55 protein-coding genes (2 of these 55 cut by a window edge) are annotated in these 56397 nt (G+C 72.7%); 26 read left to right on the top strand and 29 right to left on the bottom strand.

The features are described from left to right. Positions 1 to 1595: the 5' portion of a PHA/PHB synthase family protein gene (locus QOZ86_RS03720; protein WP_284490602.1), read on the bottom strand. The gene continues 169 nt to the left of window position 1, outside the view; the window shows 1595 of its 1764 coding nt (coding positions 1-1595); the start codon lies at positions 1593 to 1595; its stop codon lies off the left edge, out of view. Positions 1596 to 1788: 193 nt separating this feature from the next. On the opposite strand from QOZ86_RS03720, the gene QOZ86_RS03725 reads away from it, so the two are divergent. Further along, complete coding sequence (locus QOZ86_RS03725; protein ID WP_284490603.1) at positions 1789 to 2355, top strand: hypothetical protein; 567 nt, start codon at positions 1789 to 1791, stop codon at positions 2353 to 2355. Between the two features lie 4 nt (positions 2356 to 2359). Here QOZ86_RS03725 and QOZ86_RS03730 read toward each other — a convergent pair whose 3' ends face one another. Together QOZ86_RS03730 and QOZ86_RS03735 are read right to left on the bottom strand one after the other, a co-directional pair. Beyond that, positions 2360 to 3277: a hypothetical protein gene (locus QOZ86_RS03730; protein WP_284490604.1), complete on the bottom strand. Its 918-nt coding sequence runs from the start codon at positions 3275 to 3277 to the stop codon at positions 2360 to 2362. Positions 3278 to 3414: 137 nt separating this feature from the next. After that, on the bottom strand, positions 3415 to 4596 hold the full coding sequence (locus QOZ86_RS03735) for an acyl-CoA dehydrogenase family protein (RefSeq protein ID WP_284490605.1): 1182 nt from the start codon (positions 4594 to 4596) through the stop codon (positions 3415 to 3417). Here QOZ86_RS03735 and QOZ86_RS03740 point away from each other — a divergent pair. Beyond that, positions 4574 to 4816 carry a hypothetical protein gene (locus QOZ86_RS03740; protein WP_284490606.1) on the top strand — a complete coding sequence of 81 codons (243 nt, stop codon included), beginning with the start codon at positions 4574 to 4576 and terminating at the stop codon, positions 4814 to 4816. The two genes, QOZ86_RS03735 and QOZ86_RS03740, sit on opposite strands and share 23 nt — an antisense overlap. Positions 4817 to 4882: 66 nt before the next feature. Here QOZ86_RS03740 and QOZ86_RS03745 read toward each other — a convergent pair whose 3' ends face one another. Together QOZ86_RS03745 and QOZ86_RS03750 are read right to left on the bottom strand one after the other, a co-directional pair. Continuing rightward, positions 4883 to 5923, bottom strand: coding sequence for a YihY/virulence factor BrkB family protein (locus QOZ86_RS03745; protein WP_284490607.1), 1041 nt, complete (start codon positions 5921 to 5923; stop codon positions 4883 to 4885). A 106-nt stretch (positions 5924 to 6029) separates the two neighbouring features. Further along, positions 6030 to 7541: an MFS transporter gene (locus tag QOZ86_RS03750; RefSeq protein WP_284490608.1), complete on the bottom strand. Its 1512-nt coding sequence runs from the start codon at positions 7539 to 7541 to the stop codon at positions 6030 to 6032. A 218-nt stretch (positions 7542 to 7759) separates the two neighbouring features. Here QOZ86_RS03750 and QOZ86_RS03755 point away from each other — a divergent pair, with 218 nt between their 5' ends. Then, positions 7760 to 7903 carry a hypothetical protein gene (locus QOZ86_RS03755; RefSeq protein ID WP_284490609.1) on the top strand — a complete coding sequence of 48 codons (144 nt, stop codon included), beginning with the start codon at positions 7760 to 7762 and terminating at the stop codon, positions 7901 to 7903. A 121-nt stretch (positions 7904 to 8024) separates the two neighbouring features. Here the strand turns inward: QOZ86_RS03755 and QOZ86_RS03760 are convergent, their stop codons facing one another. From QOZ86_RS03760 to QOZ86_RS03770, 3 genes are all read right to left on the bottom strand, one after another. Beyond that, complete coding sequence (locus tag QOZ86_RS03760; protein WP_284490610.1) at positions 8025 to 9836, bottom strand: acyl-CoA dehydrogenase; 1812 nt, start codon at positions 9834 to 9836, stop codon at positions 8025 to 8027. A gap of 155 nt (positions 9837 to 9991) precedes the next feature. Further along, complete coding sequence (locus QOZ86_RS03765) at positions 9992 to 11755, bottom strand: MDR family MFS transporter (protein WP_284490611.1); 1764 nt, start codon at positions 11753 to 11755, stop codon at positions 9992 to 9994. Then, positions 11752 to 12270, bottom strand: coding sequence for a MarR family winged helix-turn-helix transcriptional regulator (locus QOZ86_RS03770; protein ID WP_284490612.1), 519 nt, complete (start codon positions 12268 to 12270; stop codon positions 11752 to 11754). Before QOZ86_RS03770 ends, QOZ86_RS03765 begins: the two co-directional genes overlap by 4 nt. A 203-nt stretch (positions 12271 to 12473) precedes the next feature. Here QOZ86_RS03770 and hrpA point away from each other — a divergent pair, with 203 nt between their 5' ends. Then, positions 12474 to 16469, top strand: a complete 3996-nt coding sequence (gene hrpA, locus QOZ86_RS03775; RefSeq protein WP_284490613.1) for an ATP-dependent RNA helicase HrpA — start codon at positions 12474 to 12476, stop codon at positions 16467 to 16469. A gap of 13 nt (positions 16470 to 16482) precedes the next feature. Here the strand turns inward: hrpA and QOZ86_RS03780 are convergent, their stop codons facing one another. After that, positions 16483 to 16851 (bottom strand): hypothetical protein, encoded by a 369-nt coding sequence (locus tag QOZ86_RS03780; protein WP_284490614.1) that lies wholly within the window; start codon positions 16849 to 16851, stop codon positions 16483 to 16485. 212 nt (positions 16852 to 17063) lie between these two features. On the opposite strand from QOZ86_RS03780, the gene QOZ86_RS03785 reads away from it, so the two are divergent. From QOZ86_RS03785 to QOZ86_RS03795, 3 genes are all read left to right on the top strand, one after another. Continuing rightward, a complete protein-coding gene (locus tag QOZ86_RS03785) occupies positions 17064 to 17453 on the top strand; it encodes an ATP-binding protein (RefSeq protein ID WP_284490615.1) in 390 nt (129 codons plus the stop codon). Positions 17454 to 17528: 75 nt separating this feature from the next. Continuing rightward, complete coding sequence (locus tag QOZ86_RS03790; protein WP_284490616.1) at positions 17529 to 17693, top strand: hypothetical protein; 165 nt, start codon at positions 17529 to 17531, stop codon at positions 17691 to 17693. Between the two features lie 92 nt (positions 17694 to 17785). Then, the gene (locus QOZ86_RS03795; protein WP_284490617.1) at positions 17786 to 19135 is read left to right on the top strand and encodes a cytochrome P450; all 1350 of its coding nucleotides are present in this window, start codon (positions 17786 to 17788) and stop codon (positions 19133 to 19135) included. On the opposite strand, the gene QOZ86_RS03800 is transcribed toward QOZ86_RS03795, so the two are convergent. From QOZ86_RS03800 to QOZ86_RS03840, 9 genes are all read right to left on the bottom strand, one after another. Further along, on the bottom strand, positions 19132 to 20469 hold the full coding sequence (locus QOZ86_RS03800) for a sulfate adenylyltransferase subunit 1 (RefSeq protein ID WP_284490618.1): 1338 nt from the start codon (positions 20467 to 20469) through the stop codon (positions 19132 to 19134). The two genes, QOZ86_RS03795 and QOZ86_RS03800, sit on opposite strands and share 4 nt — an antisense overlap. Continuing rightward, positions 20469 to 21377, bottom strand: a complete 909-nt coding sequence (cysD, locus tag QOZ86_RS03805) for a sulfate adenylyltransferase subunit CysD (protein ID WP_284490619.1) — start codon at positions 21375 to 21377, stop codon at positions 20469 to 20471. The genes QOZ86_RS03800 and cysD overlap by 1 nt, the downstream gene beginning before the upstream one ends. Positions 21378 to 21529: 152 nt before the next feature. After that, complete coding sequence (locus QOZ86_RS03810; protein WP_284490620.1) at positions 21530 to 21736, bottom strand: hypothetical protein; 207 nt, start codon at positions 21734 to 21736, stop codon at positions 21530 to 21532. 16 nt (positions 21737 to 21752) lie between these two features. Beyond that, the gene (locus QOZ86_RS03815; protein WP_284490621.1) at positions 21753 to 22085 is read right to left on the bottom strand and encodes a carboxymuconolactone decarboxylase family protein; all 333 of its coding nucleotides are present in this window, start codon (positions 22083 to 22085) and stop codon (positions 21753 to 21755) included. A gap of 12 nt (positions 22086 to 22097) precedes the next feature. Then, positions 22098 to 22352, bottom strand: coding sequence for a carboxymuconolactone decarboxylase family protein (locus QOZ86_RS03820; RefSeq protein ID WP_284490622.1), 255 nt, complete (start codon positions 22350 to 22352; stop codon positions 22098 to 22100). A 19-nt stretch (positions 22353 to 22371) separates the two neighbouring features. Then, a complete protein-coding gene (locus QOZ86_RS03825) occupies positions 22372 to 23094 on the bottom strand; it encodes a PaaI family thioesterase (RefSeq protein ID WP_284490623.1) in 723 nt (240 codons plus the stop codon). Positions 23095 to 23116: 22 nt separating this feature from the next. Then, positions 23117 to 24625, bottom strand: a complete 1509-nt coding sequence (locus QOZ86_RS03830) for a sensor histidine kinase (RefSeq protein ID WP_284490624.1) — start codon at positions 24623 to 24625, stop codon at positions 23117 to 23119. Positions 24626 to 24853: 228 nt separating this feature from the next. Next, the gene (locus tag QOZ86_RS03835) at positions 24854 to 25618 is read right to left on the bottom strand and encodes a response regulator transcription factor (RefSeq protein ID WP_284490625.1); all 765 of its coding nucleotides are present in this window, start codon (positions 25616 to 25618) and stop codon (positions 24854 to 24856) included. A 92-nt stretch (positions 25619 to 25710) separates the two neighbouring features. Further along, complete coding sequence (locus tag QOZ86_RS03840) at positions 25711 to 26505, bottom strand: siderophore-interacting protein (RefSeq protein ID WP_284490626.1); 795 nt, start codon at positions 26503 to 26505, stop codon at positions 25711 to 25713. A 103-nt stretch (positions 26506 to 26608) separates the two neighbouring features. Here QOZ86_RS03840 and QOZ86_RS03845 point away from each other — a divergent pair, with 103 nt between their 5' ends. Both QOZ86_RS03845 and QOZ86_RS03850 read left to right on the top strand, forming a co-directional pair. Further along, positions 26609 to 26818 (top strand): hypervirulence associated TUDOR domain-containing protein, encoded by a 210-nt coding sequence (locus tag QOZ86_RS03845; protein WP_284490627.1) that lies wholly within the window; start codon positions 26609 to 26611, stop codon positions 26816 to 26818. Between the two features lie 57 nt (positions 26819 to 26875). Beyond that, a complete protein-coding gene (locus QOZ86_RS03850; protein ID WP_284490628.1) occupies positions 26876 to 27334 on the top strand; it encodes a DUF2795 domain-containing protein in 459 nt (152 codons plus the stop codon). 24 nt (positions 27335 to 27358) lie between these two features. Here the strand turns inward: QOZ86_RS03850 and QOZ86_RS03855 are convergent, their stop codons facing one another. After that, a complete protein-coding gene (locus QOZ86_RS03855) occupies positions 27359 to 28348 on the bottom strand; it encodes a hypothetical protein (RefSeq protein WP_284490629.1) in 990 nt (329 codons plus the stop codon). Between the two features lie 806 nt (positions 28349 to 29154). On the opposite strand from QOZ86_RS03855, the gene QOZ86_RS03860 reads away from it, so the two are divergent. After that, positions 29155 to 30576: an LCP family protein gene (locus QOZ86_RS03860; protein WP_284490630.1), complete on the top strand. Its 1422-nt coding sequence runs from the start codon at positions 29155 to 29157 to the stop codon at positions 30574 to 30576. Between the two features lie 60 nt (positions 30577 to 30636). On the opposite strand, the gene pstB is transcribed toward QOZ86_RS03860, so the two are convergent. From pstB to pstS, 4 genes are all read right to left on the bottom strand, one after another. After that, entirely contained in the window at positions 30637 to 31416 is a 780-nt protein-coding gene (pstB, locus tag QOZ86_RS03865) for a phosphate ABC transporter ATP-binding protein PstB (RefSeq protein ID WP_284490631.1), read from the bottom strand. 23 nt (positions 31417 to 31439) lie between these two features. After that, complete coding sequence (gene pstA, locus QOZ86_RS03870; RefSeq protein WP_284490632.1) at positions 31440 to 32522, bottom strand: phosphate ABC transporter permease PstA; 1083 nt, start codon at positions 32520 to 32522, stop codon at positions 31440 to 31442. Continuing rightward, on the bottom strand, positions 32522 to 33472 hold the full coding sequence (gene pstC / locus QOZ86_RS03875) for a phosphate ABC transporter permease subunit PstC (RefSeq protein ID WP_284490633.1): 951 nt from the start codon (positions 33470 to 33472) through the stop codon (positions 32522 to 32524). Before pstC ends, pstA begins: the two co-directional genes overlap by 1 nt. Before the next feature lie 135 nt (positions 33473 to 33607). Continuing rightward, entirely contained in the window at positions 33608 to 34720 is a 1113-nt protein-coding gene (pstS, locus tag QOZ86_RS03880) for a phosphate ABC transporter substrate-binding protein PstS (protein WP_284490634.1), read from the bottom strand. Positions 34721 to 35231: 511 nt separating this feature from the next. On the opposite strand from pstS, the gene QOZ86_RS03885 reads away from it, so the two are divergent. The 6 genes from QOZ86_RS03885 (at position 35232) to QOZ86_RS03910 (ending at position 40941) form a co-directional block, all read left to right on the top strand. Beyond that, a complete protein-coding gene (locus QOZ86_RS03885; protein ID WP_284490635.1) occupies positions 35232 to 37166 on the top strand; it encodes a PhoX family protein in 1935 nt (644 codons plus the stop codon). A gap of 222 nt (positions 37167 to 37388) precedes the next feature. Then, complete coding sequence (locus tag QOZ86_RS03890; protein ID WP_284490636.1) at positions 37389 to 38516, top strand: glycerophosphodiester phosphodiesterase; 1128 nt, start codon at positions 37389 to 37391, stop codon at positions 38514 to 38516. 220 nt (positions 38517 to 38736) lie between these two features. Continuing rightward, on the top strand, positions 38737 to 39012 hold the full coding sequence (gene tatA / locus QOZ86_RS03895; RefSeq protein WP_284490637.1) for a Sec-independent protein translocase subunit TatA: 276 nt from the start codon (positions 38737 to 38739) through the stop codon (positions 39010 to 39012). Between the two features lie 75 nt (positions 39013 to 39087). After that, positions 39088 to 39981, top strand: a complete 894-nt coding sequence (gene tatC / locus QOZ86_RS03900) for a twin-arginine translocase subunit TatC (RefSeq protein WP_284490638.1) — start codon at positions 39088 to 39090, stop codon at positions 39979 to 39981. After that, the gene (locus tag QOZ86_RS03905; RefSeq protein ID WP_284490639.1) at positions 39978 to 40547 is read left to right on the top strand and encodes a flavodoxin domain-containing protein; all 570 of its coding nucleotides are present in this window, start codon (positions 39978 to 39980) and stop codon (positions 40545 to 40547) included. The genes tatC and QOZ86_RS03905 overlap by 4 nt, the downstream gene beginning before the upstream one ends. 10 nt (positions 40548 to 40557) lie before the next feature. Next, on the top strand, positions 40558 to 40941 hold the full coding sequence (locus QOZ86_RS03910) for a twin-arginine translocase TatA/TatE family subunit (RefSeq protein ID WP_284490640.1): 384 nt from the start codon (positions 40558 to 40560) through the stop codon (positions 40939 to 40941). 7 nt (positions 40942 to 40948) lie between these two features. Here the strand turns inward: QOZ86_RS03910 and mshD are convergent, their stop codons facing one another. Continuing rightward, positions 40949 to 41854: a mycothiol synthase gene (gene mshD / locus QOZ86_RS03915; protein ID WP_284490641.1), complete on the bottom strand. Its 906-nt coding sequence runs from the start codon at positions 41852 to 41854 to the stop codon at positions 40949 to 40951. Positions 41855 to 41861: 7 nt separating this feature from the next. Continuing rightward, complete coding sequence (locus tag QOZ86_RS03920; protein ID WP_284490642.1) at positions 41862 to 42608, bottom strand: winged helix-turn-helix transcriptional regulator; 747 nt, start codon at positions 42606 to 42608, stop codon at positions 41862 to 41864. A 284-nt stretch (positions 42609 to 42892) separates the two neighbouring features. Between QOZ86_RS03920 and QOZ86_RS03925 the strand changes: the two genes are divergently transcribed. From QOZ86_RS03925 to QOZ86_RS03945, 6 genes are all read left to right on the top strand, one after another. Continuing rightward, positions 42893 to 43717 carry a hypothetical protein gene (locus QOZ86_RS03925; RefSeq protein WP_284490643.1) on the top strand — a complete coding sequence of 275 codons (825 nt, stop codon included), beginning with the start codon at positions 42893 to 42895 and terminating at the stop codon, positions 43715 to 43717. Further along, a complete protein-coding gene (locus tag QOZ86_RS03930; RefSeq protein ID WP_284490644.1) occupies positions 43714 to 44403 on the top strand; it encodes an LmeA family phospholipid-binding protein in 690 nt (229 codons plus the stop codon). Before QOZ86_RS03925 ends, QOZ86_RS03930 begins: the two co-directional genes overlap by 4 nt. Before the next feature lie 56 nt (positions 44404 to 44459). Next, positions 44460 to 44786, top strand: coding sequence for a thioredoxin family protein (locus QOZ86_RS03935; RefSeq protein WP_284490645.1), 327 nt, complete (start codon positions 44460 to 44462; stop codon positions 44784 to 44786). Continuing rightward, positions 44783 to 44878 (top strand): putative leader peptide, encoded by a 96-nt coding sequence (locus QOZ86_RS21130; RefSeq protein WP_431521195.1) that lies wholly within the window; start codon positions 44783 to 44785, stop codon positions 44876 to 44878. Before QOZ86_RS03935 ends, QOZ86_RS21130 begins: the two co-directional genes overlap by 4 nt. 148 nt (positions 44879 to 45026) lie before the next feature. After that, complete coding sequence (locus QOZ86_RS03940; RefSeq protein WP_284490646.1) at positions 45027 to 45854, top strand: sulfurtransferase; 828 nt, start codon at positions 45027 to 45029, stop codon at positions 45852 to 45854. Between the two features lie 6 nt (positions 45855 to 45860). Beyond that, positions 45861 to 46154, top strand: a complete 294-nt coding sequence (locus QOZ86_RS03945; RefSeq protein ID WP_284490647.1) for a DUF1416 domain-containing protein — start codon at positions 45861 to 45863, stop codon at positions 46152 to 46154. 143 nt (positions 46155 to 46297) lie between these two features. Here QOZ86_RS03945 and QOZ86_RS03950 read toward each other — a convergent pair whose 3' ends face one another. Continuing rightward, the gene (locus QOZ86_RS03950; protein ID WP_284490648.1) at positions 46298 to 48055 is read right to left on the bottom strand and encodes a SpoIIE family protein phosphatase; all 1758 of its coding nucleotides are present in this window, start codon (positions 48053 to 48055) and stop codon (positions 46298 to 46300) included. Between the two features lie 411 nt (positions 48056 to 48466). Here QOZ86_RS03950 and QOZ86_RS03955 point away from each other — a divergent pair, with 411 nt between their 5' ends. Together QOZ86_RS03955 and QOZ86_RS03960 are read left to right on the top strand one after the other, a co-directional pair. Next, a complete protein-coding gene (locus QOZ86_RS03955; protein WP_284490649.1) occupies positions 48467 to 49000 on the top strand; it encodes a heme-binding beta-barrel domain-containing protein in 534 nt (177 codons plus the stop codon). Then, on the top strand, positions 48997 to 50292 hold the full coding sequence (locus QOZ86_RS03960; protein WP_284490650.1) for a DUF885 domain-containing protein: 1296 nt from the start codon (positions 48997 to 48999) through the stop codon (positions 50290 to 50292). The genes QOZ86_RS03955 and QOZ86_RS03960 overlap by 4 nt, the downstream gene beginning before the upstream one ends. A 27-nt stretch (positions 50293 to 50319) precedes the next feature. On the opposite strand, the gene QOZ86_RS03965 is transcribed toward QOZ86_RS03960, so the two are convergent. Next, a complete protein-coding gene (locus QOZ86_RS03965) occupies positions 50320 to 50898 on the bottom strand; it encodes a hypothetical protein (protein ID WP_284490651.1) in 579 nt (192 codons plus the stop codon). Positions 50899 to 50986: 88 nt separating this feature from the next. Between QOZ86_RS03965 and QOZ86_RS03970 the strand changes: the two genes are divergently transcribed. Both QOZ86_RS03970 and QOZ86_RS03975 read left to right on the top strand, forming a co-directional pair. After that, positions 50987 to 53305 (top strand): MMPL family transporter, encoded by a 2319-nt coding sequence (locus QOZ86_RS03970; RefSeq protein ID WP_284490652.1) that lies wholly within the window; start codon positions 50987 to 50989, stop codon positions 53303 to 53305. 227 nt (positions 53306 to 53532) lie between these two features. Beyond that, positions 53533 to 54288, top strand: coding sequence for an LmeA family phospholipid-binding protein (locus QOZ86_RS03975; RefSeq protein WP_284490653.1), 756 nt, complete (start codon positions 53533 to 53535; stop codon positions 54286 to 54288). Between the two features lie 12 nt (positions 54289 to 54300). Here the strand turns inward: QOZ86_RS03975 and QOZ86_RS03980 are convergent, their stop codons facing one another. Both QOZ86_RS03980 and nhaA read right to left on the bottom strand, forming a co-directional pair. Further along, positions 54301 to 55035 carry a hypothetical protein gene (locus QOZ86_RS03980; protein WP_284490654.1) on the bottom strand — a complete coding sequence of 245 codons (735 nt, stop codon included), beginning with the start codon at positions 55033 to 55035 and terminating at the stop codon, positions 54301 to 54303. A gap of 382 nt (positions 55036 to 55417) precedes the next feature. After that, positions 55418 to 56397, bottom strand: the 3' portion of a protein-coding gene (gene nhaA / locus QOZ86_RS03985) for a Na+/H+ antiporter NhaA (protein WP_284490655.1). The gene runs 520 nt beyond the window's last position; 980 of the gene's 1500 nt are visible here — the last part of the coding sequence; the start codon falls outside the window, past its right edge; the stop codon is at positions 55418 to 55420.

Raw genomic sequence — 56397 nt, forward strand, 5'->3', positions numbered from 1 at the left:
GGGTCCGAGGGCGTGGACTCCGCCACCTGGAAGGTCGACTTCGGGTTGCCGGGCGGGTTCACCAGCGAGGCGATGTGGCCGTTGGTCGACAGGATGAAGCGGCTCTCCCCGCCGAGCAGCTGGGTGCTGCGGTAGCAGGCCTGCCACGGGCAGATGTGGTCGGCGATCCCCGCGGTCACGTAGCTGTCCACCGTGACCGACGACAGGTCCACCGGCGAACCCAGCATGCTCGAGGCTCCCGGCTGGGTCAGCCTGTTCTGGAGCGCCACCTCGATGAAGCTGCGATGCAGCCCGGCGGTCATCCGGGTGGTGTCGGAGTTCCAGAACAGGATGTCGAAGTTCGGCGGCGGCTTGCCCTGCAGGTAGTTGTTGACCCAGTAGTTCCACACCAGGTCGTTGGGCCGCAGCCAGGCGAACACCTCGGCCAGCTGGGCCCCGTCGAGGTAGCCCTTCTTCCGCGAGCGCTCGGTGGCGGCCTGCACCGCCTTCTCGTCCATGAGCGCCGCCATGGTTCCGGCGCGGTTCCAGTCGAGCACGGTGACCATGAAGCTGGCCGCGCGCACCCGGTCCTGCTTCCCCGTGGCGGCCAGGTGGGCCAGCACCATCGCGGTGATGATCCCGCCCGAGCAGATGGCCTGGAGCGCCACGTGCGCCTGGCCGGTGACCTGCTCGACCGCGTCCATGGCGTCGAGCACCGCCTGCCCGTAGGTGTCGAGATCCCAGTCGGCGTGCCGCTCGTCGGGGTTGCGCCACGACATCATGAACACCTGCTGGCCGCTGGCCACGTAGTGCTCGATGATGCTCCGGCCGGGGGCGAGGTCGGCGATGTAGTACTTGTTGATCGTCGGCGGCACCATCACCAGCGGCAGCGCGCGCACGGTCTCGGTCGTCGGCCGGTACTGGATCAGCTCGAAGACCTCGTTGCGGAAGACGACCGCGCCCGGGGTGACCGCGAGGTCCTCGCCGACGGTGAACGCGTCGGGCTCGACCATGGTCGGCACCCGAGGGGGGCTGGCGAGGTCCTTGGCCAATCGCCGCAAGCCCTTGACGGCACTGGCCCCACCGGTGTCGATGACGGCCTTGAGCGACACCGGGTTGAGCCCGGGGACGTTGCTGGGCGCGAGGGCGTCCACCAGGTTCGTCGCGGTGAACCGGATCCGCTCGTCGTCCTGCCAGTCGAGGTCGGCGTCCTCGATGAGTTCCCAGGCGACCCGCGCCGTCGCCAGGTGCGCCTGCATGGCCCGCCTGAGCAGCGGGTTGCCGCTCCAGGCAGGGTCGGCGAAGCGCTTGTCCTTCTTGCCCGGCGCCAGCTCCGAACGGCCGACCGCGACCTTCCCGAGTTCGCGGGCCAGCTCGCCGCCGCGGCGCGCCACCACGTCCGGCTTGCGGGCCAGCGCCGAGCCGAAGCGCAGCGCGGTGCCGGCCGGCGGCACGAGCCGGCGCAGCGGCCCGCGCGCGGCGTCGACCAGCACCATGTCGAGCCCCATCGCCGCCTCGGCCGCCTGCTCGGGGCCTCCGGCGGCGGGGGCGGCGTCGGAGGGCTGGGCAGGGGGAGCCGAGGCCGTACGGGCCGGTTCGGTCTTCGGCTGGGCCATCGATGGTCTCCTTCGGCGCGCTGCCCGGGAGGCGGCGGCGCCGCCCCGAGACGCAGTTGTGACCTGTCCCACTGAACCACACCTGTCGGGCCCCGGCACTGCGTCCGGACCGGGGTGACTGTCGCGATCGCTTGGACGCGACACGCGGCATGGAAGTCGCGGCCATCGATGACCGCCCTCTAGGTTTCCTGGCGTGACCGACCCCTACTGCGTACCCTTCACTCTCTACGAGCTCGACATCGACTCCCTGACGCTGAACCTGTCTAGCGGTCCGAGCCTCGACGTGTCTGCGACGCTCAGTAACGGTCGAGCCAGCTACATTCTTTTTCAGCACCTGGTCGCCCGGCTATCCGGTCTGCGAGAAAACAGCGAAGGCGGCTCGTCGGACTTGATCGACGACGAGGGCCGCGGCTACGAGGTGAAGTCGTACCGGGATCCCGAGCTGTGGCCCAGGCCCGCCTTCGACTTGTTCCACACGAGTGCCTCCAGCACCTTCGGGCCCAATAATCACGGCCCCCGAATCAAGCAGCTTCTTGATTTAGGCGACTACGCGCAGGCGCTGGAAATGTGCAGGCTTTCCGGGTTCGACAAGAACGACTTCTACATCTATACGAATACCAGCGGCTATGCGGCCAGTATTCCGTTCCGCTACTTCGTGATACCCACAGAGACGGTGCTTGCCAGCCTCTCGAAGATCGATCCGAGGAAGATTTCGCGGACTGCGCTGTTGGACATGCTGGCCAGCACCGTTCGGTTGTGACGCGTCAGAACAGGTGGCCCCCGTCGGCCGACCGGCCGGCGGCGGCCACCACGCCCGGATCGCCGAAAAGGAATTCGTTCAGCAGATAGTTGATTTCCTGAAACGAAAGTGCCTCGGTGTAGGCGACGTTGTTGAAGAATCGGCTGAAGTCTACGGAGTGAAGCGCCTCGAGCGCGCGAGGGTGGACCAGTCTTAGGTACATCTGGGTGGTGACTTTTCGACGCGGAAATGTGGTCTTCACGGCCCCGCAGCCGTAGCCGAAGATCGTGAGGGCGACGTCGGCGTCGACGGGGGAGCACTTCTCCACGACACCGCGGTCCTCAACCTTGACGAGTGGTCGTGCGAATTCCTCACGGCGCCAAATCTGTACGCACGTCCTCAAGTTGTTCTTGGCGTAGACGTCCTCGCCCTTGACGTTGACGTAGTTGATGTCCAGATCGGTGTCGCTGATGAGATGGAAGCGGCCATCCAATCGGTTGACCACGCTCCACTTCCGCCAGGAGCGGGGAACGATGAACGCAATGTAGTCGCAGTGCTCGGCGCACCGGTTGAAGAATGGGATCGACAGCGCATTGTTGCGTCCGAACGGGGGGTTGCTGACGGCGACTGCCCCGGTGAGATCTAGGTGCTGCACGAGGAAGTCGCCCAGGATCACCTTGGGATGATGGGGCTCGATGTCGTAGCTCAAGACCCGTTCCACGCCCACCGCCTCGGCCGCGTCGATGAACGCTCCGGTGCCCCCGGCCGGCTCCAGCCAGGGCCTTGACGTCGCATCAGGAACTTCGCGCAGGAGGACGGACACTACGTCGCGCGCGATCTGCGGCGGTGTGTAGAACTGCTCCTTCCCCGTGACCCGCGTGTTGCCCAGGGGGCGTGCCTTGTCGTCATCCAGCGCATCGAGGCTGGCCAGGGCAAGGTGCATGTCCGAGGGAACTCCTTCGCGAAACCGCTGCATCGCACAACCGGTGGAGGCCGGAGCGAACCGTTGCCCTGAGGTTAGGTGCGGGTACTGACGAATCTGGCTCGCGACGCGCGTATGCCCACGTGCAGCAGGACCGTTCAGACGATGGCGCTGGACCCGGTGACGCCGCGGCCGACGATCAGCGTGTTCACCTCACGCGTGCCCTCGTAGCTGTAGATCGCCTCGGCGTCGGCGACGTAGCGGCCGACGTGGTTCTCCAGCAGGATCCCGTTCCCGCCCATCAGCTCACGGGCCCAGCCGACGGTCTCGCGCATCCGCATGGTGCAGAAGGCCTTCGCCAGGGACGCCTGCTCGTCGGTCATCTCGCCCGCCCCCTGCAGGTGGGACAGTCGCGCGCACATCGCCGCCGAGGCGGTGATGTTCCCGAGCATGCGCACCAGCAGGTCCTGGACGAGCTGGAACTCCACGATCGGCTGGCCGAACTGCCGGCGGCCCAGGGCGTAGCGGAGTGCGTGCTCGTAGGCGCCGCGGGAGCAGCCCACCGCCGACCAGGCGACGCCGGCGCGGGTCATCCGCAGCACGTTCGCCGTCTCCCGGAAGCTGTGCGCCTCCTGCAGCCGGTTCTCCTCGGGCACGCGCACGCCCTCCAGGATGATGTGCGCGTTCTGCACCACCCGGAGCGCGATCTTGTCCTCGAGGTTCACGGCGGTGAAGCCCGGCGTGCCCTGCTCGACGACGAAACCGAGCACCCGGTCGGTCTCGACGTCCCGGGCCCAAACGATGACCAGGTCGGCGAACGTGGCGTTGCCGATCCACTTCTTCTCGCCGTCCAGCACCCAGGCGTCCCCGTCCCGCCGGCACGTCGTCTGCAGGCCGCGGGCGACGTCGGAGCCGTGGTCGGGCTCGGTCAGGGCGAACGCGCCGATCAGTTCCATGCGGGCCATGGCCGGCAGCCAGCGTTCCTTCTGCTCCTCGGAGCCGCACAGGTAGATCGAACCCATGGCCAGGCCGCCGTGGACGCCCATGAACGTGGAGATGGACGGGTCACCCTTGGAGAGCTCCATGGAGATCATCCCGTCGAGCAGCGGCGAGCGGCCGCGGCAGCCGTACCCCTGGATCGAGGTGCCGGCGATGCCCAGCTCGGCCATGGCCGGGATGAGGTGGTGCGGGAACTCCGCGCGCGTCCAGTGCTCGTTGATGATCGGCTCGACCTGCTCGCCCATGAACGTGCGGACGCGGTACAGCAGCGTCCGGTCGTCGTCGTCGAGCAGAGCCTCGAGGTCGTAGAAATCCGACGTGATCGCCGACCGGTCGCTCATCGGGGGTGCCGCCTCTGTGCCGGGGGACTGGGCCCGGCACCTACCCGGGCGGTGGCCGGGCAACCTGGGCATGTCGGACCGGCGCTCCTGGCAGGACGGGCCGATTTCCGGTTGGCTCCGGCGGGTCCGGCCGGTCGGCCAGCGGCTGGCCGCCGTCGCCGGCGTGGTGGAGCGGGTGCCGCTGTCCCGCCGCGGCGACAGGCCACCGACCAGCCGCTGACCGAACGACGCAGAACGGCCCCCTCCCGGATCCGAGAGGGGGCCGTTCTTGCGTCGTGCCGACGGCTCAGGTCGTCTGCTGCGGCTTCGGGTCGTCGCGGGCGTCGAGCTGGATCTCCTTGTCCGCCCTCGGGACGCCCTCCTTCAGCTCCTTCGTCCGCTCCAGCTCGGCGTCGAGCTCGATGCCGAAGAGCAGCGCCAGGTTGATCAGCCAGAACCAGATCAGGAAGATCACCACACCGGCCAGCGCGCCGTAGGTGGCGTTGTAGCTGCCGAAGTTGGCCACGTAGAAGGCGAACAGCGCCGAGGCGACGACCGCCACCAGGATCGCGACGCCCGCGCCGGGGCTGACCCACTTGAACCCGCGCAGCTTCACGTTCGGCGTCGAGTAGTACAGGACGGCGATCATCAGCGCCAGGATCACCAGGAGCACCGGCCACTTGGCCCAGGTCCAGATTGTCAGGACGGTGTCACCGAGCCCGATGGCCTGGCCGATGGCGTCGACCACCGGGCCGCTGAGCACGATCATCGCGACGATGAGCGCGGCGAACAGGATGCCGATCAGGGTGACCAGCAGCTGCAGCGGCTTGAGCTTCCAGATCTTGCGGCCTTCCGGCGTCTCGTAGACGACGTTCGCCGCGCGGGTGAAGGCGCCGACGTAGCCGGACGCCGTCCACAGGGCGCCGACGAGGCCGAGGACGAGAGCCCACCCGAGGGGCGCCTGCTGACCGGCGATCTGCTGGATGACCGGGTTGAGGGTCTCCGCCGCCGACTGGGGCACCACCGCGGTCAACGCGTCGGTGAGCTGCTGCGGGGTGGTGAAGAGGCCCACGACGGCCGCCAGGGCGGTCAGGGCGGGGAACAGCGCGAGCACGCCGTAGTAGGTCAGCGACGCCGCCCAGTCGGTGAGGCCGTCCTCGCCGAACTCCTTGGCGGCGCGCTTGAGCGTGGCACCCGTGCCGGTGCCGGCGTCCGCGCCCGTGGGGGCCTTGTCGGCCCGCGTTCCGTTGACGACGTCGTCGTGCGGCGCGGGATCGCCCTCGGCGCGGTTGTCGGCGAATCGCGTGTCCGCTGTGGTGTGGCCGGACGAGCCGGTGGGTCGGGCCATGAGAAGTCCTCCGGAAAGCGGGAACGGTCGGATCTCCGATGCCCCGGACGGTCCCGTTCCATGCCGGACCCGCCGGTAACGGTTCGGGCGCCACCGGCGCCGGCGGTCAGCGGATGCCGGACACCGGTGACCACTCGCCGGCGCCGGCGGTGGCCCGCTCCACGTCGGCGAGCGGGTCTGCCCGTCGATCGCGGCCGGCGCGCCGGTCGCCGCGCATCCCGAGCGCCACCACCACGACGACGACCGCGGAGGCCCCCGCACCGATCAGGGCGACCTGCGTGAAGGCGACGGCCCGCGGGAGCCCGGTGGCCGGGTCGAGGCTGCCGGCGATGATCGTGACGGCCAGCGTGCTGCCCAGCGCCTGGCCCACCGAGCGGGCGATGGAGTTCACCGCGTTGGCCACGCCGGTCTCCTCCTCCTCGACGGCATCGACGACGAGGGCCGGCAGCGCGGCGTAGGCCACCGTCACTGCCAGCTGCGTCAGCACACCGGCGAGGACGACCAGCCACGGCTCCTCCCGGAGGCCGGCCAGCACGCCGAACCCGGCGATCCCGGAGAGCGCCCCGGCGGCGAGGGTCGGCAACGCCCCGAAGCGGCCGACCACCCGCCCGGCGAAGGGTGCCACGACGATGCCGACGACGCCGCCGGGGAGCAGGTAGACGACCGCGGCCTCCAGCACCCCGGCCCCGAAGCCGTACCCGGTGACCCCGGGGGGTGACTGCACGTACTGGAGGATCGCGAGGAAGGAGGCGAACAGGGCGATGCCGGTCATGAACCCGGCCAGGTTCGGCACCACCGTCCGCCGGTCGGCGAGCATCGCCGGCCGCACGAGGGGATGGGTGCTCCGCCGCTGCAGTAGCACCCATCCGGTCAGCACGACGACGGCTGCGGCCAGGCAGCCGACGGTGGCCGGCGAGGCCCAGCCCCACGCGGGGCCCTGGGAGAGCGGCAGCAGCAGCAGGACCAGCCCGGCCCCGAGCACGATCGCCCCCCACCAGTCGACCCGCCCGCTCCCGGTGACCCGGCGCGCGGGCAGCAGCCAGGCGGCCAGCGCCAGGGAGAGCAGCGCGACCGCGAGGCCGATCCAGAACGGGTGCCGGTAGTCGCCGCCGTCGCCGGTGAGCAGGCCGGTGGCGACCAGGCCGGCCACCCCGCCGACGGCCAGCGTGCTGCTGACCACCGACATCGCCACGCTCAGCCGGTTGTCCGGGAGCTCGCGGCGGAGCACGCTCATCGAGAGGGGGAAGAGCCCGTACGACGCCCCCTGGAGCACGCGGGCGACGAGCAGCAGCGGCAGGGACGTCGTCACGATGGCCAGCAGGGTGCCGAGCGAGACCACGGCGAGGATCCCCAGGATGACGGGGCGCTCACCCCGCAGGTCGCCGAGCCGGCCCAGGACCGGGGTGAGGACGGCGGCGGCGAGGAGGTTCGCCGTCAGCACCCACCCGGCCGCCCCGGCCGAGATGTCGAGCTGGTCCTCGATCCGCCCGAGCGAGGGGACGACCAGGCTCTGCAGCAGCGACAGCGTGGTGACGCCCAGGGAGAGGGCCAGGACGAGCACCGCCGGCCGGGTGTCCGCGCCCGGCCGGGCCGTCGGCGCGGCTGTGGGGTCGGACACCCCGAGATCAGACCACGGCGCCCTGGCGCCGGGACGGCGCGGTTCCGGCACCCGGGAGTGTGTCCTCGCTCACACGCCGTCAGGTGATGTGCCCGATCGGACGATTGAGACGGGGTGGTTCGGGGGACACAGTGCTCCGACGACGTGTTGCCCGCCCCTGACCCGGCGGCGATACCCGATGTACCGAGGAGAGCGACTTGATGATGGTGTGGCCGGCTGTGACCCTGCTGGGGTTCCTGCTCCTGACGGCCCTGGTCATCGCGATGGGCACGCAGTCCACCGCCCGTTACGAGCAGGAGCAGCGCGCGGCGAAGCGCGCCTCGAGCGGCCGGCACACCGCCTCGGAGGCCGTCAGGGCCTGACTTCCGCACCACGCACGACGGCGCCCCGCCATTCCCTCCGGAGTGGCGGGGCGCCGTGCTGTCCGGCCCCCTCCCGAGGCTCGACCCGAGCCTGCGAGGGATGAGGAGGAGCGGGTCCGCTTCAGAGCCAGGCGTCCCCGGTGTCGAGGACCGTGCGGTCCAGCGACTCCAGGAGGTCGAACTGGGCCCGTGTGCGGGGAAGCTCCCAGCGCCAGAAGTAGCGGGCCGCGGCCCGCTTGCCCTCGTGGAAGTCGCTGGTCCCGCTCTCGGCTGCCAGGGCCTGCTCCAGCCACAGCCAGCCGACGACCAGGTGGCCGGTCGCCTCCAGGTAGACGTGCGAGTTGGCCAGCGTGACGTCGGGGTCGCCGGCGCCCCACAGCGTCGCGGTCACCGAACCCAGCCGGGCCACGGCGGCGTCGAGGTCGGCGGCGAAGCCGGCCCACTCGGTACCGGCCGCCCGTGCGGTGGTCGCGGCGATCGTCTCGCCGAGCAGCGCCAGCCCGGCCCCGCCCTTCATCGCCACCTTGCGGCCGAGCAGGTCGAGCGACTGGATGCCCTGGGTGCCCTCGTGGATCGGGTTGAGCCGGTTGTCCCGGTAGAACTGCTCCACCGGGTAGTCGCGGGTGTAGCCGTAACCGCCGTGCACCTGGATGGCGAGATCGTTCGCCGCCAGGCCCCACTGCGAGGGCCAGGCCTTCGCGATCGGCGTCAGCACCTCCAGGAGCAGCGAGGCCCGGGCGCGCTCCGTCTCGGTCTCCGCGGTCTGCTCCTCGTCGACCAGGCGCGCGCAGTACAGCCCGAGCGCCAGCCCACCCTCCGCGTACGACTTGGCGGCCAGCAGCATCCGCCGGACGTCGGTGTGCTCGATGATCGGCACCATCGGGGTGGACACGCCCTTGGACGTCATGGCCTTCCCGGCCGGCGGGCGCCCCTGCGTGCGGGTGCGCGCGTACTCCAGCGCGTGGAGGTAGCCGGTGTAGCCCAGCACGGTCGCGCCCATCCCGACGCCGATCCGCGCCTCGTTCATCATGTGGAACATGTAGGTGAGGCCGCGGTGCTGCTCGCCCACGAGGTAGCCGACCGCGCCGGCCTGCCCGCCGGGGGTGTGCACGCCCTCACCGAAGTTGAGCAGGGTGTTCGTCGTCCCGCGGTAGCCCATCTTGTGGTTGAGCCCGGCCAGCACGACGTCGTTGCGCTCACCCAGCGAGCCGTCGTCGTCCACCAGGAACTTGGGCACGATGAACAGCGAGATGCCCTTCACCCCGGGCGGCCCGCCAGGGATCTTGGCCAGCACCAGGTGGACGATGTTCTCCGTCAGCTCGTGGTCGCCGCCGGAGATCCACATCTTGTTGCCGGTGAGCCGGTAGGTGCCGTCGTCCTGGGGAACGGCCTTGGTGGTGATGTCGGCCAGCGAGGACCCCGCCTGCGGCTCGGACAGCGCCATGGTGCCGAACCAGCGGCCCTCGATCTCCGGCGCCACGTAGGTGTCGATCTGCTCGCGGCTGCCGTGGGCGAGCAGCAGGCGGGCGTTGCCCATGGTCAGGAACGGATAGGCCGAGGTGCCGACGTTGGCCGCCTTGAACCAGGCGAACACGGCCTGGCCGACGACGTGCGGCAGCTGCATGCCGCCGAATTCCTCGTCGAACTCACCGGCCATCAGACCGGCCTCGGCGAAGACCTCCAGCGCCTTCGCCACCTCGGGTATGAGCTGCACCTTGCCGTCGACCATCCGCGGCTCGTTCTCGTCGGCCGTGCGGTTGTGCGGCGCGAAGTGCTCGGTGGCGATCTGCTCGGCCAGGTCGAGGACGGCGTCGAACGTCTCGCGCGAGTGCTCGGTGAACCGGGCCCGCTTGGTCAGGGACTCGACGTCCAGCCACTCGTTGAGCAGGAAGTCCAGGTCACGGCGGGACAGGATCAGAGACGACGACGGCACGGTGCACATTGTCGTCCTCCGGACGACACCGCGGCCAGGCGGGTCCTCTGACGCGATGAGCCGCTGCGTCGCGCCTGCGCGGACCCCTCCGGGGCAACCTCCGGGGCCCACTCGGCACGACTGGGCACTCGCGTGGGTGTAGAGCGATGGAGGGGTCAGCGGGGGGTGTCGCCCGGGCGGCCCACCGGCGGCGGGACCGAGGTCGGCGCGGCGGCCCCGACGGCCTCGACGGCCTCCTCCGCCGGGTCGTACGGGTCGCTGGTCGCCGTCCCGGCCGCCTTCCCCTGCCGGGCCTGGATGCCCGACTTGGTGCTCAGCGGCAGCTGGGGCAGGAACAGCAGGACGAAGAAGCCGATGGCCACGATGCCGGCGGCGATGAGGAACACCAGGTCGATCGAATCGGAGAACCCGACCTTGAACGGCTGCGCCAGGACGGCGGGCAGCTCCTGGATGAACGACGTGTCGTCCAGGCTGCCGCCGCTGCCGGCACCGAGCTGCTCGAACCGCGGGGCGAGCTCCGGGTTCGCGCGCACGGCCTCCTCGACGGCGTCCCCGATGTCCTGCGGCAGCCGGGTGAACAGGATGGACAGGAACGCTGCCGCCCCGATCGTCCCGCCCATCTGGCGGAAGAAGGTGACCGACGACGTCGCCACGCCCATCTCCCGCGGGGAGACGGCGTTCTGCACGGCGAGGATCACCGGCTGGAAGTTGAAGCCCAGCCCCAGGCCCAGCAGCACCATGAAGGGCACCAGCGCCCACACCGAGGTGTCCGCGCCGACGACGAACGACATCGAGGCCAGTGCCACCACCATGAACGCGATGCCGACCAGGGGGAAGACCTTGTACCGGCCGGTCCTGGAGATGGCGATGCCCGAGCCCATCGCGCCGGTCATGATGCCGGCGACCAGCGGGATCATCTGCAGGCCCGCGACGGTCGCGCTGGAGCCCTGGACGATCTGCAGGTACTGCGGCAGGAGGAGCAGGCCGCCGAACATCCCGGCGCCCATGACGACGCTGCCGATCGCGCTGACGGTGAAGGTGCGGTTGCCGAACATCCGCAGCGGGAGCAGGGCGTCGTCGCGGTACGCCCGCTCGGCGAGGACGAACAGGGCGAAGCCGACGGCGCCGACGGCATAGCAGGCCAGTGCCCGCCCCGACGTCCAGCCCCAGGTGCGGCCCTGCTCGGCGATGATCAGCAGCGGCACGAGGAAGGTGATCAGGGCGAGCGCCCCGGGCCAGTCGATCCGGTGCTCGCGTCGTTCGTGCGGCAGGTGCAGCACGCGGGAGACCGCGATGAAGGCCAGGATGCCGAGCGGCACGTTGATCCAGAAGATCCAGCGCCAGCCGTCCAGGCCGAGGATGGACGACTGCCCGGCCAGGAATCCGCCGATGACCGGTCCCAGCACGCTCGAGGTGCCGAACACGGCCATGAAGTAGCCCTGGTACCGCGAGCGCTCCCGCGGCGGGACGATGTCGCCGATGATCGCCAGCGCCAGCGACATGAGCCCGCCGGCGCCGATGCCCTGGACCGCCCGGAAGGCCGCCAGCTGGTACATCGAGTCGGCGATGCCGCACAGCGCCGAGCCGACCACGAAGATGGTGATCGCGAACAGGTAGAACGGCCGGCGGCCGTAGATGTCGGAGAGCTTGCCGTACAGCGGGGTGGCGATCGTCGAGGTGATCAGGAACGCCGTCGTCGCCCAGGCCTGCAGGTCGTAGCCCTGCAGGTCGTCGGCGATGATGCGGATCGCCGTCGACACGACGGTCTGGTCGAGGGCCGCCAGGAACATCGCGACCATGAGGCCGGCCAGGATCGTGACGATCTGCCGGTGGGAGAAGCCCCCTTCGGCGTCCGGGGCAGCGGCGGCAGCCCGGGCGTCGCGGCGCCCGGCCGCGGTGGTGCGGGTGGACCGGCTCATCGGTGCTCTCCGACTGGGTGGGGAAGGGTGCGTTCGGCGGGGCAGGGGTCGGTGCTCCTCGGCAGACCGGCCGCGAGGTCGTCGAGCAGGCGGCCGAAGAGGGTGGTGAGCGTGGCGAGCTCGGCCAGGTCCCAATCCGCGGTCACCTGCTCCAGGTGTGCGGTGCGCTCGGCGCGGAGCGCGTCGAGGGCGGCATGGCCGGCATCGGTCACCACCAGGCGGCTCGCCCGGCCGTCGGACTCGTCGGCGACCCGTCGCACCAGACCTCGCTCCACCAGTGCCGCGACGTGCCGGCTGACGGTCGAGGGGTCGGCGTGCACCAGCTCGGCGAGCGTGCCCTGCCGGATCGGCCCCTGCCGCACCAGCGGGTAGAGCAGGACGAGCGCGGCGCGGTCCCGGACGTCGGGGCCGCTCGGCTGGCTCTTCATGGCATGGACCAGGCGCATGAACCGGGGCAGCTGCTCGGAGAGCATGGCGACCTCGGCGAGCCGGTCGGCCCCGGGGTGGCGGTGCATGGAACTCCAAGGACGCGGGAACGGGTGCACGCTACAACCCGTTGCAGTTGCCAAGCAATACGTTGCGGCTGCACCGGCTGTGATCCCGCCCATGCCTGCCCGGGAGGCGGCCCGGCAGTGCGATCCTTGGGCGTGGCCCCGGCGCGCAGCCGGACGACGCGCACCCGATACCCGTGTCCGCCGAGAGGAACGCGAGCCCGCCCGTGAGTGCACCGCCGGAAATCCTCCGGGCGCGCGACGACCTCCGGGAGCGCCTCGCCGGGCTGACCCTCGCCGACGAGCACCGCCTCCGCCGGCGCCTCGACGGCCTGCGACGGACCCGCGACCCGCAGGCACGAGAGCGTCAGCGGGAGCGCCTGGCAGCCGACGTCGACGCCGCGGAGGCCCGCATGGCGCGCCGCCGCGCCGCCGTCCCGGTGATCAGCTACCCCGCGGAGTTGCCGGTCAGCGCCCGGCGGGACGACATCGCCGCCGCGCTGCGCGACGCCCAGGTGGTCGTCGTGGCCGGCGAGACGGGGTCGGGCAAGACGACGCAGCTGCCGAAGATCGCCCTCGAGCTCGGTCGCGGTGTGCGCGGTCGCATCGGGCACACCCAGCCGCGCCGGATCGCCGCGCGCAGCGTCGCCGAGCGGATCGCCGAGGAGCTGGAGACCCCGCTGGGCGAGGCCGTCGGCTACAAGATGCGCTTCAACGACCAGGTGTCGGACTCGACGCTGGTCAAGCTCATGACCGACGGCGTGCTGCTGGCCGAGATCGCGCACGACCGCCTGCTGCGCCAGTACGACACGATCATCCTCGACGAGGCGCACGAGCGGAGCCTCAACATCGACTTCCTGCTGGGCTACCTCGCCCAGCTGCTGCCGAGGCGGCCCGACCTGAAGCTGGTCATCACCTCGGCGACGATCGACGTGGAGCGGGTGGCCGCACACTTCTCGGGCGCCCCGGTCGTGGAGGTGAGCGGGCGGACGTACCCGGTCGAGGTCCGCTACCGCCCGGTGGTCGACCCCGACGACGAGGACGCCGACCCCGATCGCGACCAGGTCAGCGCGATCCTCGACGCGGTAGACGAGCTCGTCGCCGAAGGGCCCGGCGACATCCTGGTGTTCCTCGCCGGCGAGCGCGAGATCCGCGACACCGCCGACGCGCTGGGCGAACGTGCGCCGGCGGGCACCGAGGTCGTCCCGCTCTACTCCCGGCTGTCGGCGGCCGACCAGCACAAGGTCTTCGCCCCGCACTCCGGACGCCGGATCGTGCTGGCCACCAACGTCGCCGAGACCTCGCTGACCGTGCCCGGCATCCGGTACGTCATCGACCCCGGCGCCGCCCGCATCTCCCGGTACAGCCATCGGACGAAGGTCCAGCGGCTGCCGATCGAGCCGGTCAGCCAGGCCTCGGCCCGGCAGCGCTCCGGGCGCTGCGGACGGCTGGGACCGGGGATCGCGATCCGGCTCTACACCGAAGCCGACTTCGACAGCCGGCCGGAGTTCACCGACCCGGAGATCCTGCGGACCAACCTCGCGTCGGTGCTGCTGCAGATGGCGTCGCTCGACCTGGGCGACGTCGCCGACTTCCCGTTCGTCGACCCGCCGGACCGCCGTGCGGTCGCCGACGGGCTGGCGCTGCTCGAGGAGCTGCACGCGCTCGACGAGGACGGGAAGCTCACCGCGACCGGCCGGTCGCTGGCCGCCCTCCCGCTCGACCCGCGGATGGCCCGGATGGTGGTCGAGGCCGACACCCGCGGGGTGCTGGACGAGGTGCTGGTCATCGCCGCCGGGCTCACCATCCAGGACCCGCGCGAGCGGCCGACGGAGCACCAGCAGGCCGCCGACCAGATGCACGCCCGGTTCACCGACGAGAACTCCGATTTCCTCGCGCTGCTCAACCTCTGGCGCTACCTGGGCGAGCAGCAGGATGTGCTCAGCGGGAACCAGTTCCGCCGCACGGTGAAGCGGGAGTTCCTGCACTACCTGCGCATCCGGGAGTGGCAGGACCTGCACGGTCAGCTGCGCGGCACCGCCCGGCGACTCGGGATGGCGGTGGGGGAGCCCGCCGCCGAGCCCGACGAGAAGGGGATCCACGCCGCTCTCCTGGCGGGGCTGCTGTCGCACGTCGGCATGCAGACGGAGCTCGGCCAGGGGCGGCGGGGCGGGCAGGAAGCACAGCGCGACAAGCGGCCGGGCCGCGAGTACCTGGGCACGCGCAACACCCGGTTCGTGATCGCCCCCGGGACGCCGCTGGCGAAGAAGCCGCCGCGCTGGGTGGTGGCCGCCGAGCTGGTCGAGACCAGCCGGCTGTTCGCCCGCACGGTGGCGCGCATCGACCCGGAGGAGGTGGAGGAGCTCGCGGCTCACCTGGTCAAGCGCCAGTACAGCGAGCCGCGGTGGGACGCCAAGCGCGGTTCCGTCGTCGCCACCGAGCGGGTCACCCTCTACGGGCTCCCGCTCGTCGTCGGCCGGCGGGTCCAGTACGGCTCGATCGACCCGGTCGTCTCCCGGGAGCTGTTCATCCGGCACGCGCTCGTGCAGGGGGAGTGGACCACGCACCACCGGTTCTGGACCGAGAACCAGCGGGCGATCGAGCAGGTGGCCGCACTCGAGGAACGCGCCCGCCGCCGGGACATCGCCGTCGACGACGAGACGGTGTTCGAGCTCTACGACGCGCGCATCCCCGCCGACGTCGTCTCCACCCGGCACTTCGACCGCTGGTGGAAGCGGGCCCGGCACGAGCAGCCCGCCCTGCTCACATTCACCCCCGAGATGCTGACCAACGCCGCCGTGGCGGCCGGGGTGCGCGTCGAGGACTATCCCGACGAGGTACCGCTGGATGCCGGGGCGGGGGGCGGGACGGGCAGTCGCCTCACCCTGCCGCTGTCCTACGCGTTCTCCCCGGGCGCGCCGGAGGACGGTGTCACCGTCGACGTCCCCCTCGGCGTGCTGGACACCGTGGTGGGCGCGACGTCCGGGGAGTCGCTGGCGTTCACCGTCCCCGGGCTGCGGGAGGAGCTGGTGACGGCGCTGCTGCGCACGCTGCCCAAGCAGCTGCGCCGTGCGCTCGTCCCCATCCCGGACCGGGTGCGCGAGGTCCTGCCGCGGATCGACGCGGGTGAGCCGCTGCTGCCGGCGCTGGATCGGGAGCTGCGCCGGGCGGCCGGCGTGGTCATCCCGCTGGACGCCTGGCAGCCCGGGCAGGTGCCCGACCACCTGCGGGCGACCTTCCGCGTGCTCGACGACCAGCAGCGGACGCTGGCCAGCGGGAAGGACCTGGCGGCGCTCAAGGCGCAGGTCGCGCCCCAGGCGCGGGCGAGCCTGGCCCGGGCCGCCTCCGAGCTGGAGCGCACCGGCCTGACCAGCTGGGACGTCGGGACGCTGCCCCGCACCGTGGAGGTGCGCCGCGGCGCGCACGCGGTGACCGCCTACCCGGCGCTGGTCGACGAGGGGGCGACCGTCGGCGTCCGCATCGTGCCGACCGAGGCCGAGGCGACCCGGCTGTCCTGGCGGGGGTCCCGGCGGTTGCTGGTGCTGGTCGCCGGTTCGCCGGCCAAGCAGGTGGTCAAGGGGCTCGGGCCGGCCACCCGCCTGGCGCTGCAGTTCAACCCGGACGGCGAGATCCCCGACCTGGTCGCCGACTGCGTCGATGCGGCCGCCGACGAGCTGATCGCCGCCGCCGGTGGGCCGCCGCGCGACCCGGACGCGTTCGCCGCGCTGGTGGCGACGGCGAAGCAGCAGCTGTCCCCGCTCACCGCCGACACCGTGCGCCGCGTCGAGGCAGTGCTCACCCAGGCGCGGGAGGTGGCGGTCGCGATCGGTGCCGCACCGGCCCGCCGGGTGCCGGAGGCCGCCGTCGCGGACCTGCGCCGGCAGATGGCCGGGCTGCTGCACCGCGGCTTCGTGGCCGCCACCGGGCGACGGCGGCTGCCCGACGTCGTCCGGTACCTCCGGGCGATGGTCCACCGGCTGGGAAAGCTCCCGGCGAACACCGCCCGCGACGAACTCTGGACGCAGCAGGTCGCGGCGGTGACCGCCGAGTACGAGCAGCTGCGCCGTCAGGTGCCCTCGACCGGGGCGCCCGAGGACCCGGTGACCCGGGTGCGCTGGATGATCGAGGAGCTCCGGGTCGGGCTGTTCGCCCAGAGCGTGGGCACCCCGCGGCCGGTGTCGGAGCAGCGGATCCACAAGGCGATCGACGCCCTGCTGGCGTGAGCCAGGGCGAGGCTCACTCGGCCGGGGGGCTCCCGTTCTCCTTCAGCAGGGCGGAGATCCGCTGACGGGTCACGCCGAAGAGCGCGGCGATCCGGTTGATGCTGATCTGCTCCCGCTGCAGCGCGGCCGCCTCTTCACGGCGCCAGGTGTGCCCGGCGCCGGCCAGGGATGCCAGCACGGTGGAGATGCTCTCGACCACCAGGGGGCGGGACTCCTCGGTGACCAGCTCCAGCCAGGCCTTTCCAGCGCGCCGCTCGACCAGGAGCTGCTCGGCCCGGACGCGTGCCCGCCGCAACTCGTCCGCGGACTCGTCGATGCAGCTGATCAGCTGCTCGAGGGCGCGGACGGCGGCATCGCCCTCCTCGGGCACCCGGGCGGTCATGGTGCTCCCTCCGGCGGTCGGTGAGCGGACCGCCGCACTGTAACGCAACGTCCATTGCGTGCAATAGCCGTGTCATGCAATGGGGGTTGCGCTCGCTGGGATCCCGTTGGATAGTTGCGCGCAACGCATCCAGTCCCGCGCCCTTCCTGCCGATGACGGAAGTACCGGGCATCCACATCTCCTCCCGCGCAGCCGGCAGAAGGGAACACCCCATGTCCACCCTCACCGCGAGCATGGACCTGCCGCCGGTTCCAGCCAGCGTCCCGGTGGCCCGCCGGCTGGTGCACCAGCTGCTCCAGGTGTGGGGCGCCCGGCAGGACCGTGACGACGCGGCCCTGCTGGTGACCGAGCTGGTGGCCAACGTGGTGGACCACGTGGGGGGCAGCACCTGCCTGACCTTGGAGGCGACGTTCTCCGACGAGTGGCTGCGGCTGGCCGTCGTCGACTGTTCCGCCACCCGTCCCTCCGTGCAGGAACTGGACGCCGAGCGGCCGCGCGGCCGGGGGATGCTGATGGTCGAGCTGCTCGCCGACCGCTGGGGGTGCGAGGACCACCGCGGTGGCAAGCGGGTCTGGTTCGAGCTGCGGCCGCCCCGGCTGTGACGCAGCGGCTGGTTTGCGCCGGTCCCCGACCGGGGACCGCCGAGGAGGAAGCCAGCCGAACGAAGGGACTGCGCGATGAGCGAACCGAACACCCACGCAGCCGGTGAGGACGTCTCCGACGAGGAGATGGTCGAGACCGTTGCCGGCCAGACCGACAGCGCCTCGGAGAACGCCGACGTCGCCGGCCGGGACTGGGACGGCGATCCGAGTGCCGCCCCCGCCCCCAGCGACGAGGCCTGAGCGCTCCAGCAGTCGATGCACCGCCCCCGACCCGTCCCGGGTCGGGGGCGGCGCCATGCCGAGGGGCTGATCAGGGCTGACAGACTGCGGTGATGAGCGCCACAGCGCAGAGCAGGCAGAACGTCGCCGCCGTGGCGCTGACGCCGCTGGCCCGGCCGGCGCGGACCGCCGTGCGCTGGGCGGTCCGGCACGGGCTACCGGCGGTCTACCTCTCCCGTAGCGCCCGGCGGGGCGACCTGGTCGGCCGGTTGATGCGGGACCGGGCAGTGCGCGAGCATCCCTACGAGCTCTACGAGGAGCTGCGCGCCCGCGGAGCGCTCTCGGGCAGCAGCCTGGGTCTGGTCACGACGTCGCACCCGATTGCCCAGGAGATCCTGCGCAGCGACCGCTTCGGTGTCGGCTGGGACCGGGCCGGCGCCCCTCGGCTGATCCGCTGGGCGCTCGCGTTCGGCGACGACCAGTCCGCGGCCGGCGTCGCGGAGCCGCCGTCCATGCTCGTCGTCGACCCGCCGGACCACACCCGCTTCCGCCGGCTGGTCAGCCGGGCGTTCACCCCGCGGGCGACGGCAGCGTTCGAGCCGGCCATCCGGAGCACCGCTGAGCGGCTGCTCGACGATCTGGAGCGCCGCGGCGGCACGGTCGACCTCGTGGATTCCTACGCCGCCCAGCTGCCCGTGCTGGTCATCGCCGAGCTGCTCGGGGTGCCGACGGAACGCCGGGAGGACTTCCTGCGCTGGGGCGCGGCAGCGGCGGCCACGCTCGACCCGGGGCTGCCCTTGCGCCGCTACCTCGTCGCGGAGAAGGCGCTGCGGGCCATGCACGCGTTCCTCGGCGAGCACTTCCACCGGCTGCGCCGGGAGCCGGGCGACGACCTGGTCAGCCGGCTCGTCACGCTGCCGCCGGACGAGGCGCTCACCGAGCGGGAGCTGCACGCCACGGTGCTGCTCCTGCTCGGCGCCGGCTTCGAGACGACGGTGAACCTGCTGGGCAACGCCGTCGTCCTCCTCGACGCACACCGCGACCAGTGGGAGGTCCTGCGTGCCGACCCCGCCGGCTGGGACACCGCCGTCGAGGAGGTGCTGCGGCTGGACAGCCCGGTGCAGCTGACCGGCCGGTCCGCCCGGGCCGAGGTCGAACTGGCCGGGCGCCCCGTGGCCGCGGGTACCCGGGTCACCCTGCTGCTGGGCGCGGCCAACCGCGACCCCGACGTCTTCGCCGAGCCGGCGCGGTTCGACGTCACCCGGGCGAACGCCCGCGAGCACCTGGCCTTCTCCGGCGGCATCCACTACTGCGTCGGCGCCGGCCTGGCCCGCCTGGAGGCGGCGGTGGGCCTGCGGGCGCTGAGCGAGCGCTTCCCGGGGCTGCGGGTGGCCGGGGCCCCGCAGCGCCGCGACCTGCAGACCCTCCGCGGCTTCGAGCGCCTCCCGGTGCGGCTGCGTTAGCTCCCGGGGACGAGCATCCCGGCGCCGACGGTGGCGTTGGTCGCCTCGTCGACGAGGATGAACCGGCCGGTCACCCGGTTGCGGGAGTACTCGTCGACGAACAGCGGCTGGGTGGCGCGCAACCGCACCCGGCCGATGTCGTTGAGCCCGAGCTCGCCGGCCTCCGGCTCGCGGTGCAGCGTGTTGACGTCGAGCCGGTACTGCACGTCCTTGACCACCGCGCGCACCGAGCGCGTCGTGTGCTTGACCGCCAGCCGCTGCCGGGGGCGCAGCGGCTCGTCGGTCATCCAGCACACCAGCGCGTCGAGCTCCTGCGTCACGTGCGGCGCGTTCGACGGCCGGCAGATCAGGTCACCGCGCGAGACGTCGAGGTCGTCGGCCAGCCGCACGGTCACCGCCATCGGGGCGAAGGCCTCGTCGACCGGGCCACGCGGGCCGTCGATGCCGGCGATCGTCGTCGTCAGCCCGCTGGGCAGCACCTGCACCTCGTCGCCGGTGCGCAGGACGCCGCTGGCGACCGTCCCGGCATAACCCCGGAAGTCGTGGTGTGCGTCGGATTGCGGCCGGATCACGTACTGCACCGGGAAGCGCACGTCGACCAGGTTGCGGTCGCTGGCCACGTGCACGTGCTCCAGGTGGTGCAGCAGCGACGGCCCCTCGTACCAGGGGGTGCGCTCCGACCGGCGGACGACGTTGTCGCCGTTCAGCGCCGAGATGGGCACGACGGTGAGGTCGGGGACGTCCAGTTTCGCGGCGAAGGCGGTGAACTCGTCGCGGATCGCCTCGAAGGTCTGCTCCGACCAGTCGACGAGGTCCATCTTGTTCACCGCGACGACCAGGTGGGGCACCCGCAGCAGCGAGGCGAGGAACGCGTGCCGGCGGCTCTGCTCGAGCATGCCCTTGCGGGCGTCGACCAGCACGATCGCCAGATCCGCGGTGGAGGCGCCGGTGACCATGTTGCGGGTGTACTGCACGTGGCCCGGCGTGTCGGCCAGGATGAACGTGCGCCGCGGGGTGGCGAAGTAGCGGTAGGCGACGTCGATGGTGATGCCCTGCTCGCGCTCGGCCCGCAGCCCGTCGGTGAGCAGCGCCAGGTTCACGTAGTCGCCGCCGGCGCTGGCGCGCTCGACGGCCTCGTACTGGTCCTCGAACACCGCCTTGCTGTCGTAGAGGAGCCGGCCGATCAGGGTGCTCTTGCCGTCGTCGACCGAGCCGGCGGTGGCGATCCGCAGGATGTCCTTGCGGGCGACGGCGATCTCGCGTGCCTGCTCCGCGGCGGCGGAGTGCACATCGACGGGCTGGTCGATGCGCGGCTGGGGGGTGCTGTCGGCCATCAGAAGTAGCCCTCCTTCTTCCGGTCCTCCATGGCGGCGTCGCTGACCTTGTCGTCGCCCCGGGTCGCGCCCCGCTCGGTCATCCGGGTCACCGCGATCTCGGCGATGACCTCGTCGACCGTGGTGGCGGTGGACGGCACGGCCGCGGTCAGGTTCGCGTCGCCGACGGTGCGGTAGCGGACGCTCTCCCGGCGGACCTGCTCGCCCTCGCGCGCCCGGATGAACTCGTTGACCGCGTAGAGCATCCCCTGGCGCTCCACGACCTCCCGCTCCTGCGCGAGGTACAGCGGGGGGATGGCGATCTGCTCGTGGGCGATGTACTGCCAGATGTCGAGCTCGGTCCAGTTCGACAGCGGGAACACCCGGATGGACTCACCCAGGTGGATCCGCCCGTTGTAGAGGTCCCAGAGCTCCGGGCGCTGGCTCTTCGGATCCCACTGGCCGAACTCGTCGCGGAAGGAGAAGGCCCGTTCCTTGGCCCGGGCCTTGTCCTCGTCGCGCCGGGCGCCGCCGAACAGTGCCGTGAAGCCGTGCTCCTCGACGGCGTCCAGCAGGACCGGGGTCTGGATGCGGTTGCGGGAGCCGTTGGGCTCCTCCTTCACCGTGCCCGCGGCGATGGCGTCCGGCACGGAGGCCACCACCAACTGCACGCCGAGCTCGGCCACCCGCTTGTCGCGGAACTCCAGGACCTCGGGGAAGTTCAGGCCGGTATCGACGTGCATCACCGGGAAGGGGATGCGGGCCGGCGCGAAAGCCTTGCGGGCCAGCTCCAGCATCACGATGGAGTCCTTGCCGCCGGAGAAGAGCAGCACCGGGCGTTCCAGTTCCGCGACGACCTCACGAATCATGTGGATGGACTCGGCCTCCAGCGTCTCCAGCTGGGTGAGCCGGTAGTCGGGCGTGGTCACGCGGCCTCCTCGCCGGCGCTCGGAAGCCTCGTTCCGGACGGTGCTCTGTTCGTGGATGAGCTCGCAGGCTCGCTCATTGGCGCTGGCTCCGGGGATTCGACATCAGGGCGACCAACCGCACCGATCCGGTGCGAATTCCCGCCCAGTGTCCGCTATCGCGCCGAGCGGACCGCAGCCAGCACCCGGTCGGCCTGCCCCGGCCGGGTGACCACGAGGTCGGAAAGGGAGGGATCGGGCCGGTTGTAGACCAGCGGCGATCCGTCCAGCCGGCCGGTGCGCCCCGAGGAACGCAGGGGCACCAGGGCGTCCGCGGCGGGCCGAGCGGCCAGTGCCGCGACCGCGGTGTCGTCCATGCGCATGTGCGGCGGCTCCTGGTCAGGGGGTTGGCACCTCCGGGTAGGCGAGCGGGCAGCTGGGCGCCAGCGCCTCCTGCGTCTCCGGGTCGACCTCGGTGAGGAAGGTGGCGTGGAAACGGTTGATCATGTTGGACAACCCGACGGTGAAGCAGATCTCGATGATCTGCTCGGGGGTGAAGTGCTCGGCCAGGTCGCCGTAGGTCCGGTCGTCGATGGTCGCCATCCGCGTGGACCGCTGCGCGTAGCGGACGATCGCCGCCTCGTCGGCCTCGTAGAGGCCGTCGGGCAGCGGGTCGTCGCCCAGGTGCGCGAGCTTCTCTTCGGTCAGTCCTGCTGCTCGACCGAGCAGCACGTGGGTGGGGATCTAGTAGTGGCACTCGTTGGTGACCGAGGCGGTGAGGTACGCCAGTTCCCGCTGGGCCGGTGTCATCGAGTTCTGGAAGTAGACGACGGTGCCGAACTCGACCATCTTCTGCAGCGCGCGGGGGTGGTTGGCCACGGCGCGGTAGACGTTCGGATCGACGCTGCGCCCGCGCGCCGCCGCGACGGCCTTCAGCACCTCCCGGGCGAGAGGGTCGGCGTTCTCGTCGTCGGAACTCACCAGCGGCAGGCGTGACATGCGTCTCACCGTAGTGCTGTCAGCCCGGATCGACGGCGGCGGCGTCCCCGGCGTTGCCCGGTGGGCGGTGCACTCCGGAGGCGTCGGTGACCGAACCGAAGTAGGACGCCAGCTTCTCCGGACGAGGCTTGACGAAGGTCCCGCGCGCCTCGACCAGCGGCTGGTCCGGCGCCTCGGCGAGCGCGATCGATCCGGCGATGACCGACTTGCGGCCCGAGCTCTCCTCGAGCCAGCCGCGGAACGCCAGCGGGCGACCGAGCGGAACGGGACCGCGGTAGTCCAGCTCCAGGTGCGCGGTCATCCCCCAGAGACCGTTGGCGGCGGCGGTGTCGCCCAGCACCTGGTCCATGAACAGCGCGCTCATGCCGCCGTGCAGGAAGGTGGGCGGGCCCTCGTAGGCCGCGCCGAGCGTGGCCTCCGCGGTCACCACGCCGTCCGCCACGCGGAAGCGCAGCGGCGGCGCCATGCCGTTGGCCACGCCGCTGACCGGGTTGAACGTCCGGCGACGGGCGGCAGGGTCGTCCAGGCGCGGGAGCTGGGACAGCGGACGGCGCGGCCCCAGGAGCTGCTCGGTGGCGGTGCGCACCAGCTCGGCGGCGGAGCGCACCGCCGCAGCGTCGGCCGTGGTGGTCGCCGAGAGCTCGATCAGCTGCCGGAGCGCGACGGCCAGATCGACCGACGCGGCCATGAGCTCGGCGTCGGAGGAGGTGCCCGGATCCGGGGAGCCGTCGGTCGTCGTCACCGGCAGATCGTCGCAAGAGTGCTCAGGCCCCGGGAGCGCCGCCCCCGGGGGGACCGCTGCGCGGCAGCCGCACCGTGACGGCCAGCCCCGCGCCGGGCGCCGTCTCCAGCGCGGCGGAGCCGCCGTGGGCCGCGGCCAGCGAGGAGACGATGGCCAGCCCGAGGCCCGTGCCGCCGGCATCCCGCGTGCGGGAGGTGTCGGCCCGGTAGAACCGCTCGAAGGCCCGCGCCGCGTCGTCGGCGGCCATGCCCGGACCGTCGTCCGCGACGCGCAGCAGCAGCACGTCGGCATGGGCCGGTTCCTGTGCCACCGAGACCTGCACGCGGGTGCCCGGCGGTGTGTGCGTCAGGGCGTTCGTCACCAGGTTGACCACCACCTGGCGCAGCCGGCTCTCGTCGCCGAGCACCACGGGGACGTCCGTGAGCGACTCGTCCAGGTGCAGGCTGATCGGCCGGTCGGGCTGCACGGCACGTGCGTCGTGCACGGCGTCCCCGGCGACCGCGGCGAGGTCCACCGGACGGACGGCCAGCGGTCGCTGCTGGTCCACCCGGGCCAGCAGCAGCAGGTCCTCGACCAGCAGCCCCATCCGGCCGCCCTCGGCCTCGATCCGCTGCATCAGCCGGGCGACGTCCTGCTCGGTGCGGACCGCGCCCTGGCGGTACAGCTCGGCGAAGCCGCGGATGGAGGTCAGCGGGGTGCGCAGCTCGTGGCTGGCGTCCGCCACGAACCGGCGCATCCGGTGCTCGGAACTCCGCGCCTGCTCCTCGGAGGCCTGCTGGGCGCGGAAGGCGCTCTCGATGCGGGCAAGCATCCCGTTCAGCGCGTTGGACAACCGGCCGACCTCGGTGCGCTCGTCGCCGATCGGGACGCGGCGGGACAGGTCGCCGTCGGCGATGGCCCGCGCCGTGCGCTCCACGTCGGCCAGCGGCCGGAGGCTGTTGCGCACGAGGACGTACCCGGCGGCGGCCAGGAGGGTGAGCACGATCAGCCCGACGACGACCTCGATCCGGACCAGCCGGCCGATGGCCGCCTCGTCACCCCGCACATCGCTACCCACGAGGACCGTGTAGCCGCCGGGCAGCTCGCCCGACGCCATCCGCCACTCGATGCGTCCGCCGTCGCGCACGCTCGTCGGCCCGCCGCCCTCCCGCAGCCGGTCGACGTCGCCGTCGTCGAGGCCGGGCATCGCGCCGTCCCGCCCGCGCGGCCCGCCGAGCACGATCGGTCGGTCGTCGTCGGGGGCCAGGCAGGCGACGTAGGTGGGGCTCGGTTGCGGCCACGCCGGGGGGTTGAGGCAGGCCTGCAGCAGGCCGGGCTGCCGCTCGTAGGCCTGCACGGTCACCCGTAGTTCGGCGTCCCGCTGCTCCTGCAGGTACTGCTTGAGCAGCGACGTGGCGGCGAATCCGGTCGCCGCCAGCGCGACCGCTACGAGAACCACCAGCAGGGCCACCAGGGTCACCCGCAGCGGGATGCGGCTGCCCAGGCTCCTCGCGGGTGGCTCGTCGCTCCCGCCGGTCGGCTGCGATGTCACCGATTCGCTACCGCGGGGCGCTCCGCTCCTCGCTCGTTCCTCGCTGCGATGCTCACGCCCCTGTCCGCTCACGATGTCACCGGTTCGCTACCGCGGGGCGCTCCGCTCCTCGCTCGTTCCTCGCTGCGATGCTCACGCCCCTGTCCGCTCACGATGTCACCGGTTCGCTCCCGCGGGGCGCTCCGCTCCTCGCTCGTTCCTCGCTGCGATGCTCACGCCCCTGTCCGCTCACGACCCACGCGGCAGCCGGAGGGTGTAGCCGACGCCGCGGATGGTCTGCAGCAGGCGGGGTTCGGTGGTGTCGACCTTGCGCCGGAGGTAGGAGATGTAGGACTCCACGACGTTGGCCTCGCCGTTGAAGTCGTAGTTCCACACGTGGTCGAGGATCTGCGCCTTCGACAGCACCCGGCCGGCGTTGGCCATGAGGTAGCGCAGCAGTTTGAACTCCGTCGGCGAGAGGCTGATGACCTCGCCGGCCTTGATGACCTCGTGGGTCTCCTCGTCCAGCTCGATGTCGGCGAAGGTGAGCCGCGGCGCCTCCGGGGCGCGCTGTGCGCCGGTCGTCCGGCGGAGCACCGCCCGGATGCGGGCCACGACCTCGTCGAGGCTGAACGGCTTGGTCACGTAGTCGTCGCCGCCGAGCGTCAGGCCGGAGATCTTGTCCTCGGGTGCGTCCCGTGCCGTCAGGAAGAGCACCGGGGTGTGCCGCCCGGTCTCCCGCAGCCGCCGCACCACGCCGAAGCCGTCGAGCCCGGGCATCATCACGTCCAGGACCAGCAGGTCCGGCCGGAACGACGCCGCGAGCGCCAGCGCCTGCTGCCCGTCGGCGGCGGTGGCGACCTCGAAGCCGGCGTAGCGGAGGCTCGCCGACAGCAGCTCGCGGATGTTCGGCTCGTCGTCCACCACGAGGAGGCGGGCTTCCGGGGCCGGGCGGCCCGCGGGCTGGTTGCCGGACACTGCTCCTCCGGTCGGGTGCGCCGATACGGTCGTCATGCTCCCGAGGATCGGGGGAGCGGCTGCGCAGGACCTGGACGCTACCTGGGAAGTTCCTGGACGAGCGACCCATACCGGCAGACGAGCGGCCCTCAGCCGGCGGGGGACATGGCGCGGCCCCGGCGCCAGTAGCCGATCGCGTGGTGCTGGCTCCGGCCCAGTCCCCACCGCCCCCGCAGGTCGGCGCGGATCGCCCGCACGGTGGCCGACTCGGCGCCCACCCAGGCGAAGACGTCGTCCCCCTCCGGGCGGTCCAGCGCCGCGACGGCGCCGACCAGCAGGGTGCTCTCGCCCGGTGCCGTCGCGCCGCGGTGCAGCCAGTGCAGGGCGATGCCCGGGGGTGCCACGAGCGGCTGCTCCTCCTCCGGCCCGGCCACCTCGAGGTAGGCGGCGCCCAGCGTCTCCGGTGGCGCGGCCGCCAGGAGCCGGCTGATCGCGGGCAGCGCCGTCTCGTCCCCGATCAGCAGCAGCCAGCGGGCGGACCGCTCGGCGAGCGAGGCGGCCCCGGCGATGCCGAGCAGGGCGCCCGGCTGCGCGGCGGCGGCCCAGGAGGCGGCCGGACCGTCCCCGTGGAGGACGAAGTCGATGTCCACCTCACCGGCGGCGGAGTCCTGGCGGCGTGCCGTGTAGCTGCGCAGCGCGATCCCGTGGCTGCCCTGCGGCCACACGATCCGGCCGTCGCGCTGGATGCGCGGCCAGCGTGGCTCGGCGTCGTCCACCTGCGGCACGAGCAGGTTCACGGTGGGGCCGGCCGCCGCCACGGCGGTGGGCTCCCCGGACAGCGTCACCCGGCGTACCGAGGGAGTCACGTCGGTGACCGCCACGACCGTGAGGACGTCGACCGGTCGCAGGCCGTCGATGAACACGGCGCCGTCAGGAGAGCTCACGTCGTCCCAGCGTAGGTGTGCGGTGCATCCGGGGCGCCGATGTGTGCCCGGGGCCCGCCGGGGGCACCGGCAGAGGCAGCACCGTCCACGAGCGGGGAGAGAGATGGCCGACGACTTCGACAAGGGTGACCACGTCACCTGGAACAGCCACGGGAGCACCGCCGAGGGCACCGTGGAACGAAAGATCACCTCCGACACCGAGGCGTCCGGTCGCACCGTGCGGGCGAGCAAGGACGACCCGCAGTACGAGGTCCGCAGCGACAAGAGCGGGCGCACCGCGGTGCACAAGCCCGGCGCGCTCGACGAGGCCTGAGCTCCCGCGGACGGATCCATGCCCGGCGGCGCCGGGCCCGAGCAACTGGAGGCACACGTGACCGAGTCCGCAGGCGACTTCGCCGGCGCGTCCTCGCGCAGCACCAAGCACAACCCGCGGCTCGACGAGGAGCTCGAGCACGAGACCCAGGGGATGATGAAGGCCGAACGGGCCACGCGAGCGCACGAGTGGCGCGAGGTCGAGCCGGTCGCCGAGGGCCAGCCCGACATCGATACCGACCCCGCCGGCACGCTGGTCGGTGGCACGCCGGTCGGCATGACCGAGTCCGCGGTCGTCGCCCGGGCGGAACTGGCCCGCTGGCTGACCCGCCAGCCGTTCCCCGGAACCCGCGAGGACCTCGTCGAGGCGGCCCGTGATCACCGCGCCCCCGACGCGGTGGTGGCGGAGCTCGAGCGGCTGCCCGAGGGGGAGACCTTCGAGCGGATCGGCGACGTGACCCGCGCCCTCGGGTACCCGACCGAGACCGGGCCCGGACCGGGGGCCGACGGCCCCTGAGCCCAGGCCTCGGAGGGCGCCGGCTCAGGAGCCGGCGCCCTCCCGCGCCTCGGCGTCGGCGATCTCCTCCGCGCCGCGGCGGCGGAACAGCTTCGAACCCGGAAAGCCCTTCACGATCTGGCGCATGTCCTGGACGGTGTCGACCAGGTCGTGGACGTCGGTGCCGACGGTCCCCAGAGTCTCCAGGACCGGCAGGATGTCCTCGTCCAGGTGCACCACCAGCTGGGGCAGTCGGTCGATCAGCGTGATCAGCGCGTCGACCTCGGACGGGTCGAACGAGGCAGCCAGCCGCCGCATCGACGGCGCGAGCGCGGTCAGCGCGGGCTCGTAGTCGGTCAGCAGCGGGGCGACCCGGCCGACCATCCCCTCGGCCTGCCCCAGCACGCCCCCAGCCTCCCCGAGCAGCCCCTCGGCGCGTCCGACGACGGCCGCTCCACGACCCGTCGCCCCCTCGACCTGCGCGATGGCGTCGTCGGCGCGTGCGCGGGTGGCGGCCATGTCGGTGATGGCGTCGTCGGCCCGTGCGCGGGTGGTGGCCATGTCGGTGATGGCCTGGTCGGCGCGTGCGCGGGTGGTGGCCATGTCGGTGATGGCCTGGTCGGCGCGTGCGCGGGTGGTGGCCATGTCGGTGATGGCGTCGTCGGCCCGGCCCCGCGTCGCCTCCAGGTCGGTGATGGCGTCGTCGGCGCGTGCGCGGGTGCCTTCGAGGTCGGTGATCGCCTTGTCCGCGCGGGCACGGGCGGTGTCGAGGTCGGTGATGGCCTGGTCGGCGCGAGCGCGGGTGGTGTCGAGGCCGGTGATGGCCTGGTCGGCCCGGCTCAGCGCGCCCTCCACCCGGTCGACCACCGATTCGACCCGCCCCACCACGCCGTCCACGCGACCGAGCAGCTCCTCCAACCGGCCGAGCGCGGCGGCCGCCCGGGGGACGAGCGCCAATGCGTCCCCGACACCGTCGCGCACGCCGTCGACCATGGCGAGGACGTCGGAGGGCCCGGGCACGGAGGGCAGTCGCACCGCGAAGACGCTACGCACTGCCTGGGTGGGACACCATTTGGTTGCCCGCTTCCGTCACTCGCCCCTGCCGCGCGTCGGCGTGGTGAACGCCTGCGCCCCCGTATCGTGGGACGACGGGACACGGACGTGCGAACGACGAGAAGGTGTCGACACCTGTGGGGGATGAGCCGACGCGCGGCGGAGCGGGCGACCGCGACGTCCCCGGGCGCACCCGCCGCGGGCGGAGCACCGGGGCCGGCGCCGACCCGGTGACCGTCGAGCAGGTGCTGGCCCGCCAGGGGAGCGCGGTCGGTGGCCGGCGGGCCGCCCGCCGCGGTACGGACGATCCGGCGCCGGGCACGGGGCCTCGGCGCGAGGCGGCTGCCGCGGCCGCTGACCGGCCGGAGCGGAACCGGCGCCCGGATCGGCGGACGGGCGGGTCCGACGCGGTCACCGGTTCCGGGAGCGCCGACGGCCCGGCGATCCGGGCGGGACTGCCGCCGGTTCCCGGCGCCGCCCCCGCGGGACCCGCAGGGTCGGTGACACCGCGGTCCGGTCTCCCTCCGGTACCTGCGGTGCAGCCGGGCCTTCCCCCGGTTCCGCAGATCCAGCCGGCCCCTGTGCTGACCCCGCAGTCTGGCCTGCCGCCGGTCCCGGGGGGGCGCGAGGTCCCTCCGCAGGGTCCCGCCGCCTGGGCTCCGGACGAGCGGCCCTCCCGGCGCAGCGGTCCCATCCCCCCGCTGCCCGGACTTCCCGCGCCGGCCGGTGCCACCCGTCGCCGGCCCGCCGCCGGTCGTCCGCCGCAGAGCCCCGGCCGCCGCGGGTTGGTGCGCGCGGCCATCGCCCTGGCCGGGGTCGTCGGCGTCGTCGTCCTCTACCACCTCGCCCTGTACTTCTACGTCGACCAGCGGATCGCCCGGGTGGACGCGCTCACCCTCGACGGTCCCGAGGTGCTCGCCCCAGAGCTGCAGGAGGCCGCACAGACGTATCTCGTCGTCGGCACGGGCGTGCCGGGCCAGGACGGCGTGGCATCGGTGGCCACTCTGGTGGTGTCGGTCTCTGCCGAGGGCGACCGTGCGGTGCTGGTCAGCGTGCCGCCCACCGCGCTGGTGGACACCCCGATCTGCCGTACCGCGGACGGCGACCTGCGCAACCCGGTCACGGAGGCGTTCGCCAGCTCCCTGCTCGACGGCGGCCCCGCGTGCATGGTGCGCGCTGTCCAGCAGCTGTCGGGCCTGCGGATCAACCACTACCTCGGCGTCGACCTGGCAGACGTCCCCGGCCTGGTGGACGCTCTCGGCGGGATCCCGGTCTGCGTGGTTCCCTCCGAGGCGATCGCCGCCGCGGCCACGCCGCCGCCGGCCGGCCCGTCCGAGCTGTCGGGTGCCGGCGCCGCGGGCTTCCTGCAGCCCGGCGACCAGGCGACCGACGGCACCGGCGCGGCGGCCGCGGAGCGGGCCCAGCGACTCCTCACCTCGACGCTCCGGGCGGCGATGTCGGCGGAGAACCTGCTGAACCCGGTGACGCTCACCCGCTTCGTGACCCGCGCGTCGGACGCTCTCACGCTCGACGAGCAGACCACGCTGGGCGACCTGCGCGTGCTCGCGGGGACGCTGGGGGACCTCTCCGGCGACGCGGTGCAGCGGGCCGGGTTGCCGGTCGAGCAGGTCGGCTACGTCCCGGCCGGCACGGATCAGGCCTACGTCCTCCTCGACGGGATGGCGACGCGGGCGCTGTTCGACGAGGTCATCGACGGTGCCCGGCTCCCCGCCGAGGTGCTCGAGGCGCAGCGTGCGGCCCAGACGGCCGCTCCCGAGGCCGCCGTCGTCCCCGAGGCCGCTCCCGAGCCCCCACCGGGGCCCGAGCCGCTCACCGCCCCGCCCGCCGGCATCACCGTCGATGTGCTGAACGGCACCGGCACCACCGGCCTGGCGGCGACCGTCGCCGATGCCCTCCGCGGAGCGGGATTCGGCGTGGGCACCGTGGGCAACGAGCCGGGCGCGGTCACCGGGAGCGTGGTGCGCTACGGTGCCGGGGCGCTCGAGCAGGCCCGCACCGTGGCTGCTGCCGTCCCGGGTGCGGTCCTCCAGCCCGACGATTCCCTCGGGACGACCGTGCAGCTGGTGATCGGCCCCGGCTACACCAGCGTCGTCCCGGTGGAGATCGGGGTCCCCGCCGCCGCCGAGCAGCCGGCCGTGGAGACGGCGGCGGCCGCCCCGGAACCCGAGGCGGCCGCCGTTCGCTGCTGATGGCCCCGTCCAGAGGCTCGCGCCGAGCGGAGCGAGGTGTGAGGAGGACGGGGTCCTTTCTCAGCCGAAGCGGCCGGAGATGTAGTCCTCGGTCGCCTTCTCGTCGGGGTTGCTGAAGATCTTCTCGGTCGGGTTGAACTCGATCAGCCGGCCGGGCTGGCCCACGCCGTTGAGGTTGAAGAACCCGGTGGACTCGCTCACCCGCGCGGCCTGCTGCATGTTGTGCGTGACGATGACGATGGTGAACCGCTCCTTGAGCTCGGTCATCAGGTCCTCGATCGCCAGGGTCGAGATGGGGTCGAGTGCGGAGCACGGCTCGTCCATCAGGAGGACGTCGGGCTCGACGGCGATCGCGCGGGCGATGCACAGGCGCTGCTGCTGACCGCCGGAGAGGCTCGACCCCGGCCGGTCGAGTCGGTCCTTGACCTCGTTCCAGAGGTTGGCCCCCCGCAGGGACCGCTCCACGAGATCGTCGAGATCGGCCTTCTTCGTCTGCTTGTTGTTCAGCCGCAGGCCCGCCGCGACGTTGTCGTAGATCGACATGGTCGGGAACGGGTTGGGCCGCTGGAAGACCATGCCGATCTGCCGCCGGACGTCGACCGGGTCGACGTCGGCGCTGTAGAGGTCCTGGCCGTCCATGACGACCTTGCCCTCCACGCGTGCTCCGGGCAGCACCTCGTGCATCCGGTTGATCGAGCGCAGGAAGGTCGACTTCCCGCAGCCCGACGGCCCGATCAGTGCGGTCACGCTACGTGGTTCGATGGAGACGGTGACGCCCTGTACGGCCAGGAACTTGCCGTAGTAGATGTCGAGGTCGGAGACGTCGATGCGCTTGGCCACGAGGGTTCCTCCGGATCGTCCGGTCAGCGACCGGTCTTGGGGGCGAAGAAGCGACTGATCACGCGGGCGACGACGTTGAGACCCATGACCAGGATGATGAGGATGAGCGCCGCCGTCCAGGCCCGGTCGATCGCGAACTCCGGCGGCACGCCCGGCTGGGTCAGCTGGTAGTAGGCGTAGACCGGCAGCGTGGCCATGCGCCCGTCGAACGGGTTGAAGTTCGTGGCGTTGGTGATGCCGACCGTGATCAGGAGCGGGGCCGTCTCCCCGACGACGCGTGCGATCGCCAGGGTCACGCCGGTGCCCAGACCGGCGATCGCCGTCGGCAGAACGACCTTGACGATCGTCCGCCACTTCGGCACGCCGAGGGCGTAGCTGGCCTCCCGGAGCTCGTTCGGTACGAGCTTGAGCACCTCTTCGGCCGACCGCACGACCACCGGGATCATGAGGACCGACAGCGCGACAGCACCCATGATGCCCAGCCGGATGCCCGGTCCGAACAGCAGCACGAACAGCGCATAGGCGAAGAGGCCGGCGACGATCGACGGGATGCCGGTCATGACGTCGACGAAGAAGGTGATCGCGCGCTTGAGCCGGCCTTGGGCGTACTCGACCAGGTAGATGGCGGTCATGAGGCCGACCGGCACGGAGATGAGCGCTGTCAGCCCGGTGATGATCAACGTGCCCATGAGGGCGTGGTAAGCGCCGCCGCCCTCGCCGACGATTCCCTGCAGGGACGCGCTGAAGAACTCGGCGTCCAGCCGCTCGATACCGCGCCCGACCACCTCCCACACGAGAGCGGCCAGCGGCACCATGGCGATACCGAAGGCGCTGGTGACGATCGCGGTGACCAGTCGGTCGGTGGCCTGACGCCGACCCTCGGCCCGCCGGGAAGCCACGTACAGGACGAGCGTGCCGAGCACGGCGGCGTAGATCACGAACAGGACAACGGTGGAGTCGGTCAGCCAGCTGAGCAGCGCGGCGATCGCCGTCCCGCAAGCGAAGGCAGCCAGCTGCCCCCAGCGAGGGAGCCTGCCTGCCACCCGATCCTGCGGCGGGGTGACGGCGGAGGCCCCGGAGGTGGGGATGGGTGTCTGGACGCTCATCAGTTGGCTCCGGAGAAGTCGGCCCGGCGGTTGACCACCCAGCGCGCCAGCATGTTGACCGCGAGCGTGATCACGAACAGTGCGAGACCGCTGGCGATGAGGGTGTTGACGTCGAGGCCGGTGGACTCGGGGAACTCCAGGGCGACGTTGGCCGCGATGGTCCCCGGGTTGGCGCTGCTGATCAGGTTGAGAGTGATGCCGCCGGAGACGGACAGGACCAGGGCGACCGCCATGGTCTCGCCCAGGGCTCGGCCGAGACCCAGCATCGAACCGCCGATGATGCCGCTCTTGCCGTAGGGGATGACGGCCATCCTGATCATCTCCCACCGGGTGGCTCCGAGAGCGAGCGCGGCCTCCTTGTGCAACGTCGGCACCTGGAGGAAGACCTCGCGAGAGATGGCGCTGATGATCGGCAGGATCATGATCGCCAGGACGAGGCCGACGGTGAGCATCGTGCGGCCGGTCGAGGACGTCGGGCCGGCGAAGAACGGGATGAACCCGAGGTTTTCCTCGAGCCACCGGAACAACGGGACGAGCTTGGGCGCCAGCCAGTAGACGCCCCAGAAGCCGTACACGATGCTGGGGATCGCGGCGAGCAGGTCCACCACGTAGCCGAGGCCCGCCGCCACCCGGCGGGGTGCGTAGTGGGTGATGAACAGCGCGATCGCCACGGCCAGCGGGGTGGCGACCACCAGCGCTATCGCGGCTGAGAGCAGGGTGCCGAACAGCAGTGGCGCGATGTAGCCGACCAGTCCCTCACCACCGGGAATCTCCCCGCTGGGAGCGGTCACGGCGGGAACCGCTTCCACGACCAGGAAGGCGGCCACCCCGGCGAGGACGACCAGGATGGAGATGCCGGCGGCCTTGGCGGTGCCGGCGAAGATGCGGTCTCCGGGCCGGCGAAGTGGCCTGCTGGTGCTCTGGTCGGACGGCGTCCGGGTGGCTGTCACCGCTGCTCCGTGGGGTCTGGTCCGGGGTTGCTGGGGCACTTCCTACCCGTCGCCGGGCGGCGCAGCGGCCCGGGGCGTCGGATGACGTCCCGGGCCGCTGCCCAGTGGTGCACGATCACACCGGAGGAAATCAGATCACTCCGCGCCGGAAATCGCCTCGATGGCCGACAGGGACTGCTCGCGCAGGGCGTCGGAGATCGGCGCGGAGCCGGCCGCCTCCGCCGCCGCCTGCTGGCCCTCCTCGCTCACGACGAAGGACATGAAGTCCTTCGCCAGGTCAGCCGTCTCCTGGCTGTCGTAGGTCAGGCAACCGACGAGGTAGCTGACCTGGACGATCGGGTAGTTGCCCGACTCGGTGGTGTCGCGGCGGATGTCCAGGGCGAAGTCGTACTCGCCCCGGCCCTCCACCTGCTGGGAGTTGTCGACAACCGCGGCCGCGGCCTCCGGCGTCGGGGCGACGTACTCCCCGCCGACACCGATGTTGGCCAGGCCGAGGTCGCCGGCCTGGCTCGGGTCGGCGTAGCCGATGGCGCCCTCACCAGCGCCGACCGCGTTGACCACGCCCGACGTGCCCTGAGCGGCCTCGCCACCGGGCACGGGCCAGTCACCGCTGACCTCGTAGGTCCAGACATCCGGCGCGACCGCGGCCAGGTACTCGACGAAGTTCTCCGTGGTACCCGACTCGTCGGAGCGGTTCACCGGGGTGATCGGCAGGTCGGGCAGCGTGGTGCCCGGGTTGTCCGCGGCGATCGCCGGATCGTTCCAGTTGGTGATCTGCTGGCTGAAGATGCGCGCGAGCGTTTCGGGCGACAGGTTCAGCTCGTCGACGCCCGGCAGGTTGTAGACGACCCCGATCGGGGCGATGTAGTTCACCAGTTCGACGATCTCGCCGTCGCCGGCGCACTGCTGCTGGGCCGCGGCCAGTTCTTCCTCGTCCAGGTAGGCATCGGTGCCGGCGAAGTCGGTGCCGCCTGCGACGAACTGCTCGCGGCCGCCACCGGACCCGACCGGGTCGTAGTTCACCGTCACGTCCGGCTGCAGCGAGTTGTACTGCGCGGCCCATGCCTGCATGGCCGCCTGCTGAGCGCTGGATCCTGCGCCGACGAGAGTGCCGCTGAGCTGGTCCTCCGCGGCACCCGCGGCGTTGCCGGAGTCGGACTCGTTGGAGGCGCCGCACGCGCTGAGCGCGAGGGTGCCGGCGAGCGCCACGGACAGCGTGGTGGCGCGGCTCTTGGTGCTGAGCTTCAACACAGTGCCTCTCGACAGTGCCCGGACCAGTTCCGGGCCTTCTTTGGACCGACGAGAGCGAAACTAGAGAGCGCGAGTGGCCGATCGCCCGATGCCCGGTGAACGGACGGTGAACGCGCGCTGAGGGCTTGCGCACAGGGGTGGGACGCGTCACATCCTGCCCGTGGACGTCGGCCTGCCAATCCTCCGTAACGGTCGGGTAACGGTCAAGCTGGTTGTTGTCCCTGCGGGCGGCGTTCTGCTCGGAGGCGGTCTGGGTGAACGCGTCGGCGGCGGCCCACCGAGGATCCCGTTCCCGTCACCTTCCGCGCCCCGGACGGAATCGCCGGGGAGCTGCAGGTGCCGGCCGGGGGCACCGTGACCACGGCCGGCTGAGCGGTGCCGGAGGTACCCGGCGTCGGTGAACGACGGGTGCACGAGGGGTCGCCGAGCGTTCCCTCTCCCGTCGCCGGGGAGTCGATTCGTCGACCTAGCGTCACTGGCGCCACCGTTCTCCCAGCAAGGAGCATTGATGTCCCTGTCGGTCCCCCCCGCTGTCCAGGACGACGAGTTCGATCCGGACGACTACTCGTCCAACCCCTCCGGCGCCACGACGTTCGCCGAGATCGTCCAGGCCCGGTTCTCCCGCCGGTCCGCGCTGGCCGGCGGCATGCTGGCGGCCGCCGGGTTCCTGACCACCAGCGTCCTCGGCGCTCCGCCCGCCCTGGCGGAGGGCCCGCGCGGGCGCGGGCCCTCCGCCGGTGCCGCGCCCCTGCTGGGCTTCGAGCCGGTCCCGCTCGGCTTCGGCGACGACGTCGTCGTTCCGTGCGGCTACACGGCCAAGCCCTTCATCCCCTGGGGCACCCCCATCCTCGGCAGCTACCCCGAGTTCCGGCCGGGTGGCAACACCGCCGAGGAGCAGGAGCAGCAGATCGGCATGCACCACGACGGGATGTCGTTCTACCCCGTCGGCCCGCCGCGCGTCGCCAACGACCACGGCGTCCTCGTGCTCAACCACGAGTACACCGACGAGCAGTACCTGCACGATGCCAGCGGGGTGCGCCCGGTCCCGGAGTCCTACACCCTGGAGATGGTGCGCAGGTCACAGGCCGCGCACGGGGTCAGCGTCGTGGAGATCCAGCGCGGCGCGGACGGGCAGTGGACGGTCGTGAAGTCCTCACGCAACCGGCGGATCACCGCGAACACCCCGATGCGGTTCGCCGGTCCGGCCGCCGGTGACGAATTGGTGCGGACGCAGGCCGACCCGGCCGGCGCCGACCCGATCGGCACGATCAACAACTGCGGCAACGGCGACACCTTCTGGAACACCTACCTCACCTGCGAGGAGAACTTCAACGGCTACTTCCGGGTCGACGAGGGCCAGTACCGGCCCGAGGACGACGAGCTGCTGAAGCGCTACGGAGTCGGCGGCGACCGCTACAACTGGGCGCGCCAGGACGAGCGGTTCGTGGTCACGCCGGAGGACGCCAACGAGCCGAACCGGTTCGGCTGGGTCGTCGAGATCGACCCGTTCAGCCCGGCGGCGGCGCCGGTCAAGCGGACCGCGCTCGGCCGGTTCAAGCACGAGGACTGCACCGTCCACGAGACCAAGGGCGGCCGGCTCGCCGTCTACATGGGCGACGACCAGCGCTTCGAGTACGTCTACAAGTTCGTCAGCGCCGACAACTGGCGGTCCATGCTGGCCCGCGGGCGCAGCCCCCTCGACGAGGGCACCCTCTACGTCGCGAGGTACCACGCCGACGGCTCCGGCGAGTGGCTGCCGCTGGTCCACGGGCACGGCCCCCTCACCGAGGACAACGGCTTCGCCGACCAGGGCGAGGTCCTGGTGAAGACCCGCCTGGCCGCCGACGCCCTCGGTGCCACCCCGATGGACCGGCCGGAGTGGACGGCGGTCGACCCGCGCACCGGGACGGTCTACCTGACCCTCACCAACAACACCGAGCGGCTGGACCCGAACGCGGCCAACCCCCGGATCACCAACAAGTGGGGGCACATCGTCCGCTGGGACGAGGAGGGTGGCGACCACGCCGCCACCCGGTTCACCTGGGACATCTTCCTGCTGGCCGGGCCCGGTGACGGCGTCGACGGGTCGACGATCGAGTCCGAGGACGCCTTCGGCTCCCCGGACGGGCTCTTCATCGACCCCGACAGCCGGGTCTGGATCCAGACCGACGGCAGCCAGCCGCTCAAGGCCAACAACCAGATGCTGGCCGCGGACACCGACCGGGTGGACGCGAACGGCTACCCGGAGCTCCGGCGTTTCCTCACCGGAGTGCTGGGCTGCGAGGTCACGGGCAACGTGCTGACCGACGACCAGCGCACGCTGTTCGTCAACATCCAGCACCCCGGCAACGGCAGCACCTGGCCTCGCACGGATGACTTCACGGTGCCGCGGTCGGCGACCGTCGTCGTCACCAAGGACGACGGCGGGGTCATCGGCAGCTGATCGGAGCTACCGACCACTACGGCGCCGTGGCCCCTTTCCGGGGGTCACGGCGCCGCTGTGCGTGGGGACCGGTCCTGCGGTGGCAGCTGCTCCGGCCATCTCGCGTCGGGCGAGCCGTCACCCCGACGTCGGCTTCCGGCCCGCGGGGCGTCGTCGGCGGTGGGTGGGAACCAGGGACGGGCCGACGGCGAAGGTCGCCGTCCGAGCCCGGAGGAGACCACCGTGAAGAAATCCTTTCGAGGTCGCACGCTCGGGCTCGCGGCGGCGCTCGTCGCACCCGCGGTGCTGATCGCGCCGGCGTCGGCTGCTCCCCCCGAGCGGGAACCCGTGCCCGGCGAGGCGCTCGCGGAGGACCTGCTCGTCATCGGGCACCGCGGCGCCTCCGGCTACCGACCCGAGCACACGCTGGCCTCATACGAGCTGGCCGCCCGCATGGGTGCCGACTACCTCGAGCCGGACGTGGTCAGCACCAAGGACGGCGTTCTCGTGGCCCGGCACGAGAACGAGATCGCCGGGACCACGGACGTCGAGCACCGGACCGAGTTCGCCGACCGGAAGGCCACCAAGACCATCGACGGCCAGCAGATCACCGGCTGGTTCACCGAGGACTTCACCCTCGCCGAGCTGCGGACGCTGGAGGCCGAGGAGCGGCTGCCCGAGCTGCGGGAGGAGAACACCCTCTACGACGGCCTGTACCGGGTGCCGACGCTCGACGAGGTGCTCGAGCTGCGGGACCGCCTGTCGAAGGAACTGGGCAGGGAGATCGGGGTCTACGTCGAGACCAAGCACCCGACCTACTTCGAGGAGATCGGCCTGTCGCTCGAGGAGCCGCTGCTGGCCGACCTGCGGGAGGCGAAGCTGGACCGGAAGAAGTCCCCGGTGTTCATCCAGTCGTTCGAGATCGCCAACCTGCGTGCGCTGGACGAGGCCGGCGTGCAGGTCCCGCTGGTCCAGCTGATGTGGATCGAGGGTGCCCCCTACGACCAGCAGGTCTCCGGCGGCACCACGTACCAGGAGATGGCCACCGCCGAGGGGCTCGCGGAGATCGCGGAGTACGCCGACGGGGTGGGGCCGGAGAAGAGCTTCGTGATCCCGCGGAACGAGGAAGGCGGCCTCGGCGAACCGACGTCGTTCGTGGACGACGCGCACGCGGAAGGGCTGCTGGTGCATCCGTACACGTTCCGCAACGAGAACGCCTTCCTCCCATCGGCGCTGCGGGAGGGGACGGCGCCCGACGACTACGGGCAGGCCATCCAGGAGCAGACGGCGTTCTGGGAGGCCGGCATCGACGGCATGTTCACCGACAACCCTGACACCGGAGTGGTCTCGCGCGACCTGTTCGAGGGCTGACGGGACGAGAGCGGCCCGGTCGGCGTCATCCGGCCGGTCCGGCCGTCCCAGTGGGTTCGCCCGGCTGAACGCAGGGTGGACGGCGGGTTCACCGGCAGTCCGGTCGCAGGCCACCTGTCCGTCGATCGGGTTCCCTAGCGTTCCATGCGCCGCCCCACCACCGCTCCGCGGCTGGGCGCACCGCCTCCGCCCCGACGACATCCCCGACGAGGAGCCTCCGATGAACCTCGGACCCATTGAGATCGGCCTGATCCTCCTGGCCGTCCTGCTGCTGTTCGGCTACAAGAAGCTGCCGGACGCGTCGCGCTCGCTGGGCCGCTCGCTGCGCATCTTCAAGGGCGAGATGAAGGGCATGAAGGACGACGACGCCGCCGGGCAGGCGCCGAACGGCGCTCCGGCGCGGGCCGAGATCCTGCCCGCGACCGACCCCCGCTCGTACGGGGCCCCTGGTGAGGTGACCCGGACGCCGTCGGCCGGGGCCGACGGCGCTCGCTGAGGCCACGGACCTGTCGTGGCCATCGGCCCCCGGCGACCGCGTCGCCCCCCGACCGCCCGGGACGGCGCAGCCGCGATGACCCTCGTCGCGCACCTCGCCGAGCTGCGCACGCGGGTGGGCAGGTCGCTGCTGGCCGTGCTGCTGGCCACCGCGGTGGCGTTCTGGTGGTACGAGCACGGACTGGGCGACTTCATCCGCGCCCCGTACTGCGGCCTGCCCGACGAGCTCCGCTACAGCGATGCCGACGGTGGGTGCGGGCTCCTGATCACCGATGTCTTCGGTGGCGCCCTGATCCGTCTGAAGATCAGCTTCATCGTCGGGATCGTGCTGTCGGCCCCGGCCTGGTTGTTCCAGCTGTGGCGCTTCGTCACGCCCGGCCTCGAGCGGGACGAGAAGCTCTACGGGATCGGCTTCGCCGCCGCGTCCTCGGGATTGTTCGCCCTCGGATCCGCGCTGGCCTACGTCTCGCTGGCCGCGGGGCTCCGGCTGCTGCTGGGCCTGGCCGGCGACGGCGTGGTGGTCGCCCTCACCGCGCAGGACTACATCGGCTTCGTCATCTCGCTGCTCCTGGCCTTCGGGGTCTCCTTCGAGTTGCCGTTGGTCGCGGTCATGCTCAACCTGGCCGGCGTCCTCAGCTACGCGGCGCTGTCGGGGGCCCGTCGCTGGATCTTCTTCCTGACCATCGTCTTCGCCGCCTTCGTCACGCCGACCCAGGACCCGTTCACCATGCTGGTGATGGCCGCGCCGATGGTGCTGCTGTTCGAGACGGCCATCCAGATCGCCCGGCTGGTGGACCGGCGGCGCGCCCGACGCGCGGCGACCGAGGGGTTCTCCGACCTGGCGGACGACGAGGCCTCGCCACTGGACACCGCACCGTCGGCGCTCGACGACCTGCTCGTACCGACCGGACGGCGCGCCGAACTGCACCCGCCGGCCGGTCCGGCCGACCTGGAGAGGCGTACCCGATGACCGTTCACGAGGGTCCCCGCGTGCTGGTGGCCTTCGCCAGCCGGCACGGGGCGACCAGGGAGATCGCCGCCGCCGTGGTGCGTGGCCTGCTGCGCAGTGACGCCGGGCGGCGCGCGGGACTGTCCGCCGTCCTCGCGCCGGTGCAGCAGCGACCCGACCCGGCCGGCTTCGACGCGGTCGTGCTGGGCAGCGCCGTCTACGCCGGCCGCTGGCTGGAACCGGCCTGGCGCTACGTGGGCGCCGTCGCGCCGGAGCTGCGGAGCCGTCCGACGTGGCTGTTCTCCAGCGGGCTGGACGTCGGGCCGGCGGGGACCCGCCACGACGTCGACGACGTGCGATGGATCCGCGAGGCGATCGGCGCCCGGGATCACCGGGTGTTCGGGGGCCGGCTGGATCGCCGACTGCTGTCGGCCGCCGAGCGGCAGGTCTGGAGCCGTCCGGCGGGGGACTTCCGGGACTGGGAGTCCGTCCGCAGCTCGTCCGAGGGGATCGCTGCCCACCTCGCCGGCCCGCCGCCCGTCCCCGTGGGGGGCGCGCGGGCGGACGTCGTGCTGACCGGCCGGTAGGAGGTGCCGGGTGTTCAGCTCGATCGGCTGGAGCGAGATCATCGTGCTCGCCCTGGCAGCGCTGTTCATCTTCGGCCCCGAGCGGTTGCCGGACCTGGCGAAGGACGCCGCGGGGGGTCTCAAGCGGGTCCGGACGGCGTGGACCGGCGTGCGCGGTCACGTCCACGACAGCCTCGGGGACGACCTCGCCCACCTGCGCGACGTCGATCTGCGCAGGTACCACCCGAAGACCTTCCTGCGGGAGCACCTGCTGGAAGAGGACGCCGGCCCGCCGGCGCCCCGCGCAGCGGGGGCGAACGGCAGTTCCGGCGCCGGCGCGACCGCGAGCCGCCGGGTGCCGCCCGCCGGCCGTGACCGGTCGGTGCCCGCGCCCATCGACGCCGACGCCACCTGAACCGGGGTCAGGCCTCAGGAACTCGGTGCCAGGAGACGTCGACGGCGAACCGCCGGAAGCCACGGCCCTCGTACAGCCGCACGGCCGCCTCGTTGTCCTCCTCGACGTAGAGCAGGACCTGCCGCAGGCCGCGGCCGCGGAGGTGCGCCAGCCCCAGGTCGGTGAGCACCCGGCCGAGGCCCAGGCCCTGCGCGCCGGGGTCGATGCCGAGCACGTAGATCTCGCCCACCGCCTCCTCGGCGGCGGCGCCGGGCGGGTGGACCTTGGTCCAGTGCGAGCCGAGCAGCTCCCCGCCGGCGTCCGGATCGCCGCGCCAGGCCATCAGGAAGCCGTCGGGGTCGAACCACGGCTCGGCCTCCCGCAACTCGAGGTCGGCGCGCGTCATCCGGCCCTGCTCGGGGTGCCAGTCGAAGGCGCGTGCGTTGACCGCCAACCACGCCTCCTCGTCCCGCCCCGGGCGGAACGGCACGACGCGCACGTCGTCGGGCAGCCCGGGCCGGGGCGCCCGGTCGACGGCGTCCAACGGCATGCGCAGCTGGAGCAGCACGCGGACTCGCTCGAAGCCGTGCGGGGCGACCAGCTCGGCGGATCCGGGGAGGTCGCCGTGCGCCCAGACGCTCAGCGGCCGGTCGCCCGCGAGGTCGAGGAGCTGTCGCAGCAGGGCGGTGCCGAACCCCCGCCGGCGGTGGGCCGGGTGGACCACCAGCTCGGCGACGCCGTCGTCGAACCGCGCGTAGCCGGTGGGCGCGCTGCCGTTGCGGACGACGAGGTCGGACCCGCCGGGGGAGCCGTGCTGCAGCCGCAGTTCGGTCTCCTCGGAGACCGGCCGCACGCCGTCGGCGGCAGCCGCGGCGCGCAGCAGCGCCAGCACCTCGGGGACGGGGACCTCGGTGACGTCGACTCCGGTGTTCACCCCGCCATCAGACCAGCTCGGCGTCGGCCCTGTCGTCCGAGGTGGCGGCGCGGGCGGCCTTGGCCGTGGCATCGGCGACCTGCCGGTCGAGCTTGTAGCCGACGTTGCGGACCGTGCCGATCAGCGCCTCGTGCTCGGTGCCGAGCTTGGCGCGCAGCCGGCGGACGTGGACGTCGACGGTGCGGGTCCCGCCGAAGTAGTCGTAGCCCCAGATCTCCTGGAGCAGCTGCGCGCGGGAGAAGACCCGGCCCGGGTGCTGGGCCAGGTACTTGAGCAGCTCGAACTCCTTGTACGTAAGGTCCAGCGCGCGGCCGCGCAGCTTCGCCGAGTAGCTGTGCTCGTCGATGACCAGCTCGCCGGCCTCGGTGACGCCGCCGTCGGCGTCCGGTGCCGGGGCCGTGGCGGCCAGCCGGCGGGTCGTGGCCCACTTGAGCCGGGCATCGACCTCCGCGGGACCGGCGGTGTCGAGCAGGACGTCGTCGACCCCCCAGCCGGCGGACAGCGCGACCAGGCCACCCTCGGACAGCACGGCGACCAGGGCCGCGGCGACGCCGGTGGAGGAGAGCATCCCGCACAGGGTCCGCGCCCCGATGAGGTCGTGGCGGGCGTCGACCAGCACGACGTCGCCGGCGTCGCCGTCCAGGAGGCTGGAGAGCTCGGGCGCGACGACGCGCACCTGGTGGCCCAGCAGGCCCAGGGCGGGCAGCACCTCGGTCGTCGCCTGGCGGGCGGCGGTCATGAGCACCAGTCGCACGGTCGTCTCCTCGAGGGGCCCGGGGCCGGTGGCCACCGACCGGACACACGACGACGCTGTCGAGCGGGAGAGGGCAGGATAGCCGATGCGTCCGGCCCCCAGCCCGTCCTCGCCGGGACACGGTACGGCGAGGACGGCGTCCGCCGGTCGGGCATCGTCGTCCCGGCGGTACCGCCCGGCCCGGCCTCGGCCGCCTGGGTCATGCCGACGGTCCGGACACGCCGAGAGCGGCGCGGCGGCTCCGTCGAGCGGATCGGGCGCCGGGCTTCTGAGACGATCGGACCGTGAGCTCCACCGCCGTCCCGTCCACGATGCCGGCCCGGCCGCACCACGTGCCGGCCGCCGGTCTCGCGGTCGTCGCCGCCGGTCTGGTGGCCGGTCTGCCGGCGGCGCTGGGGGACGTCGGCGCGCTGGCGGCGGTGCTGGTGCTGCAGCTGGCGCTGGTGCTCTCGTGGGTGCTGGCCACCGGCATGCAGGGATTCGCCGCGTCGCTGGCCGTCGGCACCGCCGCCGCCGTCGCCGCGGACCTGGCGCTCGTCCTGCCCGAGCGCCCGCTCCTGGGCGGGCTGCTGGCCGTCCTCGGCGTCGGCTTCCTGGCGGCCGTGCTCCAGCAGATGCTGCGCTCCCCGCGGCACGACCTGGTCGACTCCCTCGCGGGCTCGGCGGTGCTGCTCACCGCCGTCGCCGCGCTGGCGGCGCTGCTGCTGCTCGGCCGGCCCGGGGCGGGCCCCCTCGTGCTCACCGGCCTCGTCGCCGGCACCGCGCTCCTGGTCGGTTCCCTCACCGACCAGGTGCTGCCGCGGCCGCAACTGGCGCCCGGCGTTCCGCGCGGGCTCACCGGTGCCGTGCTCGCCGTGCTGGCCGGCGCCGCGGTGGGGTGGGCCGCCCGTGACGTCGCCGACCTCGGCATGCTGCGGGCGCTGCTGGTCGGCGCGGTCCTCGCCGGCGTGGTCGCGCTGGTGGCAGTGGCGGGCAGCTTCCTCGCCGTGGCGACGACGGCCGAGGGCGTGGGCGACGCGCTGTCGCCGTGGGCGCCGACCGTCGTGCAGGTCGTGCTGCCGTTCGCCGCGTGCGCCCCGGTCGCGCTCGGACTGCTGACCCTGCTGTGAAGGTCGTCGCCGTCCTCGTCGTCCTCCTGGTCGCTCTGGGGGTGCTGCTCGATCGCGTGGCGGCGTCCGTCGCCGAGGGGCAGGTCGCCGCGCAGATCGCCGCGCAGGCCGGCCTGGCGGGCGAGCCGGCGGTGGACATCCGCAATTTTCCCTTCCTCACCCAGGCGCTCGGCGGCCGCTACGACGAGGTGCGGATCTCGCTGACCGGCGCGCAGCTCGGCCGGCCCGAGGGCACGCACGCCGATGTCGTCCTGCGCGGGGTGCACCTGCCCCTGGCGGCGGTGCTCGCCGGAGACGTGCGGGAGGTGCCCGTCGACCGCATCGAGGGCGTGGCGACCCTGTCCTACGACCTGCTCGCCCAGGAGATCGGCGGCGACACCACGCTGGAACCGGAGGGCGACCGGCTGCGCATCACCCGGACCGTGGATCTCCCCGGCGGCGCGCTCCCGCTGACCGCGGTGGGCACGGTCGTGCTCGACGGTCAGGCGCTGGTCATCGACGTCGAACGGGCGACCGGCGCCGGGGTGGACCTCCCCGGCTTCCTCGTCGGCCGGGCGAGCGACCTGCTCGATCTCCGCTATCCGGTCCAGCTGCCCTTCGGCCTCCGGCTGACCGGCGTAGCAGCGGCCGGCGACGGGGTCGAGGTGCGGGTCGAGGCCGACGACGCGGTCATCGGCGCGGAATAGTCCACCCGAGCCGCCCGGTTCCCCCTCCGGACGGGGTCGGCGGCGAAGGGGACGGGATGGGTGCGGCGGAGGTGCTCGAACGGCTGGGTGCGCGCCCGGCCGGCGCGGCCCTGACCGTCGTGCAGTTCTCCACCGCGTTCTGCGGTCCGTGCCGGGCGACCAAGGCGCGCCTGGCGCGGCTGCAGGCCACCCGGCCCGGGCTGGCGACGGTCCACGTCGATGCGGAGAGCCACCTGGAGGTGGTGCGCGAGCTCGACGTCCGCCGGACCCCCAAGCTGTTCTACCTCGACCGCGACGGTCGCGTGATCGGCCGCAGCAGCGGCGCGCCGCCCCCGCAGGAGCTGACCGCCCTGGTCGACGCGCACGTGGCGGCCCGCTCATGATCGGCTACCCTCGCGCCGTGGGCATCCTGCTGACCTCGCGCCGCGCAGTGGACCTGTGCCGCGTCGGCAGCTGCCTGTGTCCGACCCCCTGAGGGCGGCACCGCACCGTCCGGACGCGCGCTCCGCGCCGTCGGGATGCCCTTCCTCCCGTGACTTCCGCGCTCGAGCGGTCCACGTCGCCCAGACATTCCCGCACCACCTGCGATCGATCCCCTGCACACCGACCAACGGAGGAAACCCATGAGCCGCAACGACGTGCTCGTCACCGTCGACTGGGCCCAGGAGCACCTGGGCCGGCCCGGCATCGTCTTCGTCGAGGTCGACGAGGACACCAGCGCCTACGACGGCGGCCACATCGAGGGCGCTGTCAAGCTGGACTGGAAGAAGGACCTGCAGGACCCGTTGCGCCGCGACTTCCTCGACAAGAGCGCCTTCGAGCAGCTCCTGTCGTCGAGGGGCATCGGCAACGACGACACCGTGGTGCTCTACGGCGGCAACAACAACTGGTTCGCCGCCTACGCCTACTGGTACTTCAAGATCTACGGCCACTCCGACGTGAAGCTCATGGACGGCGGCCGCAAGAAGTGGGAGCTCGACGGCCGCCCGCTGTCGAAGGACGCTCCGGAGCGCCCGGCGACGCAGTACCGGGCGTCCGAGCCGGACCTCTCGATCCGCGCGTTCCGCGACGAGGTCGTCGCCGCCATCGGCAGCAAGAACCTCGTCGACGTGCGTTCGCCCGACGAGTTCTCCGGCAAGATCCTCGCCCCCGCGCACCTGCCCCAGGAGCAGTCGCAGAAGGCCGGCCACGTGCCAGGCGCGATCAACATCCCGTGGAGCAAGGCGGCCAACGAGGACGGCACCTTCAAGTCCGACGCCGACCTCGCCAAGCTCTACGCCGAGCAGGGCTACGACGAGAGCAAGCCGACCATCGCCTACTGCCGGATCGGCGAGCGCTCGAGCCACACCTGGTTCGTGCTGCGCGAGCTGCTCGGCAGGACCGACGTCAAGAACTACGACGGCAGCTGGGTGGAGTACGGCTCGCTCGTCGGCGTCCCGATCGAGAAGTGAGCTGACATGTGCGCAGCCCCGAAGCAGGGCGGTCCCCTCGCGGGCATCGACCTCAGCACGCAGACGGTCATCCAGGGTTCGGTGTGGTACGACGGCGCCCCCGTGGCCGGAGCCTACGTCCGGCTGCTGGACTCGACGGACGAGTTCACCGCCGAGGTGGTCACCAGCCCCGAGGGTGAGTTCCGGTTCTTCGCCGCTCCGGGTGAGTGGAAGATCCGTTCCCTGGCCTCCGTCGGCAAGGGCGAGCGGGTCCTCTCCGCCGAGGTCGGCCTGAACGAGACCACCGTCGTCATCGACTGATGATCAGGTGACTCGGGCTCAGGGGGTGGTCGCAACACCCTGACTGAGCCGGGGGTCAGGGGTCCTGGCTCACCTTCGACCGTGAGCCAGGACCTCATCAGGTGAGCCAGGACGTCCGCCTGTCGCCACAGGCGTCCAGGTGGCTATTCCACGCCGGGAAGCTGCCGGTTGGGTCCGGCCTCGGCCGGCCGGGGGCGGTCCTCGGGGAAGGTGCGGACCGCGACGATGGCGACGTCGTCGGCGCCGGCCTGGGGCACCAGCCGGGCCAGCACCGTGTCGAGCAGCTCTTCCAGCGGGGTCTCGCCCAGGTCGCGCAGGGCCTCCCGCAGCCGCTCGATCCCCCGGTCCAGGTCGATGTCCCGCCGTTCGACCAGCCCGTCGGTGACCAGGAGCAGGGTGTGGGAGTCGGGCAGGTCGACGGTGTGGTCGCTGCGCGGCGCGTCGGGGTCGATCCCGAGCATCAGCTCCGGCGGCGTGGTGAGCAGCGTGCTGGTGCCGTCGGGCGCGAGCAGGACCGGTGGGAGGTGCCCGGCGTTGCTCCAGCGGAGCAGCCGCCGGCCGGCCACCGCTACGTCCGGGTGCCGCTCGATCCGTGCGAGGACGGCGGTGGCCAGCGTGGAGACGGCCAGCCCGACGGCGGTGTGCTCGACGCGGGTGATGGTCGCCGCCGGCCCCTGGTCGTCGTCGTAGGCCAGCGCCCGCAGCAGCCCGCGCACCTGTCCCATCGCCGCGGCCGCGCTGCTGTCGTGGCCGACGACGTCGCCGATGACCAGCATCGTGGCGCCGTCGGGCTGCAGGAATGCGTCGTACCAGTCCCCGCCCACCTGAGCCTCGTGCGCCGCGGGGCTGTACCGGACGGCGATCTGCAGGTGGTCGGGCTCCGGCGGCGGGGTGAGCAGCGACTGCTGCAGCCGGTCGGAGAGGGCGCGGTCGGCGGCGGAGCGAGCGGCGAGCGCCTCCAGTTCCGCGGCCTGGCGCTGGGCGGCGAGCCGGTCGGTGAGGTCGCGGAAGGAGACGACCACGCCGGTGAGCACCCCGTCCTCGACGGTCGGTACGACGACCATCTCGACCGGCATGGGCGTGCCGTCCCGGCGCCAGAACGTCTCGTCGTCGGCGACGACGGTGCGGCCGGTCCGGAGCGCCCGCCACACCGGGCACTCCTCGCGGGGGTAGGGCGAGCCGTCCGGTCGGTGGGCGTGGATGAGGGCGTGCTGGTCCTGGCCGAGCTGCTCGGCGGTGCCGTAGCCGGTCAGCCGGGCGGCCGCCGGGTTGAGGAACTCCACCCGGCCCTCGGTGTCGAGGCCGTAGATCCCGTCGGCGACGTTGGCCAGCACCCGCTCGGTGATGGTGAGCGCGCGGGACAGCTTGGCTTCGGTCTCGCGGAGGACCTCCAGGTCGCGGGCCCGCGCCGTGGCGATCTGGCGCAGCGTGGAGGCCTCGGCGCCGGCCGCTCGGGCCTCGGCGGAAACCCGCTCGGCCTGCTGCCGATCGGTGATGTCCATCCCGGTGACCAGGAGGTACTCCAGCTGGTCACCCTCGCTGACCAGCTGCAGCGTGAGGTCGGCGGTGCGCTGCCGACCGTCGGCCAGGAAGAAGTCGGTGACCACGCGCAGCGGTTCCCCGCCGGTGGTGACCTGCAGGCACCACCCCCGCACGGTCGCCCCCAGCTCCGGGTCACCGGCCCACCAGCCGGCGCGCCAGAAGGGGCGGCCCAGCTGCTGGTGGCGGTCGAAGCCACAGCCCTCCACCGACAGCGTGTTGGCGGTGAGGAGGGTCCCGGCGGTGTCGCAGACCGCGGCGAACATGAATGAGGAGTCGTGCAGCACCGAGTACCACGACGGTGTCCCGGGGAGCGCCTCGTCCCCCGGGGTCGACGTCGCCCCCCGGCCGGCCTCGGCCATGTCGATGACTGCTCCTCCCGGTCCGTCCCACCTCTGCGGGCCCGGTCCAGCCTGCCGCATGCCCGTCCCGGCCACCAACGCCCGCCTCGTCCGGGATGTCGGAGCGCCGGGCCCAGAGCCCGATCAGGTCGGCCAGTCCACCGGCGGCACGGTGGAACCAGGCACGGTGTCGCGGACCGAGCCGGCGAGGTGCCGAACAGCGCCGAGTTCACCGTGCCCGACAGGGTGCTCCACGCCGGCAGGGCCCGCACGCGCACCGTCTCGTGGCCGGCAGAGGCCGACGGGCTCGGGCGTCACTACGGTGGTTCCCATGGTTTCTGCCTGGGTCCTGGTCGTCCTGACGGGGGCGTCGGCACTGGCGCTGGGCTACGGTGCCGTCCGGCTGTCCCGCCGTCCGAAGGTGGGTCGGCGATGAGCGGCCCGACCGAGCTGCCGGTGCCCGACACCGCCGACGTCCGCACCGGTCCGGAGGTCTCCGAGGCGCTGCTGTCGGTGCTGCCGCTGCTCGGCGAGTGGCACGGCGAGGGACAGGCGGCGGGCGCGGGCGGTGACCACCGCTTCGGCCAGTGGATCCGGTTCAGCCACGACGGGCGCGGCTTCCTCGCCTACGAGTCCCGCACCTGGCGGCTCACCGACGACGGGACGATCGTCGGGCCGGACGTGCGCGAGTCCGGGTTCTGGCGCCCACGCGGCCAGGATGACGTCGAGCTCCTGGTGGCCAGCCCCGACGGGCTCGTGGAGATCTACGTGGGGACGGCGCGGACGACGACCAGCTGGGAGCTCACCAGCGACGTGCTGGCCCGGACACCGGACGCTCCCGAGGTGACCCGCGCGGTGCGGCTGTACGGCATCGTCGACGGGGCGCTGATGTACGCGATCGACCGGGCCGCGGGCGACGCGCCGCTGCGCCCGACGATGTCGGCCCGCCTGGAGCGCATCCGGTGACCACCGTCCCCGCTCGGCCCCCGTCGTCGTCCACCCGCCCCACCACCCCGCGCAGGGTCGCCGACCGCTACGTCGACGCCGTCTGCGACCTCGACCCGATCGTGGCCACGTCGCTGGGTACCCGCCCCGGTGAGGACGGGCTGCCCGATCCGAGCCCGGCCGGGCTGGCGGCGGAGGCGGAGCTCGCCCGCGCCACGCTCGCCGAGCTGGACCGCGCGCTCGCCGCCGACCCGGCGCTGGACGACGACCCGGTGGAGCGCCGGTGCGCCCGGCTGCTGCGCGAGCGCCTGGGTGCCGAGCTGGCCGGCCACGTGGCGGGGGAGGGGTTCCGGTCGCTGAACAACCTGTTCAGCCCGCTGCACTCGATCCGCCAGGTCTTCATGCTCATGCCGTCGGCCACCGAGGCGGACTGGTCCGTCCTCGCGCGCCGGCTGTCCCGGGTGCCGGAGGCCTACCGCGGCTACCGGCAGATCCTCGCCGACGGCGCGCGGCGCGGCCTGCTGGTGGCGCCGCGGCAGGTGCACACCGTCGTCGCCCAGCTGGACGAGTGGCTGGCCGGGCCGTTCTTCGGCCGGTTCGTGGCCGCCGGGCCGGAGGTCCTGCGCGCCGAGCTCGACGCCGCCGCGTGCGCCGCGGACGGCGCGGTGGCGGAGATCCGCGACTTCCTGCGCGACGAGTACGGCCCGCGCACCGAGGGAACCCCGGACGCCGTCGGCCGGGAGCGGTACGCCCTGGCCGCGCGTCGCTGGACCGGCTCCGACCTCGGTGCCGGCCCGGCGTCCGGAGGCGAGCTCTCCACGTACCAGACCTCGCTCGGGTCGGTCGGGGCCGACGTGGAAGGCTGGGCCCTCTACGCCGAGCGGCTGATGGACGAGCTGGGATACTTCGCCGATCCGGGCGAGCGGCTGGGGTTCCTCGACGCCCAGCAGCTGCGCGCCGTGCGGGTGGTCATCGACATCGGCATGCACCTGGAGCTCCCGGTGCCCGACGACGCCGAAGGCGCGCTCGCCGAGCACCGTGGCCGGCCGTGGACGCCGGAGCTGGCGCGGGCCTTCCTCGGGAACAACTCCGGCGCCGCCCCGGCCTTCCTGGACAGCGAGCTGGAGCGGTACCTCGGCATGCCGGGGCAGGCGATCAGCTACAAGTTGGGAGAGCGGGCCTGGCGCGAGGGGCGGGACGCCGCTCGCCGGGCCCGGGGGTCCGACTTCGACCTCAAGGCATGGCACATGGCGGCCCTCTCCCAGGGATCGCTCGGTCTGGACGACCTCGCGGCGGAGCTGGCCCGGCTCTGACGCCGGCGGGGCTCTGCTGCCGGGGCGTCAGTCCGGCGGGGGGCTCGTCGGGGAGGCCGTCGAAGGTGCCGCGGGGGAGTCCGGCGGCTCCTCGGAAGAGGGTAGCGGCGACAGGTCGCCGGGCAGGGTGGTGTCGGTCTCGCAGCCGTCCAGGTCGTCCCGCAGGCGGCTCTCCAGCGGCTGCAGCCGCCGGATCGCCTCGTCCAGTCCGCTGATGTCCAGGTCGGCTGCGGCGTTGCCCAGGTCGCCGACGACGTCGACGAGGTCCTGGGTCCCGTTCACCACGCGCAGGCACGCCTCGTTCACGGTGAACTCCGCGCGGGCCCCGGGCGCGGGGGTGCCGCCGTCCGACGGGGACTCGTCCGAGCCGGCCGGCGACTCGGTGGCGGTCGCGGGCACGGGCGGCGGGTCCTCGCGGAGCAGCCCCAGCGTCACGGCCCCGGCGAACAACCCCAGCACGAATGCCGGCGCCACGAGCCACCAGCTCCGGGGGCCCCTCGTCCGGCCCGGGCGCCCGGCGCCGTCGCCGGCGGGCGCGGCCTCGGCCGCATCGGCCACCGGGGCCGCGGTCGCGCCGGCCGTCGTCTCGGGACGGTTCTCGGGCATCGGAGTCCTTCCGCCTGCGGGTTCTGGCTGATCGACCTACCCTTCCCCCACCAGTGGTACTCGGTTGCCGACCACAGGCTTGGAGGCCGTGTTGAGGGCACGGTCCGCCGCGCGGGTACCGGCCAGAGCACTGTCCGCCGCCGGGCGCGGCTTCCGCTCGGCCGTCGTCGCCGGCCGGTGGCTGGTCATGGCGGTCTGGCTGGCCGCCGCCGTGGCGGCGGTGATGCTGCCGACCCCGTCGGGTGGCGGGGGCAGCAACAACTTCGGCGGCCTGCTCCCACCCGACAGCGAGGCCGTGCGGGTGCAGGAACGGTCCCTGGAGCAGTTCCGGGTCCCGGTGCTGTCCCAGACCGCGGTGGTCGTCCACGACCCCGGGGGGCTCAGCGCGCTGACCCGCGCCGACATCGCCCTGTGGGCCCTCCAGCACACCCAGGCGACGCTCCGCGGTGAGGCTCCCACCGCCGACGGCAGGATCGTGGCCGCCGTGCCGCTGCCCACCGCCACGCTCGAGACGGCGGTGACCTACCTCTACACGACCGGCGGCACGTCCCTGGCCGACGCCACCGCGCTGGCCCGCCAGTACGCGGCGCACTTCGAGAACCAGCCGGACGTGGACGCCTACGTCACCGGGATCACGCCGGCACGGGTCCAGCAGGCCGAGCACCTCGAGGCTCGGCTGCACCTGTTCGAGGTGGCCACCCTGGTGCTGATCGCCGCCGTCGTCGGGCTGACCTTCCGGTCGGTCGTGGCGCCCCTGGTGGTGCTGGCCGCCGCCGGGATCGGCTACCTGGTGGCGGTGTACGTGCTGGCCTTGGCGGCCGCGGCGCTCGGGTTCGCGCTGCCCGATCAGCTGCAGCCGCTCACCGCAGCCCTGCTCATCGGTGTGGTCACCGACTACTGCGTGCTGTTCTTCTCCGGCATGCGCCGGCAACTGGACGCCGGCGTGCCCCCGCACGAGGCCGCCCGGCGCACGGTCACCACCGACGGCCCCATCGTCGCCGTCGCGGGCATCACCGTGGCGGCCGGGACGGCGGCGCTGCTGGTCGCGGACTTCGAGCTGTTCCGGGCCTTCGGGCCGGCGCTGTCGCTCACCGTCGTGGTGGGGGTGGTCCTCTCCCTGACCCTCGTCCCCGCGCTGATCGCCGTTCTGGGGCCGCGGCTGTTCTTCCCCTCGGGCGTCGGCGGGAGCGGAGCCATCGACCGCCGGGCGGGGCGGGGCGCCCGGTGGATCGCCCGCGCCACCTCCTCCTCCCGCCGCGGCGCGCTGGTCGCCGTCCTCCTGGGCCTGGGCATCCTGGTGCCGGCCGCGCTGCCGGTGACCGATCTGCGGTTGGACCTGTCCTTCAGCTCCGGCCTGCCCGCCGGCGACCCGGTCCGGCAGGGGGCGGAGATCCTCGACGAGGCGGGGGTGCGCGGCGTGGTCGCGCCGACCGAGGTCCTGGTGGAAGGCCCCGGCGTCACCGAGCAGCGCGCCGCGCTGTCGGCGTTCCAGGGCCTGCTCAGCCGGCAGCCCGGCGTGGCACAGGTGCTCGGCGCGGAGCAGAACCCGCTGCCCGAGGAGTACGGGATCGTCTTCTCCGCCGACGGCGACGCCGCCCGGTTCGTCGTGATCCTGGACAGCGATCCGCTCGGGGCCACCGGCATCGCAGACCTGCGGCGGCTGGAGGACCGGATCCCGCAGCTGCTGGACGAGGCGGGGGTGGCGGGCGCGACGGTGGGCATCGCCGGTCAGACGGCGGTCGCCTCGGAGTTGGCGCTGATCACCCAGGACGAGCTCCGGCGCACGATGCTCGCGGTGCTGGCCGTGGAGTTCGTGATCCTGGCGCTCTACCTGCGCGCGCTGCTCGCCCCGTTGTTGCTGATCGTGACGAGCGCCCTAGGGGTGGCGGCCGCTCTCGGGGTGACGGTGCTGGTGTTCCAGGGATGGCTGGACGACCCCGGGTTGACCTTCTACGTGCCGTTCACCACGGCAGTGCTGCTGCTGGCGCTGGGGTCGGACTACAACGTGTTCGCCGTCGGCTCGATCTGGGAGGAGGCGGGCCGGCGCCCGTTGCGCGAGGCGATCGCCGTCGCGATGCCGGCCACGGCCCGCGCGATCAGCGCGGCGGGGATCATCCTCGCCACCACCTTCGCCATGGTGGCGATCATCCCGCTCGACAGCTTCCGCCAGGTCGCGTTCATCATGGCCCTGGGCCTGCTGATCGACACGTTCCTGATCCGACCGGTCCTGACCCCGGCCGTGCTCACGCTGCTCGGTCGCGCGGCGGGATGGCCCAGCCGGCGGATCCGGACGGCGGGGGTACCCATGGATGCCGCCAGGCAGGAGGCCCTGCTGGACGAGCGGGCGGCCGAGGCCGGCCGGGACCCGGTGGCCGCGGCCGCCGGCCCGTCGAAGGTCGGCATGTGAGCGAGCGTGCGAGCTCACCAGGGGGCACAGCAGCGCCGCGAACGCGGCCGACGAGCGCCAGCGAGGAGGACCCGTGAGCGAGCGTGCGAGCTCACCAGGGAGCACAGCAGCGCCGCGAACGCGGCCGACGAGCGCTAGCGAGGAGGACCCGTGAGCGAGCGTGCGAGCTCACCAGGGGGCACAGCAGCGCCGCGAACGCGGCCGACGAGCGCCAGCGAGGAGGACCCGTGAGCGAGCGAGCGGGCACGGACCCGCGGTCACCCCGACGGCCGAGCCGTCGGACGGTCGGCATCGCGCTCGGCGTGCTCCTCGGCACGGTGCTCCTGCTGTGGGGCTCCGACCTCCTCGCGCGGCGCGCCGCGGAGGGCGTGGTCGCGCAGGCCCTGCAGGAGCGGACGGGCACCGTGGAGGAGCCTTCCGTGAAGGTGCGTGGCCTCTTCTTCCTCCCGCAGGTCCTCCGGGGTCGCTACGACGAGGTGGAGATCGCGATGGAGGGCGTGGTCTCCGGGCCGCTGCGGATCGACGCCGTCGACGCGCGGCTGGAGGACGTGTACCTGTCCTTCCACGACCTGCTGCTCGGGGACACCGACCGGCTGCTGGTGGTCGACACCGAGGCGGACGTCTTCCTCTCCTACGAGGACCTGAACCGGTACCTGGAGCTCACCGGCCGGCCGCTCACGCTCGAGGCGGCCGACCCGGGGGAACTGCGGGTGATCGGCGCCGTCGAGGTGCTCGGCGCCACCGTCGAGGCCTCCGCGGACGTCGCACTGGGCGCGGACGGCGGCTCGCTGGTCGTGGAGCCGACCCGGTTCGGGGGCGTGCGCGGCCTGAGCGGGGTGAGCGAACTGCTGCTCGGTCAGCGGTTCACCTTCCGGGTGCCGCTTGATCCGCTGCCCTTCGCCCAGGAGATCACCGGCGTGGAGGCGACCGATTCCGGAGTGGTCGTCGATGTGACCGGCGACTGGGTGGTCATCGAGCCCTGAGCGGCCGGGTGCTCAGCCCCGCGCCGGGACCGGGTTGACCGGGTCGTCGCCGTGGCCCACCCGGTCGTCCGGGGAGGCCGGGACGACCTCCAGCCCCGGCGTGGCGAGCAGCTCGGCGATGCACGCCGCGCTGCCGGCGACGTGGGTGCTCATCAGGTCGATGTCGGTGGCCACGCACCAGGCACGGTCGGCCGGCCACCACAGGTTGGCGCTCTGCTCGGAGGGCTCCGGCGCGAGGTTGCGGACGGCGTCGGTGACCCGGCCCCGCACGAGGACGACGTCGCGCCCCCGTGGCAGCGACAGCCGCGGGGCCGTCCGGAGCTCGCCGGCGTCGGAACCGGATCCTGCCCACCGCCCGAAGAGGCAGTGCTCCGGGGTGGTCGTGTGCCGGCCCAGGACGGCGGCCATCCGCGCGGCGAGGGTGCACGGCAGGTGACCCTCGGCCGGGACGCCGTCCCAGGTGGGCGGCTGGCTGTCCTCGGTGAGGTACTCCCAGCCGCCGGTGATCGCGGGCCACTGCATGCGGGGGTGGTGGACGGTGCCGTTCAGGTGGGCGACGTCGCCCCAGTGGATCTCGGCGTCGTCGTCGCCGTCGTAGCGGTACGCGGGGTGCAGCACCCGCGCGTACGCGGGGAAGATCGGCGGGACGAGGGAGCCCACGGTGCTCCAGTGCGACCGGGCGACCGCCTCGGCGATCCAGGCGCCGGCGGAGACGTCCGCCTCGACCGGCAGGCCGCCGAGCTGCACGCGCACTCCCCCCGGGACACGGACAACCCCCGGGCTGCTCCGCGGCGCTGACCTCCGGAGAGGGAGCTGCACGCGGGCCGACTGGACAACTGTCGGCGGCCCGGGGGTCGGGTGACTGTCCGGTTCTCGCTCGCCGCCGTACGACGGACGGGCGATCTGCCGTCGCTCAGACATGAGTCTGAACGGGCGGCCCATCTGGACGGCGGCTAGCGGACAGCCACCTCACGAGTCCTGTAGCTCAGCAAAGTTACGGACCACCTCCTCTCTCGTGTGCCACGACGGTACGACCGGGAGATCCGGGCCTGCAAGCGGATTGCTCCGCTCACAGCGAACGCGCTGGTCGCGGCGTGCGCAGCGGCCCCGCCCGGCGTGTCGGCGCGGGTCAGCTGCCGTTCGGGCCCAGCGTGCGCCCCGGCGGGCGGGTGCCCTTCCAGTCCGGGTCGTGCTCGGCCTCGTCGTCGACGGTCTCGTAGGAGGCCGGAGGAGCCGCATCGGGGTCGGCGTCGTCGACCTCGGTGTCGGCCAGGGTCCGTCCCGGGGGCAGGGCGCCGTCCCAGTCGGGGTCGTGCTCCGCCCGGTCGTCCACGGTGTCCCAGGCGTCCGGGATCCCGTCCCGGTCGACGTCGCGGGTCTCCGCCGCGTACGTCTGCTTGTAGCGCCGGTTCCGCAGCCGCAGGATGACTGCGGCGAGCACGGCGGCGAGGAAGGTCCCCGCCAGGATGCCGACCTTCGCGTGCTCGTAGGCCTCGCTCTCGGCGCCGTACGCGAGTTCGGTGATCAGCAGGGAGACGGTGAACCCCATCCCGCCGAGCAGGGACAGCCCCAGGACGTCGGGCCAGCCCAGGCTCTCGTCGAGCTGACCCCGGGTGAAGCGCTGGATCAGCCAGGTGGCGCCGGTGATGCCGATCGCCTTGCCCGCCACCAGGCCGACCATGATCCCGATGGCGATGCTGTCGCCGAGCGACTCGCCCAGGCCGGAGAGCCCACCGACGGCCACGCCCGCGGAGAAGAACGCGAAGACCGGGACGGCGACCCCCGCCGACAGCGGCCGGATGCGGTGCTCGAAGTGCTCGGCCAGGCCCGGTCCGGCGTCCGGTCCACCGGCGGCCTCGCTGCGGACGACCGGCACGGTGAAGGCGAGCAGCACCCCGGCGACGGTGGCGTGCACCCCCGACTCGTGCATGAAGACCCAGGTGAGCAGGGCCAGCGGGAGCAGCAGCCACCAGGACCGGATCCGCTTCTGCACCAGGAACCCGAAGAGCGCCAGCGGCAGCAGCGACAGCGCGAGGAACGGGACCGAGAGCTGCTCGGTGTAGAAGATCGCGATGACGACGATGGCCAGGAGGTCGTCGACGACGGCGA

This window comes from Blastococcus capsensis, from assembly GCF_030165005.1.
In the GTDB taxonomy this organism is placed as follows: domain Bacteria; phylum Actinomycetota; class Actinomycetes; order Mycobacteriales; family Geodermatophilaceae; genus Blastococcus; species Blastococcus capsensis.

What these genes read in the sequence shown, in the direction of transcription:
- QOZ86_RS03790 (WP_284490616.1), top strand. Translation starts at nt 17,529, where the DNA reads ATGAGCGAACCGAACACCCACGCAGCCGGTGAGGACGTCTCCGACGAG.
- QOZ86_RS03845 (WP_284490627.1), top strand. Translation starts at nt 26,609, where the DNA reads ATGGCCGACGACTTCGACAAGGGTGACCACGTCACCTGGAACAGCCAC.
- QOZ86_RS03800 (WP_284490618.1), bottom strand. Translation starts at nt 20,469, where the DNA reads ATGGCCGACAGCACCCCCCAGCCGCGCATCGACCAGCCCGTCGATGTG.
- QOZ86_RS03770 (WP_284490612.1), bottom strand. Translation starts at nt 12,270, where the DNA reads ATGCACCGCCACCCCGGGGCCGACCGGCTCGCCGAGGTCGCCATGCTC.
- QOZ86_RS03950 (WP_284490648.1), bottom strand. Translation starts at nt 48,055, where the DNA reads ATGGCCGAGGCCGGCCGGGGGGCGACGTCGACCCCGGGGGACGAGGCG.
- QOZ86_RS21130 (WP_431521195.1), top strand. Translation starts at nt 44,783, where the DNA reads ATGATCGGCTACCCTCGCGCCGTGGGCATCCTGCTGACCTCGCGCCGC.
- QOZ86_RS03835 (WP_284490625.1), bottom strand. Translation starts at nt 25,618, where the DNA reads ATGACGACCGTATCGGCGCACCCGACCGGAGGAGCAGTGTCCGGCAAC.
- QOZ86_RS03945 (WP_284490647.1), top strand. Translation starts at nt 45,861, where the DNA reads ATGTGCGCAGCCCCGAAGCAGGGCGGTCCCCTCGCGGGCATCGACCTC.
- QOZ86_RS03795 (WP_284490617.1), top strand. Translation starts at nt 17,786, where the DNA reads ATGAGCGCCACAGCGCAGAGCAGGCAGAACGTCGCCGCCGTGGCGCTG.
- QOZ86_RS03745 (WP_284490607.1), bottom strand. Translation starts at nt 5,923, where the DNA reads ATGGCCCGACCCACCGGCTCGTCCGGCCACACCACAGCGGACACGCGA.
- QOZ86_RS03735 (WP_284490605.1), bottom strand. Translation starts at nt 4,596, where the DNA reads ATGAGCGACCGGTCGGCGATCACGTCGGATTTCTACGACCTCGAGGCT.
- QOZ86_RS03955 (WP_284490649.1), top strand. Translation starts at nt 48,467, where the DNA reads ATGAGCGGCCCGACCGAGCTGCCGGTGCCCGACACCGCCGACGTCCGC.
- pstA (WP_284490632.1), bottom strand. Translation starts at nt 32,522, where the DNA reads ATGAGCGTCCAGACACCCATCCCCACCTCCGGGGCCTCCGCCGTCACC.
- QOZ86_RS03940 (WP_284490646.1), top strand. Translation starts at nt 45,027, where the DNA reads ATGAGCCGCAACGACGTGCTCGTCACCGTCGACTGGGCCCAGGAGCAC.
- QOZ86_RS03905 (WP_284490639.1), top strand. Translation starts at nt 39,978, where the DNA reads ATGACCGTTCACGAGGGTCCCCGCGTGCTGGTGGCCTTCGCCAGCCGG.
- QOZ86_RS03935 (WP_284490645.1), top strand. Translation starts at nt 44,460, where the DNA reads ATGGGTGCGGCGGAGGTGCTCGAACGGCTGGGTGCGCGCCCGGCCGGC.
- QOZ86_RS03885 (WP_284490635.1), top strand. Translation starts at nt 35,232, where the DNA reads ATGTCCCTGTCGGTCCCCCCCGCTGTCCAGGACGACGAGTTCGATCCG.
- QOZ86_RS03820 (WP_284490622.1), bottom strand. Translation starts at nt 22,352, where the DNA reads ATGTCACGCCTGCCGCTGGTGAGTTCCGACGACGAGAACGCCGACCCT.
- tatA (WP_284490637.1), top strand. Translation starts at nt 38,737, where the DNA reads ATGAACCTCGGACCCATTGAGATCGGCCTGATCCTCCTGGCCGTCCTG.
- QOZ86_RS03785 (WP_284490615.1), top strand. Translation starts at nt 17,064, where the DNA reads ATGTCCACCCTCACCGCGAGCATGGACCTGCCGCCGGTTCCAGCCAGC.
- QOZ86_RS03730 (WP_284490604.1), bottom strand. Translation starts at nt 3,277, where the DNA reads ATGCACCTTGCCCTGGCCAGCCTCGATGCGCTGGATGACGACAAGGCA.
- QOZ86_RS03965 (WP_284490651.1), bottom strand. Translation starts at nt 50,898, where the DNA reads ATGCCCGAGAACCGTCCCGAGACGACGGCCGGCGCGACCGCGGCCCCG.
- tatC (WP_284490638.1), top strand. Translation starts at nt 39,088, where the DNA reads ATGACCCTCGTCGCGCACCTCGCCGAGCTGCGCACGCGGGTGGGCAGG.
- QOZ86_RS03810 (WP_284490620.1), bottom strand. Translation starts at nt 21,736, where the DNA reads ATGCGCATGGACGACACCGCGGTCGCGGCACTGGCCGCTCGGCCCGCC.
- QOZ86_RS03780 (WP_284490614.1), bottom strand. Translation starts at nt 16,851, where the DNA reads ATGACCGCCCGGGTGCCCGAGGAGGGCGATGCCGCCGTCCGCGCCCTC.
- QOZ86_RS03765 (WP_284490611.1), bottom strand. Translation starts at nt 11,755, where the DNA reads ATGAGCCGGTCCACCCGCACCACCGCGGCCGGGCGCCGCGACGCCCGG.